Below are 43,592 nucleotides of genomic sequence, written 5' to 3' on the forward strand. Positions count from 1 at the left end.
GATCAGGCCAATCGTGTTACCCAACCATCCGAAAAAGTCTGCTTGCATAGGTGTGTCTCGATGAATAAGTGGACGAAATTGCCAGCACTGGGCCTTTGGTCGCGAAGGGTCGCGGCTAGTTCCGTGAAGCATAGAGGTTTGCGCGGTTGAATTTGCGATTTGTTGTGGGTGGGGTGGGGCCGTTGTGAGTGAGTTGACTGACAAATCGCTTTCGCGAGCAAGCCCGCTCCCACATTTACTGGGCTGGGCATTTGGATGTGTGTTGGCAGTCATTGCCCTCTTGTGGCTGGCTGATCGTATTTGGCCGTTGCCGCTGCCCAAGGATGATTTGGCGCGGGTGGTGCTGGCCGAGGATGGCACGCCGTTGTGGCGCTTTGCCGATGCCAATGGCGTGTGGCGGTATCCGGTGCAGACCCGTGAGGTGTCGCCGTATTACCTGGACGCGCTGCTCACCTACGAAGATCGCTGGTTTTACGAGCACCCCGGCGTGAACCCGCTGGCGCTGGTGCGGGCGACGTGGCAGAACCTGACCGGCGCGCGCGTGGTGTCGGGCGGCAGCACCTTGTCGATGCAGGTGGCGCGGTTGCTCGACCCGCACTCGCGCACTTTGCACGGCAAGCTGCGTCAGCTGTGGCGCACCGCGCAGTTGGAATGGCATTTGTCCAAGGACGAGATCCTCAATCTGTACCTGAACCGCGCGCCCTTCGGCGGTACGTTGCAGGGCGTGGCGGCGGCCAGTTGGGCGTATTTGGGCAAGTCCCCGGCGCAGCTGACCCATGCTGAAGCCGCGTTGCTCGCCGTATTGCCTCAGGCGCCGAGCCGTCTGCGCCCGGATCGCCACCCGCAACGCGCCCAGCAGGCCCGCGACAAAGTGCTGCGCCGCCTTGCCGAATTCCAGGTATGGCCGCAATCGGCCGTTGATGAAGCCCTGGAAGAGCCGCTGTTGCTCGCCCCTCGGCTCGAACCCAGCCTCGCGCCGTTGCTGGCCCGCCGCCTCAACCGTCCGGACAGCCCGCCGCTGATCCGCACCACCCTGGACGCGACGCTGCAACGCCGCCTCGAAGACCTGCTGCTGGGTTGGCGCGCGCGGCTGCCGGAACACACCTCCGCCGCCATTCTGGTGGTGGAAGAAGAAACCATGGCCGTTCGCGCCTACCTCGGTTCGGTGGATATCAATGACGCCAAGCGCTTTGGCCATGTGGACATGATCAGCGCGCTGCGCTCGCCCGGCTCCACCTTGAAACCCTTTCTGTATGGCATGGCACTGGACGAGGGGTTGATCCACTCCGAATCGCTGCTGCAGGACGTGCCCCGGCGCTATGGCGATTACCGGCCAGGCAACTTTTCCATGGGTTTCAGCGGCGCAGTGCCGGCGAGTACGGCGCTGTCCAGCTCATTGAATTTGCCGGCGGTGCAGCTGCTGGAGGCCTATGGGCCGAAACGGTTTGCTGCGCAGATGCGCATCGGCGGCGTGCCGCTGGCATTGCCGGCGTTGGCCGAACCGAACCTGGCGCTGATTCTGGGCGGGGCGGGCAGCCGTCTGGAAGACTTGGTCAGCGGTTACAGCGCCTTTGCCCGCGACGGCAGGAGTGCTGCTATCCGATTACAGCCGGACGATACGCTTAAAGAACGGCCTTTATTGTCGCCAGGGTCCGCCTGGATTGTGCGGCGCATCCTCAGCGGCCAGGCGCGGCCCGACCGTGACCCGCGCGCCGAGCTTGTGCAGCGCCCGGTGTTGGCCTGGAAAACCGGCACCAGCTATGGCTTTCGCGATGCCTGGGCGTTGGGTGTGGGGCCGCGCTACTTGATCGGCGTGTGGATAGGCCGACCTGACGGCACGCCCGTACCGGGGCAGTTTGGGCTGGCCTCGGCGGCGCCGTTGATGTTGCAGGTGCATGACGTGCTGACCAACCGCGACAGCCAGCGCGGGATCAGCGCGCCCGCCAAGCCGGTGCCTGCCAATGTGGGCGTGGCCGCGATCTGTTGGCCGCTGGGCCAGCCCATGAGCCGCAGCGACCCCAATTGCCGCCGCCAGCGCTTTGCCTGGACGCTGGACAACACCACGCCGCCGACCTTGCAGGCGTTGGACCAGCCGTTGAGCATGGGATTGATGGAAAGCGTGTGGGTCAATGCCAAAGGCTTGCGGGTGGACGCGCATTGCCCTGGCGCAGTGTCAAAAAATATCGCCTTGTGGCCGGCACCGCTGGAGCCTTGGCTGCCTAGGGTGGAGCGCCGCGAGGCGCGCATCCCGGCTGCCGACCCCGATTGCCCGCCGCCAGCGCTGGCCGCGTCGTCGCCGCTGTCCATCGCCGGCGTACGCGAAGGCGACCAACTGCGCCTGCCCGCCGCCAGCCAGCAGGCCCTGCACTTGAAAATCTCTGCCCTGGGCGGCAGTGGCCGGCGCTGGTGGTTCCTCAACGGCGCGCCACTGGGCGACAGCGCCAACCAGGACAGCATCAACGCCAGCTTCGAACAACTGGGCCGCTACCAGCTCAGCGTCCTCGACGAAGCCGGCCAAACCGCCCGCCTCGAATTCAGCGTCGTCGATTAGCCATCCCCGCCCAACCCCCCCACCCCAACCCAACCCATTGTGGCGAGCGGGCTTGCCCCGCGTTGGGCTGCGCAGCAGCCCCAGAAATGTATCGCGTTGTCAGGTTTCAGGGCCGCTTCGCGCCCCAACGCGGGGCAAGCCCGCTCACCACAGCAAGCCCGCTCGCCACAACAAGCCGCTCGCCACAACAAGCCCGCGAACACCTATCAAATGCAGGCGCTGGCTTGCCTGCGATGCCGCCCTCAAGCACACCACCGGGATTCACTTGCCTTCATCCCTGATCCCCCCGAAGCTATACACCTTCAGGAGCCCCCGCATGAACCTCGAACACCTCACCGAACGCCTGCACCGCATCCGCGATAACAACGACTGGAAGCAGTTCCACAGCCCGAAAAACCTGGCCATGGCCGCCAGTGTGGAAATGGCCGAGCTGGTGGAAATCTTCCAATGGCTGAGCGAAGACCAATCGCGCCAGCTACCCGCCGACACACTCGCCCACGCCGGGCAGGAAATCGGCGATATCGTGCTGTACCTGCTGTTGCTGTGCAGCGAGTTGGGCCTGGACATGAACGAGGTGGTGCGCGCCAAACTGGCCGACAGCGAACGGCGGTTTGTCCATGAGTGATCGTCATTTCGACCAACTGGCCACGCGCTTTGCCGAGAAAATCTACGGCGGCGCCAAAGGCGCAATTCGCCTGGCGGTGCTCCAGGCCGACCTGATCGAAGCCCTGCCGGACCGTCCATTGCGTGTGCTGGATATCGGCGCGGGCCTGGGGCACATGTCGCTGTGGCTGGCCGAGCGCGGCCACCAAGTGACCTTGGCCGAGCCCGCCGAGCCGATGCTCGAAGGCGCACGCCAACGCTTTGCCGACGCTGGCCAGAGCGCAACCTTTATCCACGCGCCCTGGCAGGAACTGCTCGGCCAACTCACCCAACCTTACGACCTGGTGCTGTGCCACGCCGTGCTGGAATGGCTGGCCGAACCCCATGCGATCCTGCCGGTGCTGCACCAGCTCACCGTGCCGGGCGGCTGGCTGTCGCTGGCGTTCTATAACCGCGATGCGCTGATTTACCGCAACCTGCTCAAAGGTCACTTTCGCAAAATGCGCAAGAACGACATGGCCGGCGAGAAACAGAGCCTCACCCCGCAACAGCCGCTCGACCCACGTGAGTTGGCGGCGCAACTCGAGGGGCTCTGGCAGGTCGAAAGCCAAAGTGGCGTGCGGGTGTTCCACGACTATATGCCGGTGGAATTCCAGGCCCGCGCCGATTTACAGGATTTGTTGGAGATGGAACTCGCTCACCGTCGTCACCCAAGCTTTGCCGGACTTGGGCGTTATTTGCACTGGATTTGCCGTCCGGTTTAAGCGGCCCAGTCTGCGGAGGTCGAAATGCGTCGTCTCTGTTTGATCCTGTTGTCGGTGGGCTTGAGCGCCTGCTCCAGCCCCAATCCCTACGTGGCCGCTTCGGCGCCGATGCCGCCGGCACCGGCCCAGGCGGCCAACACCTTTGATGCCAGCGCCTACCCGGCGCCATTGCGCGACTATGGCGCCTACCGCAGCTGGGGCTGGCTCAACGGCCAACTGCCGGCGGGCACGGCCTGGGCCGACTCGGCGCAGATTGCCGAGGCGGTCAGCGGCGCCCTCGACCAGCGTGGCCTGCGCCCCTTGCATGACAACCGTGCGCCCGACCTGTTGGTGAGCGCCGATGTACGCCTGGAAAAACGCCTGCGCCAGGTCCAGGACGACTATGGCTACGGTTACGGCGGCTATAACCGCTATGGCAATGGCTACGGCATGTACAACACCGTACCGGTGGTGCGCACTTATGAAGTGACGGTCGCCGTGGCGCGCATCAGCCTGTTCGATGCCCGCACTCGCCAGCCGGTGTGGAGCACCAGCGCCGAAACCGCCAGCCAGGGCAGCCTGAGCCAACGGGCCGATGCCTTGCGTGAAGCGATGCAGAAGGCAATGAGCGCCTATCCACCCAGTTAGCAGCTATTCTCATTTCAGGCTGAAGCGTCTTTTGGAGATAAACCATGTTTCGTCGCATTGCTGCACTTGCTGTTGTCGTGTTGCTGGGCGGTTGCCAGTCCAACCAGGTCAACCACGACTTTGACGCCAGCCGCGACTTCGGCGCCTACCGCAACTGGGCCTGGAAAGACCCGGCGCTGCAATATCGCCCGGATGATCCGCGGATCAAGAGCGACCTCACCGAGCAGCGCATCCGCCAGGCCGTCGGCGAACAACTTGACCAACGCGGCCTGCGTCCCGCCGCAGCCGGCACCAAGGCCGACCTGAACGTGCAGGCTTACCTGATCGTCGAAGACCGCCAGCAGCAAGTCACCACCAATTACGGCGGCGCCTGGGGTGGCCCATGGAATGGCTATTGGGGCGCGCCGATGTACAACGAAACGCGCAGCATCACCTACAAAGTCGCAACCATCCAAATCGACTTGCTGGACGGCAAGGACGGCAAGCTGGTGTGGCGCGGCAGTGACGAGCAGATGATGGCCAGCAGTCCAAATCCACAGGATCGCAACAACGCCATCCGCACCACCGTCAGCAAAATCCTCTCCAACTACCCACCCCACTAAACCTTTCCCCAATTCCCTGTGGGAGGGGGCTTGCCCGCGATAGCGGAGTGTCAGCCAATAATGCTGTGACTGACCCACCACTATCGCGGGCAAGCCCGCTCCACATTGGATCTCCTGCAGCCTTGAGTCAGCGCACCCCTCAGCCCTTGTCTACACTCAAAGACACCCCAGGAGAGTAAGCGCTCGGCGACTCGCCGGCACAGGAGTGCTCGATGTCTCCCCGATTTCATGGCAAGCAGCGCGGCGCCATTGGCTTGATGGCCGCCGGCGTATTGGCGGTGGTGTTGGCGTTTACCCTGCTGGTGATCGACAGCGGCCGTTTGTACCTGGAAAAGCGCAAGTTGCAAGGCGTGGCGGACACCGCAGCGCTGGAAGCCGTCAGCCGCAACGGCAACTGCCTGGCGGGGTTGAGTGCGGCGGCCTACGCCGGGCAAAGCGTGGCGCGCAATTATTTCGTGGTGGGCAACGGCAACACCCTGGTGACCAGCTGTGGCTCCGTCACCACTGGCGCCTCGGGCCAGCGCACGTTCAGCGCAAACCCCGCGTTGGCGTCAGCGATCCAGGTAGTGGCCAGCAAAACCGTCACGACCAGCGTGGCCGGCGGGGTGTGGGCACTGTTTTCCGGCAACCCGGTCAGCCTCAACACGGTCTTGTCAGCCACGGCGGTGGCGGCCAAGCCCACGCCATCCTTGGCCCAACTGACCATCAACAGCACGTTGGCCAGCGTCAATAGCGCCAGCGCAAGCCTGTTGAACCCCTTGTTCAGCGGCTTGCTCGGCGGCAACCTCAACCTGACACTCGCCGGCTGGAATGGCTTGCTCAACACCAATATCAGCCTGCTCAGTTACCTCGACCAACTGGCGATCAACCTGGGCGTGACCGCGGGTAACTACACCCAACTGCTCAACACCAATGTCACCGCCTCGCAATTGATCCAGGCCGCGATCACGGTGCTCACCGCCAACGGCGCGACGGCGGATGTATTGACGGCCCTGGGCAGCTTGAAAATCGCCGCCATCAACCAGGCCCCGCTGACCCTCGGGCAGATCCTGCAGTTGCAGACAGGCATCACCGCCGCCGCGCTGAATGCCAACCTGCAGGTGTTCCAGCTGATTCAGGGGGTGGTGCAGCTGTCCAACAGCCAGAGTGCGGCTGCCGCGATCTTGCCCGTCAGCCTGCTGGGGCTGGCCAACATCACCACCCAGGTCAAAGTGATCGAGCCGCCGCAACTCTCGGCGATGGGTGACCCGGCGCTGGCCGCGGCCAATCCCCAGGGGCCGAATGCGATTTATGTGCGTACCGCCCAGGTGCGCACCGAGGTGACGGTCAGCCTGCCGGTGCTGAGCAGCTTGTCGGGGCTCACCACGGCCGTGAATAACCTGGTGGGGCCGCTGACGCCGGTGGTCAACAGCCTGTTGAGCCTGAACCTGGTGAGCACGATCAACTCGGCGCTGTGTTTGCTGGGGGCCGGCTGCCAACAACTGGATCTGCTGCCGTTGCCGGGCAACCTGCCGCTCAATATCGTGCTGGATGCCGGCGGCGCCAGCAGCTATGTCACCGCCTACAGTTGCCCGACAGGCAGCGCTGGCACCAAGAGCCTGACGGCTTACACCACCACCTCGCTGGCGTCGCTGAATGTGGGCGCTATCACCAATGCGTTTTCCAGCACGTTACCGATGACCGTGGCGCCTTTGGCGCTGATCGACATCGGCACCAAGACCTGCCATGAAATCCTCGGAGTCGGCACCTGCGGGACGCGTGTACCGTTCGCCGCCGGTGGCGTCGCGATCAAGGTGCTAGGCCCGATTGCGGCGAGCAATCAAACCCTGGTGTTCTCCAGTACTGCGCCATTCGCCACGCCGCCTAACGTGGGCCTCACCCCGACCTATCAGGCGGCCGCGCCGGCGACCAATGTGGTCAGCAGCCTGTCGACCACGCTTAACGGCGTAGGCATCACGGCGTACCAGCCGGTCGGCAGTAACCCGCTGGGCGCACTGGCGGCAAGCGTCGTGTCGCTGCTCGGTGGCGTCAGCGCCATCGTCACCCCGGTGGTGGATAGCCTGCTGGGCCCGCTGCTCAACCCGATCCTCAACAACCTGTTGAACATGTTGGGCATCAGCCTGACGAATGTGAACGTGGGCGCCAACCTCACCTGCGGCCAGACTGGTGAGGCCTACCTGGTGATCTAAGCGTCGGTGGCCCTGGGCAGTTCCACACAAAACCGTGCGCCCTGTTCGCCATTGCTGACGCTCAGGCGTCCGCCCATGTTCTCGACGATGCCGTAGCTCACCGACAGGCCCAGCCCGGTGCCCACGCCAATGGGCTTGGTGGTGAAGAACGGTTCGAAGATCCGCTCCAGCAAGCGTGGGTCAATGCCCCCGCCATTGTCCTCGACCCAGATGCGCACGTGACGGCTATCGTGTTCGGTGTGCACGGCGATCCACGGGCGCAACTCAGGGTCTTTTTCGCGCTGGCCCAGCAGGGCATCGCGGGCGTTGACCATCAGGTTGATCAGCACCTGTTCAAGCTGGTCGACGTAACCTTTGACCTGCACGGGAACGTCCGCCTGGGTCAGGCGGACTTCCACGCCTTTGCCGCGCAGGCCTTCGCTGAGCAACGAGAGCGTGCCCTCAACTGCCTGCGCCGGGTCGAATGGTTGTTGCTCGACTTCCGAGCGGCGGCCGAACACGCGCATATGGTCCACCACCCGGGCTGCGCGTTGAACCTGGGCGTCGATGCGCTGGAGTTTTTCGGTGAGGTAGTCGACCTGCACGTTGCCACTGCCCAGGCGCTTGAGCACATTGACGATGGCCATGCGCATCACGTTCAGCGGCTGGTTGATCTCATGGGCCAGGCCCGTGGCCATTTCGCCGAGGGTGGCCATTTTTGCGCTTTGCGTCAGTTGCTGCTGCGAGCGTCGCACTTCGGTGTTGTCGCGGCCCACGGCCTGCACCTCGACCAGGGCGCCGCGCTCATCGAACACGCCGCGGTCCGACCAGACCCACCAGGCGTGTTCGCGCCCGGGCAGTTGCAGGCTGATTTCGGCGGTGCTGACCGGGAACTCCGGAGTCAACTGCCGGATGCGCTGCACAAACGCCTCGCGCTGTTCGGCTGAGAGCCAGTCGCCCAGGTTCAGCCCGCGCAACTGTGCGGGACGGCATTCGAGGTAGTTGGCCAATGGCGTGTTGCCGAAGGTCAGGGTCAGGTCCGGGCGGTAGCGGCAGATCATCGCCGGGGAGTCTTCCACCAGAATTCGGTAACGCTCCTCGCTGGCTTTGACCTGTTGCGCAGCCACGGTCGCGTCGGTGACGTCCAGCCACAGGCCAATCGCCTCCACCGGCAGGCCCAGGTCGTCGCGCAGCAATTTGGCTTCATCAAGCAGCCAGTGGTAATTGCCCTGTTTGTCCTGCACACGGTAACGACTGCGCACGCTGCCTTCGCGCAGCAGTTGGCGCGTGCGCTGGAAGTACAGGTCGCGGTCGTCGGGATGCACCCACTGCACCAGGCTGTCGTGGCTGCACTCGGCGAGGGTGCGGCCCAGCAACGGCAGCAGGCTGTCACTGAAAAACACCGGCAGCAGCGCGCCGTTCACGTAGCGTTGCACGTAGATCACCGCCGGTGAGCTGGCAATCAGGTTATCCAGGCGAGCATGGGCGGCGTCGGCGTGCACCTGCTGGTTCTTGATGTCGCTGATGTCGAGCATGAACCCGACCCAGCGGCGTTGCTCACCCATGCCCAGCACTTGGCCCTGCACCCGATACCAGGTCGGCGGTTGGGCGCTGTCGCCACGGTTAAGGCGTACGCTGGCGAGCAAAGGCTTGCCCAGGGCTTGCAGGTCGCGCAGGCGGCTGTGCAGTTCCTCTCGGTCGGCGGGGTGGATGAGCGCCAGCCAGGTGTCGAGGGCTTGCCGGGTCGCGGCTTGCTCTGAGTCGATGTTGCGCATCAATTGCGGCGCAAGTTGGATCTCGGCGCTGGCGGGCAGCAACTCGAACCACCCGGTGCCCAACAGGCCTTGCAGGGCTTCGAGGCGCTCCAATTGTTGGTGGTGGCGTTGCTCGCGCAGGCGGCTGAGCAGCGGCGCTGCAATGGCGGCGGCGAGGTTCAGCCAGTCGCGGTCGCGCATGTGCGGCTGGCCGTTGTAGGCCCCGCACAGCAACCACGCGGCCACGCCCTGGCCATCGCGATACGGCACCAGAAACCCGTCGGCATTGCCGAATACGCTGTGCAAACGCGGGTGTTCTCCGCGTCCATAAGGTGCCTGCAAACTCAGCGGGGCAGTGCCGTTGAGGCTGTCCAGGCAGGTGCCGAGGCGCTGCCCGTTGTGCCAGAACAGCGGCGCATCATGGTTGGCGTACTGGCTGTAGATCACCCAGTCCTGGTCCTCTTGATCGAGCAGCGCGAGGGCCACACACGGGATGCGCCAGCGCTGCGCGACGCTGGCCAACTGTTCGTTGAACACGTCGGGCAGCCGGCTGAGGCTGCACACCCGCAGGTGTTCACTCACAAGGCTGGCCAATTGCTGATCCTGTTCGCGCTGCTCGGCCAGGTGCCGGCCGTTGAGCAAATCGCCGATGTCCACGGCATGCAGCAGCCAGCCGTTATCCTGGGCTTCAATCGTGCCTCGCGTGTGCAGCACGAGCCCGGCGGCGCCGCGGAAATCCAGGTCGAGGCTGTGGCGCTGCCAATCGGCAGGAACGCCTTCAACCGCCATCGCGCTGTGGGCACACAGCAGGTCCTGGAGGGGCGGTGAGTCAGCGTATTGCGCCAGGTGTGAGCGCAGTGCACCGCTGATTTCGAGCACGCGGCCGTGCGCGTCCAACCACAGGTGCAGCCCGGCGACAGGCGACGCAGGCGTGTCCAGGGCCAGCGCGCTGCTTCGGCCGAGCAGGCGCCCGAAGAGTTTTTCCCCCGAGGTCAAAACTGCAGGCTCGAGGTGGCCTGCAGCGTCGTCGGCAGCTGCGGTACGGTGCCGATGCCGGGCAGGACAATAAAGGGCATTACCGCCTGCAGATTGGCCGTGGGGTAGTTGATCTTCACTAACAACAAGCCGCTGTTGAAGGTGGTGGTGACTTGCGTGGCAGCGTCGAATTTGTAGGCGGGCGGGATCCACAGCAAACGGTTGGCGACTGCGGTTTTGGCGGTGCTTTGCACGGCGGCGGCGTAGCCCTGCATATTGGGGTCCAGCGCCACGCTCAGACGCACGGCTTCTGCCGTTGCCTGGTTGAACGACTGCAACAGCAGCAGCGGCAGGCTATAGCTGACCATGCCGTAGAACACGGCGAAAAAAATCACGAACACAGCAATGAATTCGATTGCTGCCGCGCCTTTTTGCTTATCCGGGAGGCTTGTTTTCATCACCGCGTCTACCCTGACGGCTACTACTTGATATCAGCATAGAATCAATCGGCAAAAAGGGATGTTTTTTACGTGATCCATGGCGCAGTGGTGATGGTGTGGTTGGTGCTGTGTGCAGTGCAGGATGCTCGGCAGCGGTTGCTCGCCAATCGTCTGACGCTGGGCGTTGCCTTGTTGGCGTTGGTCTACCTGCTCTGGACGGGCACCACCTGGTTGGGGGCGTCGACCGGGCAGGGGCTGTTGGCGTTTTTTCTGGCGCTGCTGCTGACCTTGCCTGGCTACGCCTTCGGTCGTCTGGGGGCGGGCGACGTGAAGCTGCTCGCAGCGTTGGCGCTGGTGTCGGATGCGGAGTACTTGCTGTGGTCGTTTGTAGGGGCGGCAGTCGCCAATTTGCTCTGGCTGATCATTGCGCCAACGCTTTGGCCGCATATGAATCAATATCTTAAAAAGCATGTGGGTTATCTCGCGCCCGGTGCGTCAAAAAAGCAGCCATTCGCCCCGTTTTTACTGGTGGGTTTTGCCGTTGCGTGGTTTTGGATCCATTAGTCGTCAGCGGGTATTAACGCTATGTACATAGTCAGAAAGTGCGTCTACGTTTAATGAGGAGATGTACCGGATATGTGTCGTAAAGGGATGGTCAATCTTTTGGCTTGAAATGCATGGAGTAGCGCGTGAACAAGCTTACCTCTGCGGTAAAAGTGCTCGTTGTCGACGATCAGCCGCTGATCGTGGAAGAACTCTGTGAATTTCTTGAAAGCAGCGGCTACCGCTGCGTCCCCTGTGAATCCAGCCAACAGGCCGTGAAGCGTTTCAGCGAAGATGCCGAGATCGGCCTGGTGCTGTGCGACCTGCATATGCCGGAAATGGATGGCATCGAGTTGGTGCAGGCCCTGCAAAAAATCGCCGGTAAGCAGCGCGCGTTCGAAGCCATCATGTTGACCGGTCGCGCGGACAAGCAGGACGTGATCAAGGCCCTGCGTGCCGGTATCGCGGACTACTACCAGAAGCCCATCAACCTGCACGAGTTGCTCGAAGGCTTGCAGCGCCAGGACGCCGCGCTGCAAGAGCGCAAAAAGGACCTGCAACTGGGTAACTTGAACCAGAAACTGCAGTTTCTTTCCGAGTCCATCAACGACCTGTATCAGGACCTCGATAAAGTGCGCAGCAGTGGGCCTGGACGGGAAAGCGACGAGGCTTCGGCCGAGGATGCCGGGCCGGTGGAAATCCCGGCGATCTTCAACCAGTTGTCGCCACGCCAATTGGATGTCGCACGGCTGGTGGGCAAGGGGCAGACCAACTATCAGATCGCCTGTGAGTTGGGCATCACTGAAAACACGGTGAAGCTGTACGTGTCCCAAGTGCTGCGCCTGACGCACATGCACAACCGCACGCAATTGGCATTGGCGTTATCGCCAAATAATTCATCGCTGCGCCAGCGAGTGACGGCGCACTGATCGGCCTGGTTGGATGCAGTCAAAAATGTGGGAGCGGGCTTGCTCGCGAATGCAGTGTGCCAGTCACCCATAGGTTGGCTGATACACCGCATTCGCGAGCAAGCCCGCTCCCACATTAGATCTGCTGTGTGTCAGTGATAGATCAATTGCTGCCTCCGGTTTTCCCCCCTACCTTCTGCTCGAAATACTCCGGAATCGGATACTTGTAGCTGTCCAGCAAGCGCTGGTGCGCCTTGTCACGTTCGGCCGCCGAGGCCTTCTGAGGTGTTTGCGACGCGGCGCTGCCCGTGACTTGCAGCGTCAGCCATTGCTCGGTCAAGGCTTGCTGGGGCGACGACGGGCCGGGCTCGATGGCCATGGCGCTGAAGGGCAACACGAGCATGGCCAGGCTGGCGAGATAAGGTGTTTTCATCATCAATTCCTCGGGGTGCTTGCGGCATCACTGACAGCGGCGACTTGATCCTTGGCTTTGGCGACGGGTGTGCTTGAGCCTTTGAGTTTCTCGGCGCGGGCCTGGGCTTCAGTGACTTGCTCGGGGCTCAGGCCCATCTGGCTGACCAGTTGCGCGGCCTGCTTCCAGTTGTCCTGATAAATCAACAGCGTCACCAGGTTGACCGCCGCCAGCGGGTCGCTCTGCTTGAGTTCCATGGCGGTCATGAATTCAAAGCGCGCGTCTTCCAGGCGCAGTTGGTTGAGGTACACCACGCCCAGGTCGTTGCGGATTTTCTCGTCGGTGGGCGCCAGCCGAGCGGCGCGTTGCAAGTGGGCCATCGCTTGCCCGTTATCACCCTTGGCCGAGGCAACCTGCCCCAGGCCGTGTTCGCCTTCGGCGGCCATGCAGGTGCCGATCAGGCTGCGGTACAACGGCTCGGCTTCGCTGCGCCCGAGCAGGCGATAGGCCTTGGCCTGGCGCAGGCGCACCTGGGGCAGATTGGCCGGCAAGCTTTGCAGGTTGGCGAGGCTGGCGTGCAGCTTGCCGTCGCCGGCCATTTCATCGGCCAGGTTCAGCGACAGCTCCTGATCGGAACTGGGCTTGGGGCAACTGCCGGTGCCGGTAAACGCGCCCCACGGGGTTTGGCCATTGGTGGCGCAGCCACTCAGCAGCAACAGGCTCAAACCAGCTATCAAGGCTTTCATCGGGCGCTCCTCATAAGTTACTCAAGGCCCGGGTGATGCCGATAAAGGCGGGTCCCCCGAGCACGATCAGCAAGGCGGGAAACAAAAACACCATCATCACCACGGACATTTTTGCCGACATCTTCGAGACGAATTCCTGGATCCGCGTGAGGCGTCGGTCGTCGAGCAGTTGCTTGAGCGACAGCAGCGATTTCATCGCGCCGCCGCCTTGCTGAACCAGCTGCTGGAGGATGGTGCAGGTGTCGGTGAATTCATCCACGGCCAGCAGCCGAGCGGTCTTGCCCAGCTCCTCGCTCAGCTCAAGGCCCGAGTCGACCCGTGTCAGGATCAAGCGCAACTCATGGGTCAGCGCCGGCAACAGGCGTTGCGCTTCAATGCTCAGCACGCGCAACGCTTGCTCAACCGCCATGCCGGATTCGAACAGAATGCGCAGCAGCGGAATGAAGGTCGATACCTCGCGGGAGATGCGCTGCTGGCGCGCCTTGGCGGCCCTGGCCAGAATGCGCTTGGGCAACAGATAACCGATGCCCAGGGCCAGCAACGGCGCCAGCCACGGCGAGCCGGTCGCGGGGTACATCACTTGCTGAACCACCAGGGTCATGATCAACAGCAGCAACGGCGTACCGACCTGGAAGGCGGCGAACATCGAGCGCTGGTTGGCTTTGCGCCAACCGACACGGTTGAGCAGGATCTGGGTTTCGTTGTCCAGGCTCACCGAGCGTTGCGCGAGCGGGCTGCTGCCCAGCTGGCGCATCAGCGTGCCGAACCTGTGTTCGCGCGCCATCTGGCCCTGCAAACGTTGGGCAACCAGGCGCTGGCCGCGCCGGTGTTTTATCAGGTTGGCCAGCACTAACCCGAGGGCGGCGATAAACAGTACAGCGCTGATCAGCAGTGCAATCGCCATCTCATACGCTCCGCAACATGCGCCACAGGGTGAAGCAGCCCAACAACTGCATCACCAGCGCCACGAACAACAGAATGCGCCCGGTGCCGTCGTTCCACATGGTCATCAGGTACGCGGGGTTCACCGCCAGGAAGTAGCCGATCATCGAGATCGGCAGGGCGGTGAGCACATAGGCCGTGACGCGTGTTTCGCCGGTCAAGGCGCGCAGCTGGCGGGCGGCTTGCTCACGTTCGCGGATCATCTTGATCAGGTTTTCCAACAGCTCGCTGGCGTTGCCGCCATAGCGGTGGTTGACCTTCAAACCCAGCGCGAACAGGCGAAACTCATCGCGCTCGTAAAATTCGGCAAAGTCGTGGGCCGACTCCGGCAGGCTCACGCCCAACTGCACGTTGCGCCGGATACGGCCCATGGCGTGTTGCAGCGGGTCTTCGGTAATCTCGATGCCGCCCAGCACCGCGTCGGCCAGGGTACGCCCGGACTTGAGGCTGCGCACGGTGTGGTCGAGCAATTGCGGCAGTTGTTCGATCATGCGCTTGATCCGCCGTTGATAGCGCCAGGCGATGTACAGGCGCAGTACCAGCAGCGGTAACACCACCATCACCAACAGACCGATCCAGCCGGCAACCAGCAGGCCCAGGACTGCGCCCAGCGCCCAAATCGCCAGCCACAGGCCGAGGTTGTCACTGGGTTTGCCCAGACCTGCGCGCAGAAACATGCGCTCCACGCCGCTCCACTGGCCGTTCTCTTCAACGAGCTGCGGCTGGCCTTCGGCAAGGCGGCCGAGCACGCGTTCGGTCTGGGCGCGGCGCAAACCGATCTGGAAGGAGCGAATCGACAGGCCGATCAGAATCAGGCAGATGAGCAGCAGGATGGCCCCGGTCATGCTTGCGTCCCCTTCAAGGCAGTAACGGTTCGCGGCGCAGTTTTTCACCGGCCGGGTTGACCGCCTCGCGCAGGAAGCCGAAGCCGGTGCGCCGGTCATGGCGGAACAGGGTGTTGGTCACGTACACGTCCTCACGGATGCCGACCACCTCGACCACTTCGCTGACGCAACGACGGCCGTCCGGCAGGCGGGTCAGTTGAATCACCACATCCAGCGCCGCACAGATCATTTGTCGCAGGGTTTTCTCCGCCACCACCCGGCCGGTCAAACCCACCAGGGTTTCCAGGCGCAGCAAGGCATCGGCCGCGTTGTTGGCGTGCACGGTACTCATGGAACCGTCGTGGCCGGTGTTCATGGCGGTCAGTACATCAAGCACTTCCACGCCGCGAATCTCACCCAGAATGATGCGGTCGGGGCGCATCCGCAGGGCGTTGCGGATCAGGTCGCTGGCTTTCACCTCACCATGGCCCTCGGCGTTCGGCGGGCGGGTTTCCAGGCGCACGACGTGAGGGTGACCCAGTTGAAGTTCGGCCACGTCTTCGATGGTGACGAGCCGCTCATGCGGGTTGATCAGCTGACTGAGAATATTCAGCAGCGTGGTTTTACCGGTGCCGGTGCCGCCGCTGATCAGGATGTTGCAGCGCTTGCCCACCGCCTCCTGGAAGAAGTCGAAGATGTTCTGGTCGATGGTCTGCATGGCCACCAAATCGCTGCTCTTGAGCATGTCCTTGCGAAACTTTCGAATCGACAGGCACGGCCCGTCCAGGGCAATCGGCGGGATGATCGCATTGACCCGGCTGCCATCGGGCAGGCGCGCATCCACCATGGGCGACGACTCGTCCAGACGCCGGCCCAGAGGCGCGAGGATGCGCTGCATGACGCGCTCCACGTGGTGCGCGTCGATAAAGCGCAGGTCACTTTGATGCAGCACACCGTCCCGCTCGATAAACACCCGGTGCGGGCCGTTGACCAGGATTTCCGTCACCGACGGGTCGCGCAGCAGCACTTCCAGTGGGCCAAAGCCGGTCAGCTCATCGACGATTTCTTCGGCCAGGCGCTCCATTTCATAGCGCGAGATCGCCAGGTGCATGCGGTTGATGTATTCGGCCACTTTGTCGATGACAAATTGCGCCAGCAGCGGGCGTGAGCCTTCCAGCAGATTCTTGCCCGACTCTTCGATGGCATCGATGATGTACCGATGCAGCACCAGCTTGAGCCCATCGTGGTCGGTGTTGGCACCGATGCCGCGAGCGGGGGCGCCGAAGAGTTTTTCGCCGTTCATTTGCCGGTGCCCAGCAGGCGGTCAAGCCAGTTGTGAGAAGGTTTTTTCATGCCTTCCGAGCGTTTTGCCAGGCGTTCGCCCAGGGTTTTCAGGCCAAGGGTCAGCGGTTCTCGCGGGGCCAGGGCGAACAAGGTTTGCCCCTGGTTTTTCGCATTCAGGCGTACCTCCGGGCTCAGTGGCAACACGGCAATTACCTCCAGCCCAAAGCTCTTTCCCAGCGCCTCGGAATCGGGGGCGCAGCTTTTGATGTAGCGATCGACCAGCAGTTTGGCATGCTCCAGTTTCATGCCTTTTTCGCGCCACTGGTTGAGTATCGCGAGGTTGCGACGGCAGTCGAGCACGCTTTGATCGGTGCACCACAACAGCTTGTCGCAGTGGCTGACAAAGGTGCGCAGCGCTTCGCTGTCCTGCTGGCCGGCAAGGTTGACCACGATGTGCTGGAAGTGCTGGCGCAGGGCGCTGAGCAGCATGTACAACTCGGCGGCGCTGGTCTGTTCCAGCGGCTCATCGTTGGGGGCGTAGGCGAGGATGCGCAGGCCGTCCTCGGCAGAGGTGAAGGCGCTGTTGATCAAGGTCGCGTCCAGCCGCCGCAGGTGGCGCAGGGCATCGCCAAAATTGAACGAGCTTTCCAGCCCCAGCAGCGCCAGGCTGTCACCGCGTGGCAGGCCCAGGTCCAGCAGCAGCGTTTGCTGGCCACTCTTTTGTACAACCAGCGCCAAGTGACCTGCGAGCAGGGCGCCGTCGGCATTGCTTTGAGTGCCGTACAGCACCGTGAGGCCGCCCAGTTGGGTGTTGGTGGTCACGGGCGGCAGGCGTTTGCTCAGGCGGCGCACCAGCCCGGCCACTTCGCTTGAGCGTGAACCGTAGGCGACAAAATCCCGCGCCCCGGCGCGCATCGCATTGAGCACCAACTGGTTGTCCATGCCGTCACCGAGGGCGACGATGGCCAGCATCGGTTTGGCTTCCAGCGCGCCTTCGATCAGCGCGCTCTGGGCCACCACATGCTCGCGGTCGAGGCCGATAAACACCAGGTTGGCGAAGGTCACATCGACCAGCGCCAGTAACTCGTCCAGCGTGCCGCTGCCGGCACTGACCACTTGGCCAAGCGGTGCCAGCGCGCCCTGCAGCCACTCAAGGTCAGTGGTGTTGCGGGTGATTGCCAGGAAGGTCTGGCTCAGGCTATCGCTCATTGTGATAACCCATTGTTGCGGTCGAAATTGCCGTTTTCCAGGAAGTACAGGCGGTACCAGTTCGGGTCGTAGTTGCGCAGGTTCTCGCCAGGCAACGACGGCAGTTGAGCGTTGGCGGCCAGCGGCTGAACCAGGTGCGGCGTGACGATCATCAGCAGCTCTTTGTCCTGGCGGTTGACCGAGGAATCGCGAAAGAACGCGCCCAGAATCGGGATGTCACCCAGGCCCGGAAACTTGCTGATGTTGGTGGTGTTGCTGCTGCTGATCAGGCCGCTGATCACGAAACTCTCGCCATCGGCCAGGGACACGCTGGTGTCGGTGCGGCGGATGGTCAGCGCCGGTACCTGGATGTTTTGAATGACCACGGCGTTGGTGTAGTCCAGCTCGCTGACTTCCGGGGCCACCTTGAGGGAAATCCGGTTGCGGTCGATGACGGTGGGGGTCAGGGTCAGGCGAATGCCGAACTCTTTGTACTCGATGGAGATGGTGTCACTGCCACTGCTGGGCACCGGGATCGGGATCTCGCCACCGGCGAGGAAGGTCGCGCTTTGCCCGCTCATGGCCACCAGGCTTGGGCGTGCCAGGGTGTAGGCAAAACCGCTGCTTTCCAGGGCGTTGATCATCGCCGAGACACGCCCGCCGCCAAAGCCGATGTTGAACTGGTCAGCGCTCACCGGCAGCTTGAAGGTGCTGGGCGTGGGAAATAACAGGTTGGGGCTGCCGAGGAAGAAGTTTTTGCCCATGCCCAGGATCTTGGTGCTGGCTTCCTTGAGTTTGGTGCGGCTGACCTCGACAAAGCGGATGTCGGTCTGCACTTGGCTGGGCAGCGCGGGGTCGTCCGCTGGCGCCAGTGACAGGCTGGTCAGCGCCGCTGTGGCCTTGCCTTTGACAAACACCATGCTCTGGCGCGGCGTGTTGGAGCAGGCGGTCCAGACCATCAGGCTGGTGGTGCCGGAGGCGATGCCGGTCAGCAGGAAGCCGCGATCGCCGTTGAGGTGCACGTCGGCGATTTTCGGGTCGCCGATGGCCAGACGCGTGATCGCCACCGGTGACTGCAGCTCCTGTTGCAGGCCTTCGCCCACCGAAAGGGCTGCGGGTAATTGGCCCAAGCTACTGCAGTTGCCGGTGGCGGCCACGGCCCCGCCCACCGACAGGTTCGACAGCAGCAGGGCACAGGCAATTTTCAGCGTGAACACCGGTGCGAAACGTCGGCTCATGCACAGCATCCTTGTTCAATCAGGCGTTTGTTGGGTGGCTTGGTTGCCGCGGATCACCTCCACACCGGTGCGGTGCGGAGCGCTCTGGGCGACTTTTTTCGGGGCTTGGGCAAAGGCCAGTTGCGTGAACTGGTAAAGGTCGCGATTAGCGCTTTGCAGCTTGCCCGGTGCGTCGCTTTCGCCGGCCCAGTACTGGCTCAGCAAGCGTTCGTCGGCACTGCGCACGGCCAGGCGCAAAGTGCCGGCCTGGGAGGCAAGCATCAGCCGGCTCAGCAGTTGCTCGGGCACCGCCAGCACAACCGTGCGCGAGGGTGCACGGCGTTGGGCTTTTTCTTCGGCGGTCATCGCCGGCGGGGAGGCGGGAGTGCCGTCGTTGGTCAGGCCCATTTGGTCGCCGACGCTGAGCAAGCGCATGGCGGGGACGACTACTTGGGCCGATTGTTCGAGGTTGGCGGTGTCCTGGCGCAGGTAGAGCAACACGTCCACGTAGTCGCCTGGACTCAATTGGCCGGCTGCGCCGATCACTTCATCCACGGCCACCGCCAGGGCGCGTTCGTCAGGGCGGATCATGCGCGCCAGCGGCCCGCCGGGCGTGAAGCTTTCTTCGTTGAGCCAAGTGCCGGCCTGCAATGCGCGCCAGGGCGTGCGGCCAATGGCCTGGTCAACACTGGTCATGCTGCCAGCCGGCACGGTGCGCAGTTTTTCTACACTGAGGTCGGCGGCATTCAGGGCGACAAAGGGCGGTACATCGTGGGCCAGTACGACCACTGGCTGGCGGGTCTGGTCTTCCACCACGGCGACGGCTTTTTCGACCGGCGCGGTCTGTGGAGGCGGTGGCGGCGCCGGGGCAGGTTCACGACTGAGCACCAATCCCCAATAACCGGCAAACAGTGCGCCGACCAAAAGCACGCCGGCCAGTATCATACTCAGACGTGTGTTCACGACGGCTCTCCCTTTCCTGTTGCACCACAGCCCGTCTATCCCAACAGGCTAATCACGCAACCGGCTGCTATGAACAGCGGACTAACTATTTCGCTATTTGAAGGTAGTTCAGCTAGGACGAAATGCCATTACTGACAGAAAGATTTCTTCACCCCGCCATAACTAGCCTTTTAAATCACGGATTTAAGGCGTCAGTAAGGCGACCTCTACTTTGTAATTAATCAGTTCTTACAGTTGTGAGCGCGTGGTTTGTTGACAATGCTCAGGTGGCACATCGCAATTACTGTGCAGGACACCGTGATAGGGCGCCTGGTCGCCAAAGGAGCAGTACAAATGATCCTTGATCTGTTGATTAAACTTCACGTTCAACTCCAGCTGCTTTTTCATCGCAAGGAAGGCGCCACGGCGATTGAATACCTCATTCTCGTGGCAATTGTGGCGTTGGTGATACTGGCAGCCGGTACTACGCTAGGACCGAAGATCACGACGTTCTTTGGCAAAATCCAGACCGCCATTACCACAACGTAAATAATGATTGTGCAAACCCTTGATTAGGCGTTAAGTCGCCAGAGGAGAAGTACGATGGTCCTTGATCTGTTGATGAAACTGCATGTTCAGCTTCAGCTGCTCTTGCGCAATAAAGAGGGGGCGACGGCGATTGAATACCTCATCCTCGTGGCTATTGTGGCGTTGGTGGTACTCGCCGCAGGCACGACACTGGGGCCTCAGATCACGACCTTCTTCGGTAAAATTCAGAGCGCCATTACCACGACGTAAGTCGCAGGCAGCATCTTGTGAGTACGCTCGTTATTGATCGGCTATGCCAGGTAGTGCCCATGAATGCTGCATCTGCACCTTTACGCCAACAGATCCTGTTGGTGGATGACGAAGAAGATGCCCTCGTAGAACTGGCGGAGTCGCTGGAGAACGAGGGCTTCGTTTGTTTTACCGCCACCTCCGTGACCTTCGCGCTGCAGGAGCTGACCCTCAACCCTGACATCGCGCTGGTCATCACCGACCTGCGCATGCCTGAAGAAAGCGGGATCTCGCTGATCAGGCGCCTGCGCGAACATACCGATCGCCAACACCTGCCGGTCATCGTGATGTCGGGCCATGCCGAGATGGATGACGTCAGCGACATGCTGCGCCTGCAGGTGCTGGACCTGTTTCGCAAACCCATCTATCTGGTGCGGTTGATCGATACCCTCAACAGCCTGTTTCCGCTGATCAAACACAAACTGTAGGCGCGGGCTTGCTGCGGCCAGAGGCCTGCCTGTGGCGAGCGTGCTTGTCTGTGGCGAGCGGGCTTGCCCCGCGTTGCGCTGCGAAGCGGCGCCAAAACCTGCCAACGCGGTTTTGACTGGGAAAATGCGGCGTCTGGGTCAGGGCCGCTTCGCGACCCAACGCGGGGCAAGCCCGCTCGCCACAGATAAGCCCCTGGCCAAGGACAAGTCTATTGGCCACGAACACGCCCACTCGCCACGCAGGCGGGCTACCGCAAACACTCACAGTTGATAGCTGAAACTCAGCGTATAACGCGGCCGCCGGTTGAAGCTGTCCAGGGCGATGTCCGACATTGGCTTGGCGGCTTCAAGGGCGATGTTGTAGTACTTGTTGTCGCCGAAGCGCAGTCCCACAGCCGCCGACGACATGTCGTTACCTTTGACCGGCAGCTCGTTGAACCAGGTTTTGGCGCGGTCGAGCACCACGTAGGGTTGCAGGACCTTTAACCAATCGCCGGCACGGTTGAAGCTGTAGTTGACTTCATAGGCCACGCCCCAACCCTTGTCGCCCGAGGCTTGGTCGTCGGGATAGCCGCGGCCGAAATTCTGCCCGCCGAAGGTGGCGCGTTCACTGTCGGGCAAGGTGTCGTCGCTCCAGTAGAACGCCCCCGACAGCACGCCTTGCCAGTTATCGAAAAACTTGTCGCTTTGCACGCCGGACAGGCGCAGGCGGAAGAAGTCCAGGTCAGGCTTGGTGACCTCCAGGTCGCTGCGGGTAGTGGCCCCCAGACCATTGATGCCTTGGTACAGGCCGGCGCTGAGGATGCGTAATTGGCGAGTGTCGGCTTTGCGCCAGTCGGCCTCGAACGCCAGCGCGCGCAGATTGGTTTCGATGTCGAATCGGTTGGGGTAGCCCACCAGTTGATAGCGCGTGGTCTGGTCAACGGCATACAGGCGTGTACCCAGGGTCAAGGATTCGGTGGGTGAGGCAATCAGCGGATGGCTGAGGCCGATGGTGTAGCGATCGATCGCCTGATGCGGCTTGAGTTCGAAGCCACCGTCCAGCTGTATGTTGCTTTTGGGGTCGGCGCGGTAGCGCTCGGCGCCCAAGACCAGCTGGCTGCCCTCGGCATTGATGAACTGGCTGTAGCCCACTCGGTAGTAGTGTTCTTTATCGTCGCCCGGTGGGAACAGGCCGCTGACGTTGAGCTGTTCGCCCATGGACGTCTGGGAATTGCTGGTGGCGGTGAGCAGGGCTTGAGTGCCGCCACGGTTTTCGTCGACCAGGCTCATGCTGGTAGTAAACGGCTTGCGTGTGGCTTCGATTTTCATGTGCGTGGCGCCATCCGTGGTGCCCGGCGGTGGCACTTGCGCTTGCAGGGTTACGCCGGGGATACGGCCCATCAGGGTGGTATAGCGCTCGAACGTCTTGCGCGTGAGCGGCCGTTCAGCCAACAGTTTTTCTGCCAGTTTATCGACGTAGGCCGACACCGAGCCGATGTCGCCGCTTTGCTGATAATCCTTGATGTAACCCTCCACCAATACCACGCGCACCAGGCCGTTTTCGAAGGACTGTTGCGGCAGGAACGCGTAGGACAACAGGTAGCCGTCGTCCTGATAGCGACGGGTGATGCTGCGGGTGGCTTCGATCAGTTGCGCAAGGTTGGTCTCATGGCCAATCAGCGATGCGTAGGCCTTGGCCGTGTCCGTCAGCGGGTAGATCGTACCGCCCTCGATCTGCAGCTTGCGGATGGTGACTTTGGTGTCCATCTGCAACGGCTGGTTCTGGGTCGCAGGCGCTTGCGGCACCTGGGTTTGTGGTGTGACCGGTCGATAGGCATCGGCGGGAAGGTTGGGCACAGGCAGGGTGCGAATGGTGTCGTTGCTGTTAAGAAAGCTGGGAAGGGTCTCGGCCTGGACGTAGGCACTGAGGGTTAGCAATAACAACGGCGTCAACACGCGCATAGGACACTCCATGGTCAAACTGCCGCAGCGTTTCGGGCCCGCCGGTTTCTTGGACGCGGTGCGGGAGGGCGCGGCAGTCGTTAACGCCAGCCCATAAAAAAGACGAGAGACTGATAAGGGTCTCTCGTCTCAACCAAGCGTAGGCGCTGTAGGGGAGGCCGTCTAATCGGCCAGGTGCAATTCTATTTTTTGCCGGTCAGGCCGTTGAGCAAACCTCCCAGACCGCCGCTTGTGCCAGTGCTTGCACTGCCATTGGCCGAAGTGCTGGCGCCAGCGCCTACGGTCAGCCCACCGAGCAGACCACCACTGCCACTTGCGCCACTGGTGCCGCCGGTGACCAGGCCGCCCACTGCGCCTACGGTGTTGCCGACGGCCGTGACGGTGGTGCCTACAGCGTTAGTGATCGGGTTGGCATTGGCGGCGGTCAGGTTGGTGCCGATACCGCTGACTGCGCCGCCGACTTGAGTCACCAGGCCGTTGACGGGAGCGCCGACACCTGTGGTGGTGCCGATGTTTTGCGTCAAGGTGCTAACCCCGGTCGTCACAGGATTGAGCGCCGCGCCGACGTTAGTGGCCAAGCCGGCCACCGGTGCGGTGGCGGCGGTGTTGGCGACGCCGGTGCCGCCCAACACGGTGCCGAGCGAGGCGACCGTGTTGCCCACTGCGCCACCGGTTACACCCGCTGCACTCACTGTGCCGTTGGTGTTGCCAGCATTCAGACCATTACCCACGTTGGCCACCAGGCCACCGACAAACTCCGGCAAGCCAGGCGCCGCAGCGCCACTGGCTGGGGCGACATAACCACCCGACTTGTCGAGCACGCCACCGACGCCGGTCAGCGCACCGCCGACGATCGTGGTGACCGGGTTGCCGGTGCCGCCGGCGCTGGCAACCTGGCCGCCCAGGCCGGTGACCGTGGCGCCAACTTTATCCAGCACACCATTGACCGGGTTGCCCAGGCCCGTTGCCTTGCCGAGGTTGCCGGTGGTGTTTTCCACCAGGGACACCACCGGCACCAGTACTTTGCCGCCAACGGTGTTAGTCAGCGAACCCAATGGGCCCGTGGTACTGGACGTGCTGAGGGTGTCGCCGAGCATCGTGACCGCTTGACCGACGTTATTCACCAGCCCCCCCGCCGCAGTGCCCACACCACCGGTCAGGCCGCCGACAACAGGGATGCCACCCAGTGTGGTGCCCAGGGATTTGCCAGCGCCTGAAACACCGGTGCCCAGGTCGGCAACGCCGTTGGCCACACCGGCAACCGTTTTGCCCAGGGAGTTGCTGTCAGTGCCCAGTGAGCCCAGACCGGTCGTTACACCGCTGCCGATGCTGGTCACCGCAGTACCGGCGGAGGTCACCAGGCCGCCAGCGGTGACGCCGACGATAGGAACGCCGTTCAGGGTCGAGCCAATTTCACCGACTGCTGAACCGACATTGCCCACCGTGGTGCCCAAGGTGCCAGCAATCTGGCCTGTTACCAGTGGGGTTGTAATCGAGCCGGTGCCACCACCAGTGCCACCGCCGGTGCCGCCTCCAGTGCCGCCTCCGGTTCCGCCTCCAGTGCCGCCGCCAGTACCACCACCCGTGCCACCGCCGGTGCCACCGCCGGTTCCGCCATCAGTGCCACCGCCAGTTCCGCCGCCGGTGCCTCCACCAGTGCCACCGCCGGTGCCGCCACCAGTACCGCCGCCGGTGCCTCCACCAGTGCCACCATCAGTACCGCCGCCAGTGCCGCCACCGGAGCCACCGCCTGTACCGCCTCCGGTACCTGTGCCGGCGCCTGCGTCAGGCGACGACGCGGCCACGCTGCTGTGATGTCCACCGCCACCGCTGCTGCAGCCACCGAGGCTCATTGCCATGATCAGGGCCAGCGCGGTACTTGCTTTCCATAGCACTACTTGAGTTTGAGTTTTCATGATTGAGTTCCCTTGCACCTGTACAACCGTGGTTGTTTCAAACGCTCGTTACTTCTAGGGATAGCGATACGTTTGTCCGTGGGGTTATCACAGACCCGGGCACTCTTTCTCGCAACGCTCAACTTGGTATTAACGATTTATATACGGGTCGCCCGACAGTGCTTAGCGACTAATGCCAAAGGTATAGAGAAGGGAGGTATATCTTTTATAAATCAAGGGATTGAATAAAAAAGCGGACCTTTAAAGGTCCGCTATAACTTAAGGTGTATATATACAATTAATCAGCGTTATTCAGGCAATCGGTTGCCACTTTCCTATCATGTGTTCAATGTTACCCGCGCCGGTTAACAGCAACTCACCGCTGGAACCTGGCGCACTGGCCAGCAACGTTACTTCACTGGGCAGGCGGACCGGTTTCTTGAACTCGACCACGATTTCAATATTGGCCGCAGGCAAGTGTTCACCCAGCGCCGCGAGGGTGCGTGCCGTGTTCCATAGCCCATGCGCGATAGCCTGGGGAAAGCCGAATAACTTGGCGGTCAGGGCGCTCAAGTGGATCGGGTTGTAATCGCCTGACACCCGGGCATAGCGGCGGCCGATATCGGCGGGAGCTTTCCAGCGAGCCAGTTCGGTGACCTGCGTGGGGCTGGGCAACGCATCATTCACCGACTCGCCTTCGAGCTTCACGCCCCGGCAGAGCATCTGGCTTTCGGCTTCCCATAGCAGGCCAAGGGCGTCCTCGACGGTGGTGACCACTTCAAAGGTGGCACCCTTGGCGTGCGGCTTGAGGTTTTGCGCGTGCACGGCCATCGTCAGCTCGCTGACCGCGCCCAATGGGCGATGGACGCGAATACGGTTGCTCAGGTGAATCAACCCCAGCAAAGGGAACGGAAAGTTGTTTGCGGTGAGCAATTGCATCTGCAAACCGAACGCCAGAATGTGCGGGTAAGTGGCCGGCAGAATGGGGCTGTCGGCAAAGCCGCAGACCTTGCGATAGGCCGCCACGGCCTTGGGATTGACGCTTACCCGGCAGCGCAGCCCCTGTTCGGGCAAGGTGCTGCCGGTGATCTTGCGCTTGAGCGCTGCACGCCAGTACAGCGGCGGCAGAAACGGGGTCGTGCCTAATGTCTGCCAATCCATATTTATGCTCCCAGCAGGCTTTGCCCACACACCCGCAGCGCTTGGCCGCTGACCGCTCCGGAACCCGGTTGGCTGAGCCAGGCCACTGCCTCGGCCACGTCCTGCGGCAAGCCGCCCTGGCCCAGTGAACTCATGCGCCGCCCGGCTTCGCGCAGGGCGAAGGGAATGTGCGCGGTCATCTGGGTTTCGATGAAGCCAGGCGCCACGGCATTGATGCTGAGCCCGCGTTCGCTCAACAAGGGTGCCCACGCCTGGGCCAGGCCGATCAGCCCGGCCTTGCTCGCGGCGTAGTTGGTTTGCCCGCGGTTGCCGGCGATGCCGCTGATGGACGCCAGCAGCACCACGCGCCCGTTGTCGTGCAGGGTGCCGCTGTCGAGCAGGGCCTTGGTCAGCACCTGCGGTGCGTTGAGGTTGACCGCCAGCACCGCGTCCCAGTATTCCGGGGTCATATTGGCCAGGGTTTTGTCGCGGGTGATGCCGGCGTTGTGCACCACGATGTCGACGCCGTCCGGCAGGTGTTCGATCAATTGCGTTGCCGCGTCTTCGGCGCAAATATCCAGCACCACGGTGCGGGCGCCCAGGCGTGCAGCGAGGGCGTCGAGATCGGCCTTGGCCTGCGGCACATCAAGCACGATCACCTCGGCGCCGTCGCGCGCCAGGGTTTCGGCGATCGCGGCGCCAATCCCACGCGCCGCGCCGGTGACCAGCGCCTTGCGCCCGGCCAACGGGCGAGTCCAATCCTCGACCGGCGTGGCGCAGGCTTGCAGGCGGATCACCTGGCCAGAGATGTAGGCGCTTTTAGGCGACAGGAAAAACCGCAACGCGCCTTCCAACTGGTCCTCGGCACCTTCGCCCACATACAACAATTGCAACACGCCGCCGCTGCGCAGCTCCTTGGCCAGCGAACGGCTGAAACCCTCCAGGGCACGCTGTGCACTGGCGGCAAACGGATCGCTGAGGCTTTCCGGCGCTCGGCCAAGAATCACCAGGTGCGCGCTGTGGTCGAGATTTTTCAGCAGCGGCTGAAAGAATTCGCGCAGCTGCTTGAGCTGATCGGTGTGCTGCAGGTCGCTGGCGTCGAACACCACGGCCTTGAGCTTGGGGCCGTGTCCGGGAATCCAGGCTGGCGCGGACAGCGGTGCGGCACCGTAACTGTAAATAGCGTCCGTGAGTTTATTGGCAAACGGCAGCACCTTGGCCGCCAGTGCGCCGCCGCCCAGCAGCAGTGCGCCTTCCACCGGACGCAGGCGCCCGGCCTGCCAGCGTTCCAGGCGTACCGGTGACGGCAGGCCAATGGCGGCGACCAGGCGATGGCCGAGGCTTGAGTTGGCGAAGTCGATATAACGGTCAGACATGGAACGCTCTCCGAAGACTGGGGTTCAAAGGGTTGACCACCCCGGTGCGGCAGTCGTTCGATCAGCCTAGGCTAGGCTGGATGATTCCACCCACAACCTTCAGGGAGCTTTCCATGACTCAATTGCGCCGTGTAGCGATCATTGGCGGTAATCGCATCCCCTTCGCCCGGTCCAACGGCCCGTATGCCACGGCGAGTAACCAGGCGATGTTGACCGCAGCCCTGGAAGGCCTGATCGAACGCTACAACCTGCACGGCCTGCGCATTGGCGAAGTGGCCGCAGGTGCGGTGCTCAAGCATTCCCGCGACTTCAACCTCACGCGCGAATGCGTACTGGGTTCGCGCCTCTCGCCGCAAACCCCGGCCTACGATATTCAACAGGCCTGCGGCACCGGGCTTGAGGCGGCGTTGCTGGTAGCCAACAAGATCGCCCTGGGGCAGATAGAGTGCGGGATCGCTGGTGGCGTCGACACCACGTCCGACGCGCCGATCGGTGTCAATGAAGGCCTGCGCAAGATCCTGCTGCAGGCCAACCGCAGCAAATCCATGGCGGACAAATTAAAAGTCTTGTTACAACTTCGTCCCCATCACCTCAAGCCGGAACTGCCGCGCAACGGCGAACCGCGCACGGGGCTGTCCATGGGCCAACACTGCGAGTTGATGGCGCAGACCTGGCAGATTCCCCGCGTCGAACAGGACCAGTTGGCCCTTGAAAGCCATCAGAAAATGGCCGCGTCCTACGCCGAAGGCTGGCACAACGATTTGCTCACGCCCTTTCTCGGCCTGACCCGCGACAATAACCTGCGTCCGGACCTGACCCTGGAAAAACTCGCCAGCCTCAAACCGGCGTTCGAGCGCAGCGAGAAGGGCACGCTCACGGCCGGCAATTCCACGCCGCTGACCGATGGCGCCTCGCTGGTGCTGCTGGGCAGTGAAGCCTGGGCCAGGGAGCACGGCTTGCCGATCCTGGCGTACCTGCGCGATGGCGAAGCGGCGGCCGTGGATTTCGTCAACGGCGCCGAAGGCCTGCTGATGGCGCCGGTGTACGCCGTGCCCCGTTTGCTGGCGAGAAATGGCCTGACGCTGCAGGACTTTGATTATTACGAGATTCACGAAGCGTTCGCTGCCCAAGTGTTGTGCACGCTCAAAGCCTGGGAAGACCCGGAATATTGCAAAACCCGCCTGGGGCTGGACGCACCGCTGGGTGCCATCGACCGCAGCCGGCTCAACGTCAAGGGCAGTTCATTGGCTGCCGGGCATCCGTTTGCGGCCACCGGCGGGCGCATTGTCGCCAACCTGGCCAAGCTGCTGGACGCGGCGGGCAAGGGCCGTGGGCTGATTTCGATCTGTGCCGCGGGCGGGCAGGGCGTGACCGCGATTATCGAGCGCTGAATTGCGCAGAAAAATTGGCATATTGGATGCATTCTTAAGTGTCAAAGGTCGCTAGCCTCTCCCCGAGGCGAGCCGATTGCCGTATAACGAGTGCCATACGCGTGTTTGGTAATAAAGGACCCACAATAAAAGCTGATGAAGACTCCTAAACGCATTGAACCCCTGATCGAAGACGGTCTGGTCGACGAAGTGCTGCGCCCACTCATGAGTGGTAAAGAAGCAGCTGTTTATGTGGTGCGCTGCGGCAACGAATTGCGTTGCGCCAAGGTTTACAAGGAGGCGAACAAACGAAGTTTTCGTCAGGCGTCCGAATACCAGGAAGGCCGTAAGGTCCGTAACAGCCGCCAGGCCCGAGCCATGGCCAAAGGCTCCAAGTTCGGCAAGAAAGAAACCGAAGATGCCTGGCAGAACGCCGAAGTTGCGGCGCTGTTCCGCCTCGCCGGTGCGGGCGTTCGGGTGCCCAAACCGTACGACTTCCTTGAAGGCGTGCTGTTGATGGAACTGGTGGCCGACGAGTACGGCGATGCGGCGCCACGTCTGAATGACGTGACGCTGGAGCCGGACCAGGCGCGCGAATACCACGCCTTCCTGATTTCCCAGATCGTGCTGATGCTGTGTACCGGTCTGGTGCACGGTGACTTGTCCGAGTTCAACGTGCTGCTCACGCCGACCGGCCCGGTGATCATCGACCTGCCTCAGGCGGTGGATGCGGCGGGCAACAACCACGCGTTCAATATGCTGGAGCGGGATGTGGGCAACATGGCTTCCTACTTCGGGCGCTTTGCTCCGGAGTTGAAGAAGACCAAGTACGCCAAGGAAATGTGGGCGTTGTACGAAGCCGGCACCTTGCACCCGGCCAGCGCTTTAACCGGCGAGTTCGACGAACCGGAAGAACTGGCGGACGTGGGCGGTGTAATTCGCGAGATTGAAGCGGCGCGGTTGGATGAAGAGCGCAAGCAAGCGATTCGCGCGGCGGATGATGCGCCACCGACCAAGACCGCGGAAGAACCGCCGCCGCCTTGGATGCAGTGATCCAGCGACGGTCCACCGGCTTGGTGAAGATCTAATGTGGGAGCGGGCTTGCTCGCGAATGCGTAGTGTCAGTCATACATCATTTGACTGATCCACCGCATTCGCGAGCAAGCCCGCTCCCACATTTTGCTCTGCGTGTGCCTGATAAACATTGCTCAGGCGCAACAGCTGCCAGACGCCAACTCCTTGAGAATCGGGCAATCGGGCCGATGATCGCCCTGGCAGTGTTCCACCAGGTCCTGCAACGTATCGCGCAGTTGCCCCAGCTCCAGAATCTTCTGGTTCAGCGCCTCGATATGCTCGCGCGCCAAGGCTTTCACATCGGCGCTGGCGCGCTGTCGGTCTTGCCACAAGGTCAGCAGCTTGCCGACTTCCTCCAGCGAAAACCCCAGATCCCGCGAGCGTTTGATGAACGCCAGTGTGTGCAAGTCATCGCTGCCGTACACGCGGTAACCGCTGTCGGTGCGGTGGGCGGCTTTGAGCAGGCCGATGGATTCGTAGTAACGAATCATCTTTGCGCTCAGCCCGCTCTGACGGGCGGCTTGGCCGATGTTCATGGGCGTTGATCCTCCAAATCCTTGGGCTTCCAGGTTTTCAACAGTAACGCATTGCTCACCACACTGACGCTGGACAGGGCCATGGCCGCGCCCGCCAGCACCGGGTTGAGCAAGCCGAGTGCCGCCAGTGGGATGCCGATCAAGTTATACACAAAGGCCCAGAACAGGTTCTGGCGGATTTTTGCGTAGGTTTTGCGGCTGATCTCCAGCGCGGCGGGCACCAGGCGCGGGTCGCCGCGCATCAAGGTGATGCCCGCCGCGTGCATCGCCACGTCGGTGCCGCCGCCCATGGCGATGCCGATATCGGCAGCCGCCAGGGCCGGGGCGTCGTTGATGCCGTCGCCGACCATCGCCACTGCGCCGGTTTTTTTCAGCTGCGCGACAATGGCGGCTTTGTCGGCCGGGAGTACTTCGGCGTGTACATCGTCGATGCCCAGTGCCTCGGCCACCACACGGGCGCTGCCGCGGTTGTCGCCGGTGAGCAAGTGGCTGCTGATGTGCTGGGCCCTGAGGTGTTCCACGGCCTCCAGTGCGCCGGGCTTGAGCGTATCGCCAAAGGCGAACAGGCCCAGTACGCGCGGTTGCGCGCCTTGTTCGATCAACCAGGACAACGTGCGCCCTTGGGCTTCCCACGCGCTGGCGGACGCCGCGAGGTCACCCGCGCTCAAGCCGTTTTCTTCCAGCATCCGGCGATTGCCCAACGCCAGTTGTCGGCCACCCAAGGTGCCCGCAATACCGCGCCCGCTCAGCGCCTGGCTGGCCGTCACATCTGGCACGTTCAAGCCTTGTGCGTTGCAGGCATCCAGCACGGCTTTGGCCAGCGGGTGCTCGCTGCCGCGCTGCAGTGCGCCGGCGTGTTGCAGCAGCAGCGACTCATTGCCATCCACCGCCGCCAAATGCGCAATTTTCGGCGCGCCGGAGGTGAGGGTGCCGGTCTTGTCAAACACCACGGCGCTGACTGCATGGGCGCGTTCCAGGGCCTCTGCGTCTTTGATCAGGATGCCATAGCGCGCGGCGACGCCGGTGCCGGCCATGATCGCGGTCGGCGTGGCCAGGCCCAGCGCACACGGGCACGCAATCACCAGCACCGCCACGGCATTGATGATCGCGGTTTCCAGCGGCGCGCCGTAGAGCCACCAGCCCGCCAGGGTGATCAGCGCCAGTACCAGCACGGCGGGCACAAACACCTGGCTGACCTTATCCACCAGTTTCTGGATCGGAGCCTTCGCCGCCTGGGCGTCTTCCACCAGACGAATGATGCGTGCAAGCACGCTTTCGGCACCCAGCGCCTGGGCACGCACCAGCAACCGACCTTCACCGTTGATGGCGCCGCCAGTGACCTTATCGCCGGGCTGTTTCGGCACCGGCAGGCTCTCGCCGCTGATCAAGGCCTCGTCGGCATGGCTCTGGCCCTCCATCACTTCACCGTCCACCGGGAAGCGCTCGCCGGGTTTGACCAGCACCCGGTCGCCGAGCTTCAACGCGCTGATGGCGACGTCTTCTTCGCGGCCGTCCAGCACGCGAATCGCCCGCTCCGGGCGCAAGGCTTCGAGGGCGCGGATGGCGCTGGCGGTCTGGCGCTTGGCGCGGCTTTCCAGGTATTTACCGAGCAGCACCAGCGCGATCACCACGGCCGAGGCTTCGAAATACAGGTGCGGCATGTTGCCAGCGGGCGTGGTGAGCCATTCATAGATGCTCAAGCCATAGCCGGCGCTGGTGCCGATGGCCACCAGCAGGTCCATGTTGCCGGCGCCAGCACGCACGGCCTTCCATGCGGCGCTGTAGAAGCGCGCACCCAAGATGAATTGCACCGGCGTAGCCAGGGCGAACTGCACCCAGGCGGGCAGCATCCAGTGCAGGCCAAAGGGCTGCACCAGCATCGGCAGCACCAGCGGCAGGGCCAGCACGATCGCCAACAGCAGCGACCAACGCTCGCGATGCAGGCGTTGGGCTTGATTGGCGTCGGTGGCGGTTTCGCTTTGCGCCAGGGTGGCGGTGTAGCCGGCCTTGTCGACAGCGGCGATCAGTACGCCGGGGTCCATTTGGCCCAGCACTTCGACGTGGGCGCGTTCGTTGGCCAGGTTGACGCTGACACGTTGCACGCCCGGCACCTTGCCCAGCGCGCGCTCGACACGGCCGGCACAGCTGGCACAGGTCATGCCGCTGATGGGCAGGTCAAACGTGGTGGATCCATTCATGGGGCAGTCCTCCAGAAGACGATGCCCCCTAGGATCAACCTTGACCTGTGGGGAAGGTCAAGGGGCTATTTGCCTCAGGCGGTGGCTGGCCGGCGATGACGGCCGCCATTCAGGCGCGTACGCAAGGACCTGAGGCCGGCAAGGCAGGTGTTCAGTATTCGAGGGCGGCGGGTTTCAGGTACATGCCGTCCGGGCCTTGGGCAATACGCAGCTTGCGCACATCACCGGCCTTCAGCGTGATGTTCTGCGCGGGCGGTGCGAGCATGCCCGGCAAGCAGCCAGGGGCTTGGCCCGGCAGCAGTTTCAAGCGCAGCGACACGTTACCCGCCGGCAAGTTGAACGACGTGGCCTGTTCCTGAAACAGGCGCCCGGCCAACTGGTCCTGGATATACAGGCCGATCTCGCAGCTGGTCGGCACTTCCAGGCGCTCGCGGGAGATGATCAGCACCGCATAGTCTTCGTCGGCGAAGGCCATGGGCGCAGCGGCAGACAAACTCAACAGGCCGATAAGGGCCAAAAACGACCAGCGCATGGCGAATGCTCCGTGGTTCAAATCCAAGATGGATGAAGCTTGGCCGAGGCGGCGGCTGAATACCAGCCCGGCGGATGTTTTTGAAACTTGACCTTGCCATCGTGGCAAGGTCGAGACTGGCGTCAACCTCATCAAAGGAGTCATGTCATGCAAGTATTCAACGTGGAAGGAATGACCTGCGGCCATTGCGTTCGGGCGGTGACCCAGGCGGTGCAGAGCAAGGACCCTGCGGCGAGCGTCAACGTCAACCTGGCGGCGAAGGAAGTCGGTGTGGAAAGTCGCTTGTCCGCCGAGCAGGTTATCGAGCTGATCACCGAAGAAGGCTACAGCGCCAAGCTCGCGTAATTTTTCTGATAGTTAGCGAGCTAACGTAATGTTCATGGCACCCAAGCGCGGCTAGACTGTCGGGCTGCCGACTCACTTGGGTGTCTGATGAACCTCCGCATAATCCTGATTCTGGGCGCCTTGAGCGCCTTCGCGCCGTTGGCGATCGACTTCTACCTGCCGGGCTTTCCGGCGATGGCCACGGCGTTCGCCACCGACGAAAAACATATCCAGCTGACGTTGGCGGTGTATTTCGCGGGTCTGGCCATTGGCCAATTGATCTACGGCCCGCTGGCCGACCGCTTTGGCCGGCGCGTGCCGCTGCTCAGTGGCGTAACGCTGTTTACCATCGCCTCCTTTGCCTGCGCGTATGCGCCGTCCCTGGACTGGCTGATCGGCGCACGCTTCGTGCAAGCCCTCGGCGGGTGTGCGGGCATGGTGATTTCCCGTGCGGTGGTCAGCGACAAATGTGATGCCGTGGGCTCAGCCAAGGTTTATTCGCAACTGATGCTGGTCACCGGCCTGGCACCGATCCTCGCGCCGTTGGCGGGTGGCTTGATGGTCGGGTTGTGGGGCTGGCAGTCGATTTTCCTGGCGCTGTCGATATTCAGCGTGATGGCAGCCATCGCCGTGGCAGTCGGCTTGCCGGAAACCTTCCCGGCCCATCAGCCGCGCCAGCCGCTGTCCGGTTCGCTGCGCCGCTATGGCGCGCTGCTGTCGGACCGCGTGTACCTGGGCTACGCCCTGACCGGCGGCATCTCGATTGCCGGAATGTTTGCCTACATCGCCGGCTCACCCTTCGTGTTCATCAAACTCTACGGCGTGCCTGCCGAGCATTACGGTTGGCTGTTCGGCTCCAACGCGGCCGGCTTTATCCTGGTGGCGCAGCTCAATGCGCGGTTGCTGGCCAAGCGCGGCCCGGCGTTTTTGTTGTCGCGCACGGTGTGGGTGTATGTGGCAGCGGCGTTGTCGCTGTTGGGCATTGCCGCCTTGCGTACCGAAGCGTTGTGGCCGTTGCTGGTGCCGCTGTTTATCTGCATTGCCAGTCTTGGCTGCATTTTGCCCAACACCTCGGCCTGCGCCATGAGCGGGCAGGGCGCACGGGCCGGCAGCGCGTCGGCGTTGCTGGGCTGCATTCAGTTTGGTGTGGCGGCGGGCGCGGCGTCGCTGGTCGGCGTGCTGCACGACGGCACGGCGATGCCGATGGCGATGGTCATCACCTTGTGCGGTGTATTGGCCGTAACGATTGCAATGTCGACCCAGCGCCTGCAACGGGCGAGGGCCGTGCAAGCGCAGGTCTGAGGTGCGGATCAGCCAGCGGCGGAGCGTTGCTGGCTGAGGGGAATGCGGTGCGGCGCCTGGATGCGCGCTTGCAGGGTGTCGGCGAAGGCCCGGGCTTCGGCCTCACTGCGGAAGGTGAACGCGTCGCCGTCGAGGCTGACCTGCCATTTGTTGCCTGGCGATTTTGCTAACGCTCTTATCAGGATCTTCATTGCTGACTTCCTCACGTAAAAGAATCGTGGCAAAGGCGGCCAATATAAACCCGAATGCGCTCACAAATATGACAAAGGTCAACTCTCTGACTAGCGGCGTCGTCCATTACTCACAGGAATAAAGGACGACGCTGACAGACCGTTTTAAAAGCCTTCCAACACGATCTTGCCCTTGGCCTTACCGCTTTCCAGCAGCGTGTGCGCACGGCGCAGGTTCTGGGCATTGATCACACCGAAGTGCTCGCCCACCGTGGTTTTCAAGGTGCCGGCGTCGATCAGGTCAGCCACGCGGTTGAGCAGGTTGTGCTGTTCGATCATGTCTGGCGTCTCGAACATTGAGCGCGTGTACATGAACTCCCAATGCAGCGACAGGCTCTTGCGCTTGAGCTTGCTCACATCCAGCGACTTCGGATCGTCGATCAACGCCAACTTGCCTTGTGGCTCCAGCGCTTCTACCAACTGGTCGAGGTGATGATCGGTCTGGGTCAGGCTGGCGACGTGGGTCACCTGTGGGTGGCCGGCGTTTTTCAGCGCTTCGCTCAGCGGTTGGCTGTGATCGATCACCAGGTCGGCGCCGAGCGCCTTGGCCCATTCCTGAGTTTGCGGACGCGAGGCGGTGCCGATGACTTTCAGTGCGGTGAGCTGGCTGGCCAGTTGGGTCAGAATCGAACCCACACCCCCGGCGGCGCCGACGATCAGCAGGCTCTGGCCTTCATCTTCCTTGCCTTCACGCACTTGCAGGCGTTCGAACAACAACTCCCAGGCCGTGATGGCGGTCAGCGGCAGCGCGGCGGCGTCGGCAAACCCCAGGCTCTTGGGCATATGACCGACGATGCGCTCATCCACGGTATGCAGTTCGCTGTTGCCGCCCGGGCGTACCAGCGAGCCGGCGTAGAACACTTTGTCTCCGGCTTTGAACAGGGTCACTTCGCTGCCAACGGCCTTGACCACACCCGCCACGTCCCAGCCCAGCACCTTGGCGGCACCGTTTTCCGGGGCGACGTTCTGGCGCACCTTGGTGTCCACCGGGTTGACCGAGATGGCTTTGACTTCCACCAGCAGGTCGCGCGGGCCGGCGACCGGCTCCGGCAGCTCGATGTCTTGCAGGGAGTTTGGATCGGTGATTGGCAGTGCAGCGTAGTAGGCAATGGCTTTCATGGGGACTCCGGAAAAGGGCAGTGATCAGGCAAGAAATTTCAGGCGCTTGAGTTCGAAGTGTTCGATCACATCAGCGGCCTTGGCGCGGAAGTTCTGGATGTGTGCGCTCTGGTCGTGGTCGGCCAGTGCTGCGTCGTCGCTCCAGCGTTCGAGCATGTAGAAGGTCTCGGGATGTTGCAGGTCCTGGTGCAGGTCATATTGCTCGCAACCGGCTTCCAGGCGGGTCGGTTCCAGCAGGCCGCGCAGCAGGGTTTCCAGGGTTGCCTGTTGGCCGGGTTTGGCGATCAGCGTGGCGATGACGTTAAAGGCAGTGGACATATTCAACTCCTGGCACGTGGTGAAGGGGATGGGCAGATGATTGGCTATTTCCCGTGAAGATAAAACCCGCTAAAACAGCAGTCTGTTTCAATGGAATTTTGATAATTGGCGGTAATGCATGCTGCGGTTTGATGATTTGCAGTTGTTTGTACGCGCGGCAGACTTGGGCAGTCTGTCGGCTGCCGCGCGGGTCATGGATCTGTCGCCGGCCGTGGCCAGCGCGGCGCTCAAACGCATCGAACAGCAACTGGGCGCGCGGTTGCTGGCGCGCTCTACCCGCAGCCTGCGGCTGACCGCCGAAGGTGAAGGCTTTTTGGAATATGCCCGCGCAGCCTTGAGTTCGCTGGACGAAGGGCGGCGCTTGTTGGCCAGCGGCCAGGACCATGTCAGCGGCGTGCTGCAGCTGTCGGCGCCGTCGGATTTCGGGCGCAACCAACTGTTGCCATGGCTCGATGAGTTCCAGCGCGACTACCCGCAACTCACCGTGCGCCTGCTGTTGGGCGACCGGATCGCCGACCTGTTCCGCCAGCCGGTGGATATCGCCCTGCGTTACGGCGAGCCCGAAGATTCCAGCCTGATCGCGCTGCCCATCGCCTCGGACAACAGGCGTGTGCTGTGTGCCGCGCCCAGCTACCTCGCCCGCCACGGCGAGCCGCGGCATCTGGAGCAATTGGCGCAACACAATTGCCTGCTGTACATGCTCGGCAGCCGCGTACACGACCACTGGGGTTTTCACGACGGCAAGCGTGAAGTCAGCCTGACGGTGAGCGGCGACCGCTTCAGTGATGACGCCGATGTGGTGCGGCGCTGGGCGGTGGCGGGTGTCGGTATCGCCTACAAGTCGTGGCTGGATGTGAGCAGCGACGTGCTGGCCGGGCGTCTGCGCGTGATCCTGCCGGAGCTGCGCGGTGAGCGCACGCCGCTCAACCTGCTGTGCGCGCATCGTGCGCAATTGAGCAAGCCCATCAACCTGTTGCGGGAAATGCTCGTGGCCCGCTGTGCGACATTGACTGCGCAATGGCCGGAGCGATTGAGCACCGCGCAATAGCCTCCATCAAAGCAAGAAATTTCACTCAGATCCTGTCCCTATCCGCGCTGTCAGACGCCGCGGAACGGGCGGTTTGCGCCCCTATACTTTGGTTCCAACCGCAGCAGACAAATGGTTTAACAAGGAGTGAATACATGGAAGAAGCACCCTGCATCAGTCACATCGCCAGCTTGCTCTGCGAGCCCAAGCGCACCGCCATGCTCTGGGCCTTGATGGACGGGTCGGCGAAATCGTCAGAGGAGCTGGCGAGGCTTGCCGGGCTGTCGTCGGCTTCGGCGATCGCGCATTTGTCGCGCCTGACTGGAAGCGGTTTGCTGCGGGTTGAAGCCCAGCGTGGCAAGCGCGTGTTTCGTGTCGCCGCCGTCGACGTCAGCGTTGCCATCGACGCGTTGGCCAGTACCACCATGGCCAGCGCCGTGCGCAGTGCGCCGCAGGGTCTGCCGCCGACGCTGGTGGCGCCGGCGGCGTTGCGGCGAGCCCGGTTATGCCATGGCCACCTGGGCGGAGAACTGGGCGCGGGGCTTTACCAGCGCATGTTCCAGGCCGGTTGGATCGACCGTCATGAACAGCGTACCGAGGTCACCGTCAAGGGCGCGCAGTGCCTGGCAGGCCTGGGCATTTTTACCCACGCGTTGGCCTCGCCCCTGGCGTGTGATTGTTTTGACTGGAGTCAGCAGCAACCGCACTTGGGGGGCGCATTGGGGGCGGGGCTGTTGCAGCTGTTTTTGCAATCGGGCTGGGTCAGCGTGGTCAACGAGTCCCACGCCCTGCAGTTCTCCGACATCGGGCTTGGGGAAATCAACCGCCTGGCCGCGCCTCAGGAGGGCAATGGTCGCTCAGAGTTTCAGTCAGGTCGCATCCAGCAATAACCAGGCAAAACGATACCGCACACTCGCGTTGGGGATTTTTCATACAGGGGGTGCGGCATGGGCATGCAAGGCTATAGCGCAGCGGAACGGCTGGAACGGTTGCCCATCAGCGGCTACCACCGAATCATCTTTATCATCATCGCGCTGGCGTTTTTCTTCGACTCCATGGACCTGGCGATGATGACTTTCCTGTTGGGTTCGATCAAAACCGAGTTCGGCCTCAGTACGGCCCAGGCCGGGTTGCTGGCCAGTTCGAGTTTTTTCGGCATGGTGGTCGGTGCATCTTTATCCGGAATGTTGGCGGACCGGTTTGGACGCAAACCGGTATTCCAGTGGAGCATCGTGTTGTGGGGCGTCGCCAGCTACCTGTGCTCCACGGCGCAGACGGTGGAGACGCTGACGCTGTTTCGCATTTTGCTGGGGATCGGCATGGGCATGGAGTTCCCGATTGCGCAGTCGATGCTTTCTGAGCTGATTCCTGCCAAGGGGCGCGGGCGCTACATCGCCCTGATGGATGGCTTCTGGCCGTTGGGTTTTGTGGCGGCGGGCGTGCTGTCTTATTTCTTGCTGCCGGTGATTGGTTGGCGTGACATCTTTTTGGTGTTGGCGGTGCCGGCGGTGTTTGTGTTGGCGATCCGGTTTTTTATCCCGGAGTCGCCGCGCTGGCTCGAGCAGGCCGGTCGGCACGCGGCGGCGGATAAGGTGTTGCAGGGTATCGAGCAAAAAGTGCGCGATTCGCTGGGGCGCGCCGACTTGCCGGCGCCGATTGCCCTGCCACGGGTTGAGAGCGTACCGGGGACGTTTTTCTCGGCGTTTCAGCAGCTGTGGTCGCCGCAGTATCGGCAACGCACGATGATGATCTGGAACGTGTGGTTCTTTGCGTTGCTCGGCTTCTACGGGCTCACCTCCTGGTTGAGCGCGTTGTTGCAGCAGTCGGGGTTTGCGGTCACTCAGTCGGTGTACTACACGGTGATCATTTCCCTGGGCGGGATTCCCGGGTTTCTGATGGCCGCCTGGCTGGTGGAGCGCTGGGGGCGCAAGCCGGTCTGCGTCGTGACCTTGCTGGGCGGTGGCGTGATGGCGTTTGTGTATGGGCAAAGCGCAGTGTTTGGCGGCAACGTGGGGCTGCTGATTACGTCGGGTCTGTTGATGCAGTTCTTTCTGTTTGGCATGTGGGCGGTGCTGTACACCTACACGCCAGAGCTGTATCCCACTTCGGCGCGGGCAACCGGTTCCGGGTTTGCCTCGGCGATTGGTCGGGTCGGCTCGTTGCTCGGGCCGTTGGTAACGGGGCTGGTGTTTCCGATCACGGGGCAGGGCGGGGTGTTTGCCTTGGGCGCGCTGTGTTTTGCGGTGGCGGCGCTGGTGGTGTGGGTTTTTGGGATGGAGACGAAGGGCAAGACGCTGGAAGAATTGACCGAAATCTAAACGCCAGTGAGGTCAATGTGGGAGCGGGCTTGCCCGCGAAGACGGTGTTTCAGTCGACACAGGTAGTGACTGACACATCGCCTTCGCGGGCAAGCCCGCTCCCACTGTTAGTCTGTGTTCCTTCAGTGAGCGCGGATTATGGCTTCACGAGCCGCGCATCCAGGCTGTTCTGCGCCAGGCGTTTGGCCTGGTCCTGGGTCATGCCCAGCGAGGTATACAGCGCGTGGAAGTTCTCGGTGACATAACCGCCGAAGTACGCCGGGTCATCCGAGTTCACCGTGACTTTCACGCCACGCTCGAGCATGTCGAGGATGTTGTGCTGGGCCATGTCGTCGAACACGCACAGCTTGGTGTTGGACAGCGGGCACACGGTCAATGGGATTTGCTCGTCGATGATCCGCTGCATCAAACGTTCGTCTTCGATGGCGCGCACGCCATGGTCGATACGCTGGATTTTCAGCAGGTCGATGGCTTCCCAGATGTACTCGGGCGGGCCTTCTTCGCCGGCGTGGGCCACGGTGAGGAAGCCTTCGTGCCGGGCGCGGTCGAACACGCGCTGGAACTTGCTCGGCGGGTGGCCCATTTCCGAGCTGTCCAGGCCCACGGCCACAAATGCGTCGCGAAATGGCAGCGCCTGGTCGAGGGTTTTTTCAGCTTCGGCTTCACTCAGGTGGCGCAGGAAGCTGAGGATCAAACCGCTGGTGATGCCCAGTTGCTGCTCGCCATCTTTGAGCGCAGCGGCAATGCCGTTGAGCACGACTTCGAACGGTACGCCACGGTCGGTGTGGGTTTGCGGGTCGAAGAAGGGTTCGGTGTGGATCACGTTCTGTTCTTTGCAGCGCAGCAGGTAGGCCCAGGTCAGGTCGTAGAAGTCCTGGGAGGTGCGCAGCACATCGGCGCCCTGGTAATACAGGTCGAGAAACTCTTGCAGATTGTTGAAGGCGTAAGCCTTGCGCAGGGTTTCGACGTCGTTCCAAGGCAGTGCAATCTTGTTGCGTTCGGCCAGTGCGAACAGCAATTCAGGCTCCAGCGAGCCTTCCAGGTGCAGGTGCAATTCAGCCTTGGGCAGGGCGTTGAGCCAATCGTACATTTTCTAAATTCTCATCAGGTGCAATGGCGGCATTCTACAGGCCATGGCCGAAATAATCGGCAAAACCTGACCAGCAGGAGAGTATTGGTTTTTTTCACGCAAGGGCCACGTGAACTAAGGTGTAACGAAACGTTAGCGGCGTGGTGCAGTCTGTACCCCATCAATGACTGATTTGCTGCATGAAAAGGCCCGGAATGCTCACATCCCTCAAGCAAGAAAAATACATGTTACTGGCGCTGATTGCCGCCATCGTCGCCTACCCGTTGGAGCACTGGATGCTGCACAGCGGGCAGATGGTGGCGTTACTCAGTGGCGTGGCGCTGATCGTCTTCATCGTCGTGGCTTCGATGCGCGTTGCCCACCACGCTGAACAACTGGCAGAAAAGGTCGGTGACCCTTACGGCACCATGATCCTGACCCTCGCCGCGGTGTTGGTGGAGGTGGTGATCCTGGCGATCATGATGAGCAACGAACCCTCACCGACGCTGGTGCGCGACACGATTTATTCGGCTGTGATTTTCTAGACATACAGGCTTTTGGTGTCAAAGCCCATGAGGCTTTGACTGCCCTTGCCCTTGCCCTTGCCCTTGCCCTTGCTTAGCTGTTGCTTTTGATTCCAAAGCCCACAAGGCTTTGGTGCTCCTGCTCCTGCTCCTGCTCCTGCTCCTGCTCCTGCTCCTGCTCCTGCTCCTGCTCCTGCTCCTGCTCCTGCTGGGAAAGCTTAAGTATTTCTCTTGACTGGGAGTGCTTCTGGCTCGATCTTGCTGACTCACCCAATCTAAGCCATACCCCGGACGCCCGAAGGATTTGAAGTGATCAATGGCGGTCGACTCCGTAGATCACCTTCTGGGGCTAGCTTCAATCCTCGGTATCAGTTGGCCGGGCCAGCAAAGCTTTGGCGAACTTTTTCATCCGCGCCTTGAAGCCTGTTTTGTTCGAAAGGTCTGCATGAACGTTGGGTAACCTGTCTTTAAGCTTTGTTACATAGGAGGCGTAGGTATCCTTGTGATCCTGGGAAGTCGACCAATCCGCGAGCTGCTCCCACCGACGATCCAAGAAGTCTGAGACTCGGGATGTAGACTCTGGGTTGCGATGGATGAACAAAAGTATTTGAAGTAAGCGGTCTTCTTCAACTGCGTTTCGAGGGGTGATACTTGGAAGGAGAAAGTTGAGTTCAGACAAAATGAAAATGCAGGACTCAACAGGAGCTGCAGCATCATAAACGCAGGCCCGGAGCTCAGTTCCGATGACAAAAAGAGTATCCTTGTCGAAAAGCTCTAGCACGTTCTTGATGTTATCCAATACCGGAGCGGGCGGGGCTATAAAAGGTGATTTTTTTGTCAAGGTAGATATGTAAGTGGAAAATGCAGGGTGAGCATTTTTTTCACCTTTGAAATCCAGCTTGCCTTCCACCATGCGATCCAGTGCATTTGCTACCCTAGGGTTCGGGCTGTTAAAAATATCGAGCCAGCCGCTTGCATCAACATCGGAGCCAAAGTCTCTATCCAGGATTCGAGCTCTGAGCGGTAGCAGTTTGTCATCTGATCCGGTAAAGATTATGTCTAAGAAGTCTGGGTCTATCTTGTCTAGCGTCGGTAGATGTTCAGCGATTTGAGTGAATGAGAGAATCCATATTAGAAATTCGCTTTCCGCTAGGCCTGCTTCCTCTAAAGTTTCGCGCAGCTCCGTGTATTGTTGGAATAGGTGATGTACAAATATCGTGGCTACATGCCGCTCTTTAATTACGTGGGCAAGGAGCGGACTTACGATCGCTTTTGACTCAGGTTGGAGGGCCAGAGAGAAAAGATTACCACTAGTAAGCAAAGGCCCAACTAGAGAATTTAGAAACTCGGACTCTTGACTAAACACAGATTCGATTTCTGGTATTTCAGCAAGCTCTGTACCCATTTCTTGCCGCATATATGCGACTGCCATCGCGATTTTTATGCGGTTCGATTTTGTAGTGGGTAGATGGCTTTTGATAAGCGCGGGCACGGTACTTGCGTATTTTTCAAAAAATGCCAGACCTAGCCAAGATCTCTCTTCTGTAGGATTTGTGTTTATTGCAGTTGTGATTTCGGTCGCTAGCTCATCGCCCAGATGATACTCACGCTTCGCGTTGGACATCCTAATACTTCCGAAGTATTGGTATAGGCAGTGCACCCACTCCTCTTGCGGTAGCGGGGTCATGTCGAATGCAACCGTATCATTCGAGACAAGCTGTCTCACAGCATCTATGCGTCCTTTCTGACTAAGCGTGATGCGGTTCACGTCGACTACGAAGAGATCAGGATCCGGAACTAAGGTATGAAAGAGAATCTCTGAGCTATCCATCGCGATCTCTGGGAATGGCTCATCCAATGCGTGGAGATAGCTGTCATACATGTTCACCGTTTTTAGATAGGTGTCCGTGGCGTCTGGCTCATATGCTTGCCTGTTCATCTGCAAAAATGCTTCTCGCGCAGCTTTAAGCTCTCCTTCGAATATGGTTTTACTAAGCCCTAAGCTAATCAGCTCTTTTATCGCTTCAAAAAAACCGGTTTCTGGAACGTGACTCGTCAGTAATTGATTTTCTGTGAATTTCTTATTGATATGAGGGATTAATATAGCAATGTCGCAATTCTCCGAGGTTGCGGCCTCGTGAAGTGTTAGGAAAAGATTGTTAGGTGATACTTCTCCTTCGAGCTCTCTCAGGAACGAATCAGTGAATCCAAAATACCCTGCTAGTGAAGCTAGTTTTTTTCCGTCTTGGGATTCAATGGCAGTAGCCAAGGGTTGATCTATCAACTCTGCTATGGCGATATCTGGAGATGTTTGGAAGTGTATCTGAAGGACTTGAATGGGCCAGCCCTGATTCATGTCCTCGCCCAACAATGTTTGAAGAGTACGTTTTGTCCTTGCTAAGTCTGCGCTGTTCTTTTCACTCTGTATTTTCTGGTCGGGGTTCTTACTAGGAGCGGTATCTTCGGCTGAAGGGGCAGTGGGGTCTTTTAGCAGAGATTCAATAGAGTTATTATTGTATTTGCAAATTGCGATGTAAGCTG

Annotated in this window: 41 protein-coding genes and 2 pseudogenes (1 of these 43 only partly in view); 19 read left to right on the forward strand and 24 right to left on the reverse strand. The window is 61.5% G+C overall.

Going from position 1 to position 43,592, the window contains the following annotated elements; translation table 11 throughout:
* Positions 1–48, reverse strand: the 5' portion of a protein-coding gene (locus L8K08_RS17930) for a hypothetical protein (RefSeq protein WP_145160315.1). It extends 243 nt beyond the left edge of the window; the window shows 48 of its 291 coding nt (coding positions 1–48); it begins with the start codon at positions 46–48; its stop codon lies beyond the left edge, outside the window.
* 190 nt (positions 49–238) lie between these two features.
* Here L8K08_RS17930 and pbpC point away from each other — a divergent pair, with 190 nt between their 5' ends.
* The 6 genes from pbpC to L8K08_RS17960 all read left to right on the forward strand — a co-directional run bounded on the left by pbpC (position 239) and on the right by L8K08_RS17960 (position 7,336).
* Positions 239–2,551 (forward strand): peptidoglycan glycosyltransferase PbpC, encoded by a 2,313-nt coding sequence (gene pbpC / locus L8K08_RS17935; protein WP_277933683.1) that lies wholly within the window; start codon positions 239–241, stop codon positions 2,549–2,551.
* 316 nt (positions 2,552–2,867) lie between these two features.
* Entirely contained in the window at positions 2,868–3,176 is a 309-nt protein-coding gene (locus L8K08_RS17940) for a MazG-like family protein (RefSeq protein ID WP_242199077.1), read from the forward strand.
* Positions 3,169–3,918 (forward strand): methyltransferase, encoded by a 750-nt coding sequence (locus L8K08_RS17945; protein WP_242199079.1) that lies wholly within the window; start codon positions 3,169–3,171, stop codon positions 3,916–3,918. The genes L8K08_RS17940 and L8K08_RS17945 overlap by 8 nt, the downstream gene beginning before the upstream one ends.
* Before the next feature lie 24 nt (positions 3,919–3,942).
* A complete protein-coding gene (locus L8K08_RS17950; protein ID WP_242199081.1) occupies positions 3,943–4,545 on the forward strand; it encodes a DUF4136 domain-containing protein in 603 nt (200 codons plus the stop codon).
* A gap of 44 nt (positions 4,546–4,589) precedes the next feature.
* Positions 4,590–5,147, forward strand: a complete 558-nt coding sequence (locus tag L8K08_RS17955) for a DUF4136 domain-containing protein (RefSeq protein ID WP_145160321.1) — start codon at positions 4,590–4,592, stop codon at positions 5,145–5,147.
* Positions 5,148–5,359: 212 nt separating this feature from the next.
* Positions 5,360–7,336, forward strand: coding sequence for a pilus assembly protein TadG-related protein (locus tag L8K08_RS17960; RefSeq protein ID WP_242199083.1), 1,977 nt, complete (start codon positions 5,360–5,362; stop codon positions 7,334–7,336).
* On the opposite strand, the gene L8K08_RS17965 is transcribed toward L8K08_RS17960, so the two are convergent.
* Together L8K08_RS17965 and L8K08_RS17970 are read right to left on the reverse strand one after the other, a co-directional pair.
* Positions 7,333–10,065 (reverse strand): PAS domain-containing sensor histidine kinase, encoded by a 2,733-nt coding sequence (locus L8K08_RS17965; protein WP_242199085.1) that lies wholly within the window; start codon positions 10,063–10,065, stop codon positions 7,333–7,335. The genes L8K08_RS17960 and L8K08_RS17965 overlap by 4 nt on opposite strands.
* Positions 10,062–10,502, reverse strand: coding sequence for a TadE/TadG family type IV pilus assembly protein (locus L8K08_RS17970; RefSeq protein ID WP_145160327.1), 441 nt, complete (start codon positions 10,500–10,502; stop codon positions 10,062–10,064). Before L8K08_RS17970 ends, L8K08_RS17965 begins: the two co-directional genes overlap by 4 nt.
* A gap of 93 nt (positions 10,503–10,595) precedes the next feature.
* Between L8K08_RS17970 and L8K08_RS17975 the strand changes: the two genes are divergently transcribed.
* On the forward strand, positions 10,596–11,048 hold the full coding sequence (locus tag L8K08_RS17975; RefSeq protein ID WP_242199136.1) for a prepilin peptidase: 453 nt from the start codon (positions 10,596–10,598) through the stop codon (positions 11,046–11,048).
* 125 nt (positions 11,049–11,173) lie between these two features.
* Positions 11,174–11,956 (forward strand): response regulator transcription factor, encoded by a 783-nt coding sequence (locus L8K08_RS17980; RefSeq protein ID WP_242199087.1) that lies wholly within the window; start codon positions 11,174–11,176, stop codon positions 11,954–11,956.
* A gap of 142 nt (positions 11,957–12,098) precedes the next feature.
* Here the strand turns inward: L8K08_RS17980 and L8K08_RS17985 are convergent, their stop codons facing one another.
* From L8K08_RS17985 to cpaB, 8 genes are read right to left on the reverse strand one after another with little or no spacing between them, the layout of a single operon-like run.
* On the reverse strand, positions 12,099–12,368 hold the full coding sequence (locus L8K08_RS17985) for a DUF3613 domain-containing protein (protein ID WP_242199090.1): 270 nt from the start codon (positions 12,366–12,368) through the stop codon (positions 12,099–12,101).
* 2 nt (positions 12,369–12,370) lie between these two features.
* The gene (locus tag L8K08_RS17990) at positions 12,371–13,093 is read right to left on the reverse strand and encodes a tetratricopeptide repeat protein (RefSeq protein ID WP_145160335.1); all 723 of its coding nucleotides are present in this window, start codon (positions 13,091–13,093) and stop codon (positions 12,371–12,373) included.
* A 10-nt stretch (positions 13,094–13,103) separates the two neighbouring features.
* Positions 13,104–13,997 (reverse strand): type II secretion system F family protein, encoded by an 894-nt coding sequence (locus tag L8K08_RS17995; RefSeq protein ID WP_145160337.1) that lies wholly within the window; start codon positions 13,995–13,997, stop codon positions 13,104–13,106.
* A 1-nt stretch (position 13,998) separates the two neighbouring features.
* Positions 13,999–14,880 (reverse strand): type II secretion system F family protein, encoded by an 882-nt coding sequence (locus L8K08_RS18000; RefSeq protein WP_242199092.1) that lies wholly within the window; start codon positions 14,878–14,880, stop codon positions 13,999–14,001.
* A 13-nt stretch (positions 14,881–14,893) separates the two neighbouring features.
* Positions 14,894–16,162, reverse strand: coding sequence for a CpaF family protein (locus L8K08_RS18005; RefSeq protein ID WP_242199094.1), 1,269 nt, complete (start codon positions 16,160–16,162; stop codon positions 14,894–14,896).
* Positions 16,159–17,352 (reverse strand): pilus assembly protein, encoded by a 1,194-nt coding sequence (locus L8K08_RS18010; protein WP_145160343.1) that lies wholly within the window; start codon positions 17,350–17,352, stop codon positions 16,159–16,161. The genes L8K08_RS18005 and L8K08_RS18010 overlap by 4 nt, the downstream gene beginning before the upstream one ends.
* Positions 17,349–18,569 (reverse strand): type II and III secretion system protein family protein, encoded by a 1,221-nt coding sequence (locus tag L8K08_RS18015; RefSeq protein ID WP_242199096.1) that lies wholly within the window; start codon positions 18,567–18,569, stop codon positions 17,349–17,351. Before L8K08_RS18015 ends, L8K08_RS18010 begins: the two co-directional genes overlap by 4 nt.
* A 15-nt stretch (positions 18,570–18,584) precedes the next feature.
* The gene (cpaB, locus tag L8K08_RS18020) at positions 18,585–19,511 is read right to left on the reverse strand and encodes a Flp pilus assembly protein CpaB (RefSeq protein ID WP_106577724.1); all 927 of its coding nucleotides are present in this window, start codon (positions 19,509–19,511) and stop codon (positions 18,585–18,587) included.
* A 333-nt stretch (positions 19,512–19,844) separates the two neighbouring features.
* On the opposite strand from cpaB, the gene L8K08_RS18025 reads away from it, so the two are divergent.
* Genes L8K08_RS18025 through L8K08_RS18035 form a run of 3 tightly spaced genes read left to right on the forward strand, consistent with a single transcriptional unit; the run spans position 19,845 to position 20,755 of the window.
* Positions 19,845–20,039, forward strand: a complete 195-nt coding sequence (locus tag L8K08_RS18025) for a Flp family type IVb pilin (RefSeq protein ID WP_119737765.1) — start codon at positions 19,845–19,847, stop codon at positions 20,037–20,039.
* Between the two features lie 54 nt (positions 20,040–20,093).
* The gene (locus L8K08_RS18030) at positions 20,094–20,288 is read left to right on the forward strand and encodes a Flp family type IVb pilin (protein ID WP_145160347.1); all 195 of its coding nucleotides are present in this window, start codon (positions 20,094–20,096) and stop codon (positions 20,286–20,288) included.
* Positions 20,289–20,347: 59 nt separating this feature from the next.
* A complete protein-coding gene (locus L8K08_RS18035) occupies positions 20,348–20,755 on the forward strand; it encodes a response regulator (RefSeq protein ID WP_145160348.1) in 408 nt (135 codons plus the stop codon).
* 261 nt (positions 20,756–21,016) lie between these two features.
* Here L8K08_RS18035 and L8K08_RS18040 read toward each other — a convergent pair whose 3' ends face one another.
* The 5 genes from L8K08_RS18040 to L8K08_RS18055 all read right to left on the reverse strand — a co-directional run bounded on the left by L8K08_RS18040 (position 21,017) and on the right by L8K08_RS18055 (position 27,110).
* Complete coding sequence (locus L8K08_RS18040; protein WP_242199098.1) at positions 21,017–22,699, reverse strand: POTRA domain-containing protein; 1,683 nt, start codon at positions 22,697–22,699, stop codon at positions 21,017–21,019.
* 182 nt (positions 22,700–22,881) lie between these two features.
* Positions 22,882–24,153 carry a collagen-like triple helix repeat-containing protein gene (locus L8K08_RS18045; RefSeq protein ID WP_347341008.1) on the reverse strand — a complete coding sequence of 424 codons (1,272 nt, stop codon included), beginning with the start codon at positions 24,151–24,153 and terminating at the stop codon, positions 22,882–22,884.
* Between the two features lie 20 nt (positions 24,154–24,173).
* Positions 24,174–24,542, reverse strand: a complete 369-nt coding sequence (locus L8K08_RS30355; RefSeq protein ID WP_347341009.1) for a hypothetical protein — start codon at positions 24,540–24,542, stop codon at positions 24,174–24,176.
* A gap of 364 nt (positions 24,543–24,906) precedes the next feature.
* Positions 24,907–25,755 carry a MaoC/PaaZ C-terminal domain-containing protein gene (locus L8K08_RS18050; protein WP_242199102.1) on the reverse strand — a complete coding sequence of 283 codons (849 nt, stop codon included), beginning with the start codon at positions 25,753–25,755 and terminating at the stop codon, positions 24,907–24,909.
* A gap of 2 nt (positions 25,756–25,757) precedes the next feature.
* Positions 25,758–27,110: a 3-oxoacyl-ACP reductase gene (locus L8K08_RS18055; RefSeq protein WP_242199105.1), complete on the reverse strand. Its 1,353-nt coding sequence runs from the start codon at positions 27,108–27,110 to the stop codon at positions 25,758–25,760.
* Between the two features lie 113 nt (positions 27,111–27,223).
* Here L8K08_RS18055 and L8K08_RS18060 point away from each other — a divergent pair, with 113 nt between their 5' ends.
* Complete coding sequence (locus L8K08_RS18060) at positions 27,224–28,501, forward strand: acetyl-CoA C-acetyltransferase (RefSeq protein ID WP_242199109.1); 1,278 nt, start codon at positions 27,224–27,226, stop codon at positions 28,499–28,501.
* A 135-nt stretch (positions 28,502–28,636) separates the two neighbouring features.
* Positions 28,637–29,533 carry a PA4780 family RIO1-like protein kinase gene (locus L8K08_RS18065; RefSeq protein WP_106577732.1) on the forward strand — a complete coding sequence of 299 codons (897 nt, stop codon included), beginning with the start codon at positions 28,637–28,639 and terminating at the stop codon, positions 29,531–29,533.
* A gap of 155 nt (positions 29,534–29,688) precedes the next feature.
* Here the strand turns inward: L8K08_RS18065 and cueR are convergent, their stop codons facing one another.
* From cueR to L8K08_RS18080, 3 genes are all read right to left on the reverse strand, one after another.
* Entirely contained in the window at positions 29,689–30,090 is a 402-nt protein-coding gene (gene cueR, locus L8K08_RS18070) for a Cu(I)-responsive transcriptional regulator (RefSeq protein ID WP_106577733.1), read from the reverse strand.
* Positions 30,087–32,288, reverse strand: coding sequence for a heavy metal translocating P-type ATPase (locus L8K08_RS18075; RefSeq protein WP_242199111.1), 2,202 nt, complete (start codon positions 32,286–32,288; stop codon positions 30,087–30,089). Before L8K08_RS18075 ends, cueR begins: the two co-directional genes overlap by 4 nt.
* 151 nt (positions 32,289–32,439) lie before the next feature.
* Positions 32,440–32,820, reverse strand: a complete 381-nt coding sequence (locus L8K08_RS18080) for a hypothetical protein (RefSeq protein ID WP_106577735.1) — start codon at positions 32,818–32,820, stop codon at positions 32,440–32,442.
* A 147-nt stretch (positions 32,821–32,967) separates the two neighbouring features.
* Between L8K08_RS18080 and L8K08_RS18085 the strand changes: the two genes are divergently transcribed.
* Together L8K08_RS18085 and L8K08_RS18090 are read left to right on the forward strand one after the other, a co-directional pair.
* Positions 32,968–33,165: a cation transporter gene (locus L8K08_RS18085; protein ID WP_106577736.1), complete on the forward strand. Its 198-nt coding sequence runs from the start codon at positions 32,968–32,970 to the stop codon at positions 33,163–33,165.
* 87 nt (positions 33,166–33,252) lie between these two features.
* Entirely contained in the window at positions 33,253–34,446 is a 1,194-nt protein-coding gene (locus L8K08_RS18090; RefSeq protein ID WP_145160363.1) for a multidrug effflux MFS transporter, read from the forward strand.
* Between the two features lie 8 nt (positions 34,447–34,454).
* Here the strand turns inward: L8K08_RS18090 and L8K08_RS18095 are convergent, their stop codons facing one another.
* The 3 genes from L8K08_RS18095 to L8K08_RS18105 all read right to left on the reverse strand — a co-directional run bounded on the left by L8K08_RS18095 (position 34,455) and on the right by L8K08_RS18105 (position 36,113).
* Entirely contained in the window at positions 34,455–34,637 is a 183-nt protein-coding gene (locus tag L8K08_RS18095; protein ID WP_017134711.1) for a hypothetical protein, read from the reverse strand.
* Positions 34,638–34,781: 144 nt separating this feature from the next.
* On the reverse strand, positions 34,782–35,795 hold the full coding sequence (locus L8K08_RS18100) for a zinc-binding alcohol dehydrogenase family protein (RefSeq protein WP_242199114.1): 1,014 nt from the start codon (positions 35,793–35,795) through the stop codon (positions 34,782–34,784).
* 24 nt (positions 35,796–35,819) lie between these two features.
* Entirely contained in the window at positions 35,820–36,113 is a 294-nt protein-coding gene (locus L8K08_RS18105; protein ID WP_242199116.1) for a putative quinol monooxygenase, read from the reverse strand.
* 118 nt (positions 36,114–36,231) lie between these two features.
* On the opposite strand from L8K08_RS18105, the gene L8K08_RS18110 reads away from it, so the two are divergent.
* The 3 genes from L8K08_RS18110 to L8K08_RS18120 all read left to right on the forward strand — a co-directional run bounded on the left by L8K08_RS18110 (position 36,232) and on the right by L8K08_RS18120 (position 39,458).
* Positions 36,232–37,161, forward strand: a complete 930-nt coding sequence (locus tag L8K08_RS18110; RefSeq protein WP_242199117.1) for a LysR family transcriptional regulator — start codon at positions 36,232–36,234, stop codon at positions 37,159–37,161.
* A 134-nt stretch (positions 37,162–37,295) separates the two neighbouring features.
* Entirely contained in the window at positions 37,296–38,030 is a 735-nt protein-coding gene (locus L8K08_RS18115) for a helix-turn-helix transcriptional regulator (RefSeq protein ID WP_242199119.1), read from the forward strand.
* Positions 38,031–38,087: 57 nt separating this feature from the next.
* Positions 38,088–39,458 carry an MFS transporter gene (locus L8K08_RS18120; RefSeq protein ID WP_242199121.1) on the forward strand — a complete coding sequence of 457 codons (1,371 nt, stop codon included), beginning with the start codon at positions 38,088–38,090 and terminating at the stop codon, positions 39,456–39,458.
* Between the two features lie 136 nt (positions 39,459–39,594).
* Here the strand turns inward: L8K08_RS18120 and L8K08_RS18125 are convergent, their stop codons facing one another.
* Entirely contained in the window at positions 39,595–40,548 is a 954-nt protein-coding gene (locus L8K08_RS18125) for an adenosine deaminase (RefSeq protein ID WP_119737737.1), read from the reverse strand.
* A gap of 194 nt (positions 40,549–40,742) precedes the next feature.
* Here L8K08_RS18125 and L8K08_RS18130 point away from each other — a divergent pair.
* A pseudogene (locus L8K08_RS18130) lies at positions 40,743–41,077 on the forward strand (calcium:proton antiporter); the annotation flags it as partial.
* Between the two features lie 329 nt (positions 41,078–41,406).
* On the opposite strand, the pseudogene L8K08_RS18135 reads toward L8K08_RS18130, so the two are convergent.
* A pseudogene (locus L8K08_RS18135) lies at positions 41,407–43,592 on the reverse strand (hypothetical protein); the annotation flags it as partial.

It is taken from the genome of Pseudomonas sp. TREG-RG-20F-10-E-6-01 (assembly GCF_022662455.1).
Classification (GTDB): Bacteria; Pseudomonadota; Gammaproteobacteria; order Pseudomonadales; family Pseudomonadaceae; genus Aquipseudomonas.

Bases quoted from the DNA above. Each gene is read 5' to 3' on its own strand.
- L8K08_RS17940 (WP_242199077.1), top strand. From the start codon at position 2,868: ATGAACCTCGAACACCTCACCGAACGCCTGCACCGCATCCGCGATAAC.
- L8K08_RS17945 (WP_242199079.1), top strand. From the start codon at position 3,169: ATGAGTGATCGTCATTTCGACCAACTGGCCACGCGCTTTGCCGAGAAA.
- L8K08_RS17950 (WP_242199081.1), top strand. From the start codon at position 3,943: ATGCGTCGTCTCTGTTTGATCCTGTTGTCGGTGGGCTTGAGCGCCTGC.
- L8K08_RS17955 (WP_145160321.1), top strand. From the start codon at position 4,590: ATGTTTCGTCGCATTGCTGCACTTGCTGTTGTCGTGTTGCTGGGCGGT.
- L8K08_RS17960 (WP_242199083.1), top strand. From the start codon at position 5,360: ATGTCTCCCCGATTTCATGGCAAGCAGCGCGGCGCCATTGGCTTGATG.
- L8K08_RS17970 (WP_145160327.1), bottom strand. From the start codon at position 10,502: ATGAAAACAAGCCTCCCGGATAAGCAAAAAGGCGCGGCAGCAATCGAA.
- L8K08_RS17975 (WP_242199136.1), top strand. From the start codon at position 10,596: ATGGTGTGGTTGGTGCTGTGTGCAGTGCAGGATGCTCGGCAGCGGTTG.
- L8K08_RS17985 (WP_242199090.1), bottom strand. From the start codon at position 12,368: ATGAAAACACCTTATCTCGCCAGCCTGGCCATGCTCGTGTTGCCCTTC.
- L8K08_RS17990 (WP_145160335.1), bottom strand. From the start codon at position 13,093: ATGAAAGCCTTGATAGCTGGTTTGAGCCTGTTGCTGCTGAGTGGCTGC.
- L8K08_RS17995 (WP_145160337.1), bottom strand. From the start codon at position 13,997: ATGGCGATTGCACTGCTGATCAGCGCTGTACTGTTTATCGCCGCCCTC.
- L8K08_RS18000 (WP_242199092.1), bottom strand. From the start codon at position 14,880: ATGACCGGGGCCATCCTGCTGCTCATCTGCCTGATTCTGATCGGCCTG.
- L8K08_RS18005 (WP_242199094.1), bottom strand. From the start codon at position 16,162: ATGAACGGCGAAAAACTCTTCGGCGCCCCCGCTCGCGGCATCGGTGCC.
- L8K08_RS18010 (WP_145160343.1), bottom strand. From the start codon at position 17,352: ATGAGCGATAGCCTGAGCCAGACCTTCCTGGCAATCACCCGCAACACC.
- L8K08_RS18015 (WP_242199096.1), bottom strand. From the start codon at position 18,569: ATGAGCCGACGTTTCGCACCGGTGTTCACGCTGAAAATTGCCTGTGCC.
- L8K08_RS18025 (WP_119737765.1), top strand. From the start codon at position 19,845: ATGATCCTTGATCTGTTGATTAAACTTCACGTTCAACTCCAGCTGCTT.
- L8K08_RS18030 (WP_145160347.1), top strand. From the start codon at position 20,094: ATGGTCCTTGATCTGTTGATGAAACTGCATGTTCAGCTTCAGCTGCTC.
- L8K08_RS18035 (WP_145160348.1), top strand. From the start codon at position 20,348: ATGAATGCTGCATCTGCACCTTTACGCCAACAGATCCTGTTGGTGGAT.
- L8K08_RS18040 (WP_242199098.1), bottom strand. From the start codon at position 22,699: ATGCGCGTGTTGACGCCGTTGTTATTGCTAACCCTCAGTGCCTACGTC.
- L8K08_RS18050 (WP_242199102.1), bottom strand. From the start codon at position 25,755: ATGGATTGGCAGACATTAGGCACGACCCCGTTTCTGCCGCCGCTGTAC.
- L8K08_RS18055 (WP_242199105.1), bottom strand. From the start codon at position 27,110: ATGTCTGACCGTTATATCGACTTCGCCAACTCAAGCCTCGGCCATCGC.
- L8K08_RS18060 (WP_242199109.1), top strand. From the start codon at position 27,224: ATGACTCAATTGCGCCGTGTAGCGATCATTGGCGGTAATCGCATCCCC.
- L8K08_RS18065 (WP_106577732.1), top strand. From the start codon at position 28,637: ATGAAGACTCCTAAACGCATTGAACCCCTGATCGAAGACGGTCTGGTC.
- cueR (WP_106577733.1), bottom strand. From the start codon at position 30,090: ATGAACATCGGCCAAGCCGCCCGTCAGAGCGGGCTGAGCGCAAAGATG.
- L8K08_RS18075 (WP_242199111.1), bottom strand. From the start codon at position 32,288: ATGAATGGATCCACCACGTTTGACCTGCCCATCAGCGGCATGACCTGT.
- L8K08_RS18080 (WP_106577735.1), bottom strand. From the start codon at position 32,820: ATGCGCTGGTCGTTTTTGGCCCTTATCGGCCTGTTGAGTTTGTCTGCC.
- L8K08_RS18085 (WP_106577736.1), top strand. From the start codon at position 32,968: ATGCAAGTATTCAACGTGGAAGGAATGACCTGCGGCCATTGCGTTCGG.
- L8K08_RS18090 (WP_145160363.1), top strand. From the start codon at position 33,253: ATGAACCTCCGCATAATCCTGATTCTGGGCGCCTTGAGCGCCTTCGCG.
- L8K08_RS18095 (WP_017134711.1), bottom strand. From the start codon at position 34,637: ATGAAGATCCTGATAAGAGCGTTAGCAAAATCGCCAGGCAACAAATGG.
- L8K08_RS18100 (WP_242199114.1), bottom strand. From the start codon at position 35,795: ATGAAAGCCATTGCCTACTACGCTGCACTGCCAATCACCGATCCAAAC.
- L8K08_RS18105 (WP_242199116.1), bottom strand. From the start codon at position 36,113: ATGTCCACTGCCTTTAACGTCATCGCCACGCTGATCGCCAAACCCGGC.
- L8K08_RS18110 (WP_242199117.1), top strand. From the start codon at position 36,232: ATGCTGCGGTTTGATGATTTGCAGTTGTTTGTACGCGCGGCAGACTTG.
- L8K08_RS18115 (WP_242199119.1), top strand. From the start codon at position 37,296: ATGGAAGAAGCACCCTGCATCAGTCACATCGCCAGCTTGCTCTGCGAG.
- L8K08_RS18120 (WP_242199121.1), top strand. From the start codon at position 38,088: ATGGGCATGCAAGGCTATAGCGCAGCGGAACGGCTGGAACGGTTGCCC.
- L8K08_RS18125 (WP_119737737.1), bottom strand. From the start codon at position 40,548: ATGTACGATTGGCTCAACGCCCTGCCCAAGGCTGAATTGCACCTGCAC.